General features: G+C 67.7%; 49 protein-coding genes, 2 rRNA genes and 1 riboswitch (2 of these 52 running past the window's edge). Of the genes, 35 read left to right on the plus strand and 16 right to left on the minus strand.

Translation table 11 applies throughout. The features are described 5' to 3' along the window. The 6 genes from RHA1_RS21215 to ehuA form a co-directional block, all read left to right on the plus strand. Positions 1 to 2782, plus strand: a 23S ribosomal RNA gene (locus RHA1_RS21215) (it extends 354 nt beyond the left edge of the window). 133 nt (positions 2783 to 2915) lie between these two features. Continuing rightward, positions 2916 to 3032 (plus strand): 5S ribosomal RNA (gene rrf, locus RHA1_RS21220). A 226-nt stretch (positions 3033 to 3258) separates the two neighbouring features. Beyond that, positions 3259 to 4143, plus strand: a complete 885-nt coding sequence (ehuB, locus tag RHA1_RS21225) for an ectoine/hydroxyectoine ABC transporter substrate-binding protein EhuB (RefSeq protein WP_011596789.1) — start codon at positions 3259 to 3261, stop codon at positions 4141 to 4143. Positions 4144 to 4165: 22 nt separating this feature from the next. Next, positions 4166 to 4897 (plus strand): ectoine/hydroxyectoine ABC transporter permease subunit EhuC, encoded by a 732-nt coding sequence (gene ehuC, locus RHA1_RS21230; protein WP_009477432.1) that lies wholly within the window; start codon positions 4166 to 4168, stop codon positions 4895 to 4897. Next, positions 4894 to 5538: an ectoine/hydroxyectoine ABC transporter permease subunit EhuD gene (ehuD, locus tag RHA1_RS21235; protein WP_009477433.1), complete on the plus strand. Its 645-nt coding sequence runs from the start codon at positions 4894 to 4896 to the stop codon at positions 5536 to 5538. The genes ehuC and ehuD overlap by 4 nt, the downstream gene beginning before the upstream one ends. A gap of 19 nt (positions 5539 to 5557) precedes the next feature. Continuing rightward, the gene (ehuA, locus tag RHA1_RS21240) at positions 5558 to 6319 is read left to right on the plus strand and encodes an ectoine/hydroxyectoine ABC transporter ATP-binding protein EhuA (protein WP_011596790.1); all 762 of its coding nucleotides are present in this window, start codon (positions 5558 to 5560) and stop codon (positions 6317 to 6319) included. Positions 6320 to 6326: 7 nt separating this feature from the next. On the opposite strand, the gene RHA1_RS21245 is transcribed toward ehuA, so the two are convergent. After that, on the minus strand, positions 6327 to 7331 hold the full coding sequence (locus RHA1_RS21245; RefSeq protein WP_011596791.1) for a bile acid:sodium symporter family protein: 1005 nt from the start codon (positions 7329 to 7331) through the stop codon (positions 6327 to 6329). Positions 7332 to 7414: 83 nt separating this feature from the next. Here RHA1_RS21245 and RHA1_RS21250 point away from each other — a divergent pair, with 83 nt between their 5' ends. Then, a complete protein-coding gene (locus tag RHA1_RS21250) occupies positions 7415 to 8275 on the plus strand; it encodes a LysR family transcriptional regulator (RefSeq protein WP_011596792.1) in 861 nt (286 codons plus the stop codon). 38 nt (positions 8276 to 8313) lie between these two features. Here the strand turns inward: RHA1_RS21250 and RHA1_RS21255 are convergent, their stop codons facing one another. Then, positions 8314 to 9888 carry a hypothetical protein gene (locus RHA1_RS21255; RefSeq protein WP_011596793.1) on the minus strand — a complete coding sequence of 525 codons (1575 nt, stop codon included), beginning with the start codon at positions 9886 to 9888 and terminating at the stop codon, positions 8314 to 8316. Positions 9889 to 10202: 314 nt separating this feature from the next. Here RHA1_RS21255 and RHA1_RS21260 point away from each other — a divergent pair, with 314 nt between their 5' ends. Next, entirely contained in the window at positions 10203 to 11585 is a 1383-nt protein-coding gene (locus RHA1_RS21260) for an MFS transporter (protein ID WP_041811824.1), read from the plus strand. Between the two features lie 3 nt (positions 11586 to 11588). Here RHA1_RS21260 and RHA1_RS21265 read toward each other — a convergent pair whose 3' ends face one another. Next, positions 11589 to 13280, minus strand: coding sequence for a PucR family transcriptional regulator (locus RHA1_RS21265; protein ID WP_009477439.1), 1692 nt, complete (start codon positions 13278 to 13280; stop codon positions 11589 to 11591). A 178-nt stretch (positions 13281 to 13458) separates the two neighbouring features. On the opposite strand from RHA1_RS21265, the gene RHA1_RS21270 reads away from it, so the two are divergent. The 10 genes from RHA1_RS21270 to RHA1_RS21315 all read left to right on the plus strand — a co-directional run bounded on the left by RHA1_RS21270 (position 13459) and on the right by RHA1_RS21315 (position 22251). Beyond that, a complete protein-coding gene (locus tag RHA1_RS21270; protein WP_005262083.1) occupies positions 13459 to 13905 on the plus strand; it encodes a GlcG/HbpS family heme-binding protein in 447 nt (148 codons plus the stop codon). 152 nt (positions 13906 to 14057) lie between these two features. Next, positions 14058 to 14777: an iron-containing redox enzyme family protein gene (locus RHA1_RS21275; RefSeq protein WP_009477440.1), complete on the plus strand. Its 720-nt coding sequence runs from the start codon at positions 14058 to 14060 to the stop codon at positions 14775 to 14777. A gap of 68 nt (positions 14778 to 14845) precedes the next feature. Further along, the gene (locus RHA1_RS21280) at positions 14846 to 15202 is read left to right on the plus strand and encodes a Rieske (2Fe-2S) protein (protein ID WP_009477441.1); all 357 of its coding nucleotides are present in this window, start codon (positions 14846 to 14848) and stop codon (positions 15200 to 15202) included. Positions 15203 to 15218: 16 nt separating this feature from the next. Then, positions 15219 to 16457, plus strand: coding sequence for an NAD(P)/FAD-dependent oxidoreductase (locus tag RHA1_RS21285; protein WP_011596795.1), 1239 nt, complete (start codon positions 15219 to 15221; stop codon positions 16455 to 16457). Then, entirely contained in the window at positions 16454 to 17896 is a 1443-nt protein-coding gene (locus tag RHA1_RS21290; protein ID WP_011596796.1) for an aldehyde dehydrogenase family protein, read from the plus strand. Before RHA1_RS21285 ends, RHA1_RS21290 begins: the two co-directional genes overlap by 4 nt. A gap of 29 nt (positions 17897 to 17925) precedes the next feature. Further along, positions 17926 to 18288: a Rieske (2Fe-2S) protein gene (locus RHA1_RS21295; protein WP_011596797.1), complete on the plus strand. Its 363-nt coding sequence runs from the start codon at positions 17926 to 17928 to the stop codon at positions 18286 to 18288. After that, the gene (locus tag RHA1_RS21300; RefSeq protein ID WP_011596798.1) at positions 18285 to 19877 is read left to right on the plus strand and encodes a gamma-glutamyltransferase family protein; all 1593 of its coding nucleotides are present in this window, start codon (positions 18285 to 18287) and stop codon (positions 19875 to 19877) included. Before RHA1_RS21295 ends, RHA1_RS21300 begins: the two co-directional genes overlap by 4 nt. Then, positions 19870 to 20310, plus strand: a complete 441-nt coding sequence (locus RHA1_RS21305) for a RidA family protein (RefSeq protein WP_011596799.1) — start codon at positions 19870 to 19872, stop codon at positions 20308 to 20310. The genes RHA1_RS21300 and RHA1_RS21305 overlap by 8 nt, the downstream gene beginning before the upstream one ends. Before the next feature lie 40 nt (positions 20311 to 20350). Beyond that, positions 20351 to 20998: a GntR family transcriptional regulator gene (locus tag RHA1_RS21310; protein ID WP_011596800.1), complete on the plus strand. Its 648-nt coding sequence runs from the start codon at positions 20351 to 20353 to the stop codon at positions 20996 to 20998. Then, complete coding sequence (locus tag RHA1_RS21315) at positions 20995 to 22251, plus strand: MFS transporter (RefSeq protein ID WP_011596801.1); 1257 nt, start codon at positions 20995 to 20997, stop codon at positions 22249 to 22251. Before RHA1_RS21310 ends, RHA1_RS21315 begins: the two co-directional genes overlap by 4 nt. Positions 22252 to 22258: 7 nt before the next feature. On the opposite strand, the gene RHA1_RS21320 is transcribed toward RHA1_RS21315, so the two are convergent. Together RHA1_RS21320 and RHA1_RS21325 are read right to left on the minus strand one after the other, a co-directional pair. Further along, positions 22259 to 23575, minus strand: coding sequence for a M1 family metallopeptidase (locus tag RHA1_RS21320; protein ID WP_011596802.1), 1317 nt, complete (start codon positions 23573 to 23575; stop codon positions 22259 to 22261). After that, entirely contained in the window at positions 23572 to 27462 is a 3891-nt protein-coding gene (locus RHA1_RS21325; protein WP_011596803.1) for a Pls/PosA family non-ribosomal peptide synthetase, read from the minus strand. The genes RHA1_RS21320 and RHA1_RS21325 overlap by 4 nt, the downstream gene beginning before the upstream one ends. 220 nt (positions 27463 to 27682) lie before the next feature. Here RHA1_RS21325 and RHA1_RS21330 point away from each other — a divergent pair, with 220 nt between their 5' ends. Both RHA1_RS21330 and RHA1_RS21335 read left to right on the plus strand, forming a co-directional pair. After that, positions 27683 to 28384: a YciI family protein gene (locus tag RHA1_RS21330; RefSeq protein ID WP_011596804.1), complete on the plus strand. Its 702-nt coding sequence runs from the start codon at positions 27683 to 27685 to the stop codon at positions 28382 to 28384. Beyond that, a complete protein-coding gene (locus tag RHA1_RS21335) occupies positions 28384 to 29619 on the plus strand; it encodes an RNA polymerase sigma factor (protein WP_011596805.1) in 1236 nt (411 codons plus the stop codon). Before RHA1_RS21330 ends, RHA1_RS21335 begins: the two co-directional genes overlap by 1 nt. Here the strand turns inward: RHA1_RS21335 and RHA1_RS21340 are convergent. The 4 genes from RHA1_RS21340 to RHA1_RS21355 are packed head-to-tail and all read right to left on the minus strand — an operon-like array spanning position 29616 to position 33769. Further along, entirely contained in the window at positions 29616 to 30641 is a 1026-nt protein-coding gene (locus tag RHA1_RS21340; RefSeq protein ID WP_041811830.1) for an agmatine deiminase family protein, read from the minus strand. The genes RHA1_RS21335 and RHA1_RS21340 overlap by 4 nt on opposite strands. Next, entirely contained in the window at positions 30638 to 31636 is a 999-nt protein-coding gene (locus RHA1_RS21345; protein ID WP_011596807.1) for a nitrilase-related carbon-nitrogen hydrolase, read from the minus strand. Before RHA1_RS21345 ends, RHA1_RS21340 begins: the two co-directional genes overlap by 4 nt. Continuing rightward, positions 31633 to 32259 carry a TetR/AcrR family transcriptional regulator gene (locus RHA1_RS21350; RefSeq protein ID WP_011596808.1) on the minus strand — a complete coding sequence of 209 codons (627 nt, stop codon included), beginning with the start codon at positions 32257 to 32259 and terminating at the stop codon, positions 31633 to 31635. The genes RHA1_RS21345 and RHA1_RS21350 overlap by 4 nt, the downstream gene beginning before the upstream one ends. Before the next feature lie 28 nt (positions 32260 to 32287). Beyond that, positions 32288 to 33769, minus strand: a complete 1482-nt coding sequence (locus RHA1_RS21355) for a purine-cytosine permease family protein (protein ID WP_011596809.1) — start codon at positions 33767 to 33769, stop codon at positions 32288 to 32290. 296 nt (positions 33770 to 34065) lie between these two features. Here RHA1_RS21355 and RHA1_RS21360 point away from each other — a divergent pair, with 296 nt between their 5' ends. The 4 genes from RHA1_RS21360 (at position 34066) to RHA1_RS21370 (ending at position 37627) form a co-directional block, all read left to right on the plus strand. Continuing rightward, entirely contained in the window at positions 34066 to 35313 is a 1248-nt protein-coding gene (locus RHA1_RS21360; RefSeq protein WP_011596810.1) for an MCE family protein, read from the plus strand. 79 nt (positions 35314 to 35392) lie between these two features. After that, positions 35393 to 35507, plus strand: a riboswitch (SAM riboswitch). 51 nt (positions 35508 to 35558) lie between these two features. Next, the gene (locus RHA1_RS21365) at positions 35559 to 36854 is read left to right on the plus strand and encodes an aminotransferase class V-fold PLP-dependent enzyme (protein WP_011596811.1); all 1296 of its coding nucleotides are present in this window, start codon (positions 35559 to 35561) and stop codon (positions 36852 to 36854) included. A 28-nt stretch (positions 36855 to 36882) separates the two neighbouring features. Continuing rightward, entirely contained in the window at positions 36883 to 36951 is a 69-nt protein-coding gene (locus RHA1_RS53640; protein ID WP_369325290.1) for a putative leader peptide, read from the plus strand. Between the two features lie 49 nt (positions 36952 to 37000). Beyond that, positions 37001 to 37627 carry an LLM class oxidoreductase gene (locus tag RHA1_RS21370; RefSeq protein ID WP_009477461.1) on the plus strand — a complete coding sequence of 209 codons (627 nt, stop codon included), beginning with the start codon at positions 37001 to 37003 and terminating at the stop codon, positions 37625 to 37627. Between the two features lie 5 nt (positions 37628 to 37632). On the opposite strand, the gene RHA1_RS21375 is transcribed toward RHA1_RS21370, so the two are convergent. The 3 genes from RHA1_RS21375 to RHA1_RS21385 all read right to left on the minus strand — a co-directional run bounded on the left by RHA1_RS21375 (position 37633) and on the right by RHA1_RS21385 (position 39921). Beyond that, positions 37633 to 38142 carry a flavin reductase family protein gene (locus RHA1_RS21375; RefSeq protein WP_337460725.1) on the minus strand — a complete coding sequence of 170 codons (510 nt, stop codon included), beginning with the start codon at positions 38140 to 38142 and terminating at the stop codon, positions 37633 to 37635. Between the two features lie 179 nt (positions 38143 to 38321). Next, the gene (locus tag RHA1_RS21380) at positions 38322 to 38795 is read right to left on the minus strand and encodes a YbaK/EbsC family protein (RefSeq protein ID WP_005244991.1); all 474 of its coding nucleotides are present in this window, start codon (positions 38793 to 38795) and stop codon (positions 38322 to 38324) included. Positions 38796 to 38829: 34 nt separating this feature from the next. Beyond that, positions 38830 to 39921 carry an ABC-2 transporter permease gene (locus tag RHA1_RS21385; RefSeq protein WP_011596812.1) on the minus strand — a complete coding sequence of 364 codons (1092 nt, stop codon included), beginning with the start codon at positions 39919 to 39921 and terminating at the stop codon, positions 38830 to 38832. On the opposite strand from RHA1_RS21385, the gene RHA1_RS21390 reads away from it, so the two are divergent. Then, positions 39914 to 40624: a TetR/AcrR family transcriptional regulator gene (locus tag RHA1_RS21390; protein WP_011596813.1), complete on the plus strand. Its 711-nt coding sequence runs from the start codon at positions 39914 to 39916 to the stop codon at positions 40622 to 40624. The two genes, RHA1_RS21385 and RHA1_RS21390, sit on opposite strands and share 8 nt — an antisense overlap. A gap of 2 nt (positions 40625 to 40626) precedes the next feature. Here the strand turns inward: RHA1_RS21390 and RHA1_RS21395 are convergent, their stop codons facing one another. Further along, positions 40627 to 41694, minus strand: a complete 1068-nt coding sequence (locus tag RHA1_RS21395; RefSeq protein WP_009477466.1) for an alpha/beta fold hydrolase — start codon at positions 41692 to 41694, stop codon at positions 40627 to 40629. 75 nt (positions 41695 to 41769) lie between these two features. Further along, positions 41770 to 43089, minus strand: coding sequence for a hypothetical protein (locus tag RHA1_RS21400; RefSeq protein ID WP_011596814.1), 1320 nt, complete (start codon positions 43087 to 43089; stop codon positions 41770 to 41772). An 82-nt stretch (positions 43090 to 43171) separates the two neighbouring features. Here RHA1_RS21400 and RHA1_RS21405 point away from each other — a divergent pair, with 82 nt between their 5' ends. Next, positions 43172 to 44002, plus strand: coding sequence for a crotonase/enoyl-CoA hydratase family protein (locus RHA1_RS21405; RefSeq protein ID WP_011596815.1), 831 nt, complete (start codon positions 43172 to 43174; stop codon positions 44000 to 44002). A 114-nt stretch (positions 44003 to 44116) separates the two neighbouring features. Then, a complete protein-coding gene (locus tag RHA1_RS21410) occupies positions 44117 to 45814 on the plus strand; it encodes an MDR family MFS transporter (RefSeq protein WP_148228412.1) in 1698 nt (565 codons plus the stop codon). Between the two features lie 243 nt (positions 45815 to 46057). Here RHA1_RS21410 and RHA1_RS21415 read toward each other — a convergent pair whose 3' ends face one another. Next, positions 46058 to 46549, minus strand: a complete 492-nt coding sequence (locus tag RHA1_RS21415) for an inorganic diphosphatase (protein ID WP_009477470.1) — start codon at positions 46547 to 46549, stop codon at positions 46058 to 46060. Positions 46550 to 46680: 131 nt separating this feature from the next. Here RHA1_RS21415 and dacB point away from each other — a divergent pair, with 131 nt between their 5' ends. From dacB to hpt, 4 genes are read left to right on the plus strand one after another with little or no spacing between them, the layout of a single operon-like run. Continuing rightward, a complete protein-coding gene (gene dacB, locus RHA1_RS21420) occupies positions 46681 to 48066 on the plus strand; it encodes a D-alanyl-D-alanine carboxypeptidase/D-alanyl-D-alanine endopeptidase (RefSeq protein WP_011596817.1) in 1386 nt (461 codons plus the stop codon). After that, entirely contained in the window at positions 48066 to 49112 is a 1047-nt protein-coding gene (locus RHA1_RS21425) for an Rv3626c family coenzyme F420 biosynthesis-associated protein (protein WP_011596818.1), read from the plus strand. Before dacB ends, RHA1_RS21425 begins: the two co-directional genes overlap by 1 nt. A gap of 22 nt (positions 49113 to 49134) precedes the next feature. After that, entirely contained in the window at positions 49135 to 50112 is a 978-nt protein-coding gene (gene tilS / locus RHA1_RS21430; RefSeq protein ID WP_011596819.1) for a tRNA lysidine(34) synthetase TilS, read from the plus strand. Positions 50113 to 50116: 4 nt separating this feature from the next. Further along, a complete protein-coding gene (gene hpt / locus RHA1_RS21435) occupies positions 50117 to 50671 on the plus strand; it encodes a hypoxanthine phosphoribosyltransferase (RefSeq protein WP_005244976.1) in 555 nt (184 codons plus the stop codon). A 15-nt stretch (positions 50672 to 50686) separates the two neighbouring features. Here the strand turns inward: hpt and RHA1_RS21440 are convergent, their stop codons facing one another. Then, positions 50687 to 52771, minus strand: coding sequence for a serine/threonine-protein kinase (locus RHA1_RS21440; RefSeq protein ID WP_050787348.1), 2085 nt, complete (start codon positions 52769 to 52771; stop codon positions 50687 to 50689). A gap of 164 nt (positions 52772 to 52935) precedes the next feature. On the opposite strand from RHA1_RS21440, the gene RHA1_RS21445 reads away from it, so the two are divergent. The 4 genes from RHA1_RS21445 to folP all read left to right on the plus strand — a co-directional run. Then, positions 52936 to 54282 (plus strand): amidase, encoded by a 1347-nt coding sequence (locus RHA1_RS21445; RefSeq protein WP_009477475.1) that lies wholly within the window; start codon positions 52936 to 52938, stop codon positions 54280 to 54282. 211 nt (positions 54283 to 54493) lie between these two features. Further along, entirely contained in the window at positions 54494 to 56764 is a 2271-nt protein-coding gene (ftsH, locus tag RHA1_RS21450; protein WP_011596821.1) for an ATP-dependent zinc metalloprotease FtsH, read from the plus strand. Between the two features lie 60 nt (positions 56765 to 56824). Beyond that, positions 56825 to 57442, plus strand: coding sequence for a GTP cyclohydrolase I FolE (gene folE / locus RHA1_RS21455; RefSeq protein WP_009477477.1), 618 nt, complete (start codon positions 56825 to 56827; stop codon positions 57440 to 57442). Continuing rightward, positions 57439 to 57671 carry the 5' end (the start) of a dihydropteroate synthase gene (gene folP, locus RHA1_RS21460; RefSeq protein WP_011596822.1) on the plus strand. It continues 625 nt past the right edge of the window, so 233 of the gene's 858 nt are visible here — the first part of the coding sequence; its start codon is at positions 57439 to 57441; the stop codon falls past the right edge of the window. The genes folE and folP overlap by 4 nt, the downstream gene beginning before the upstream one ends.

The raw sequence follows: 57671 nt of genomic DNA on the forward strand, positions 1-57671 counted from the left end.
ACAGTAAGAAATCATTGTGTTAGTGGAAGTGGTCTGGAACGGCCTGTCGTAGAGGGTGAGAGTCCCGTACACGAAAACATGATGACTGTCGTGATGGAAACCCAAGTAGCACCGGGCCCGTGAAATCTGGTGTGAATCTGTCGGGACCACCCGATAAGCCTGAATACTCCCTGGTGACCGATAGCGGACTAGTACCGTGAGGGAAAGGTGAAAAGTACCCCGGGAGGGGAGTGAAATAGTACCTGAAACCGTGCGCTTACAATCCGTCAAAGCCTTTGCACACTTCGGTGTGGGGGGTGATGGCGTGCCTTTTGAAGAATGAGCCTGCGAGTTAGTGGCATGTCGCGAGGTTAACCCGTGTGGGGTAGCCGTAGCGAAAGCGAGTCCGAATAGGGCGTCCGTAGTGGCATGTTCTAGACCCGAAGCGGAGTGATCTACCCATGGCCAGGTTGAAGCGACGGTAAGACGTCGTGGAGGACCGAACCCACTTAGGTTGAAAACTGAGGGGATGAGCTGTGGGTAGGGGTGAAAGGCCAATCAAACTCCGTGATAGCTGGTTCTCCCCGAAATGCATTTAGGTGCAGCGTCGCGTGTTTCTCACCGGAGGTAGAGCTACTGGATGGTCTAGGGGGCCCACAAGCTTACCGAAATCAGCCAAACTCCGAATGCCGGTGAGTGAGAGCGCGGCAGTGAGACTGCGGGCGATAAGGTTCGTAGTCGAGAGGGAAACAGCCCAGATCGCCAGCTAAGGTCCCTAAGCGTGTACTAAGTGGAAAAGGATGTGGGGTCGCGAAGACAACCAGGAGGTTGGCTTAGAAGCAGCCACCCTTGAAAGAGTGCGTAATAGCTCACTGGTCAAGTGATCCTGCGCCGACAATGTAGCGGGGCTCAAGTACACCACCGAAGCTGCGGCATTCACACAATGCACCCCCTTGATTCTGCGGAGTCTTGGGCAGTGGTGTGGATGGGTAGGGGAGCGTCGTGTGGCCATGGAAGCGGCGGGGTGACCCAGCCGTGGAGGCCACACGAGTGAGAATGCAGGCATGAGTAGCGAAAGACGAGTGAGAAACTCGTCCGCCGAATGACCAAGGGTTCCTGGGCCAGGTTAATCCGCCCAGGGTGAGTCGGGACCTAAGACGAGGCCGACAGGCGTAGCCGATGGACAACGGGTTGATATTCCCGTACCCGTGTGAACGCGCCCCTGGTGAATCAGTGATACTAACCATCCTGAAGCGTCCTTACGCCCCTTCGGGGGCCCTGGATGTGGATGCATGGGACCTGATCTGGTAGTAGCCAAGCGATGGGGTGACGCAGGAAGGTAGCTGAGCCAGTCAGTGGTAATACTGGTGTAAGCCTGTAGGGCGAATGGTAGGCAAATCCGCCGTTCATCAAGCCTGAGAGGTGACGCATAGCCGAATGAGGCGAATTCAGTGATCCTATGCTGCCGAGAAAAGCCTCTAGCGAGCTTTCACACGGCCCGTACCCCAAACCGACACAGGTGGTCAGGTAGAGAATACTAAGGCGATCGAGATAACTATGGTTAAGGAACTCGGCAAAATGCCCCCGTAACTTCGGGAGAAGGGGGGCCTCGTCCGGTGATCACTCTTGCAGTGTGAGCTGGGTGGGGCCGCAGAGACCAGTGAGAAGCGACTGTTTACTAAAAACACAGGTCCGTGCGAAGTCGTAAGACGATGTATACGGACTGACGCCTGCCCGGTGCTGGAAGGTTAAGAGGACCGGTTAGCCACTTCGGTGGCGAAGCTGAGAATTTAAGCCCCAGTAAACGGCGGTGGTAACTATAACCATCCTAAGGTAGCGAAATTCCTTGTCGGGTAAGTTCCGACCTGCACGAATGGCGTAACGACTTCTCAGCTGTCTCAACCATAGACTCGGCGAAATTGCATTACGAGTAAAGATGCTCGTTACGCGCGGCAGGACGAAAAGACCCCGGGACCTTCACTACAGCTTGGTATTGGTGTTCGGTTCGGTTTGTGTAGGATAGGTGGGAGACTGTGAAGCGCTCACGCCAGTGAGTGTGGAGTCGTTGTTGAAATACCACTCTGATCGTATTGGACCTCTAACCTCGGACCATGATCTGGTTCAGGGACAGTGCCTGGTGGGTAGTTTAACTGGGGCGGTTGCCTCCCAAAATGTAACGGAGGCGCCCAAAGGTTCCCTCAGCCTGGTTGGCAATCAGGTGTCGAGTGCAAGTGCACAAGGGAGCTTGACTGTGAGACTGACAGGTCGAGCAGGGACGAAAGTCGGGACTAGTGATCCGGCACCGGCAAGTGGAAGCGGTGTCGCTCAACGGATAAAAGGTACCCCGGGGATAACAGGCTGATCTTCCCCAAGAGTCCATATCGACGGGATGGTTTGGCACCTCGATGTCGGCTCGTCGCATCCTGGGGCTGGAGTAGGTCCCAAGGGTTGGGCTGTTCGCCCATTAAAGCGGCACGCGAGCTGGGTTTAGAACGTCGTGAGACAGTTCGGTCTCTATCCGCCGCGCGCGTTAGAAACTTGAGGAAGGCTGTCCCTAGTACGAGAGGACCGGGACGGACGAACCTCTGGTGTGCCAGTTGTTCCACCAGGAGCACCGCTGGTTAGCTACGTTCGGAAGGGATAACCGCTGAAAGCATCTAAGCGGGAAGCCTGTTCCAAGATGAGGTTTCTCACCCCCTCGAGGGGGTAAGGCCCCCGGCAGACCACCGGGTTGATAGGCCAGAACTGGAAGTCCGGTAACGGATGCAGGTGACTGGTACTAATAGGCCGAGGACTTACCACAAAGAAGCTACGCGTCCACTGTGCAGTATCTGAAACAACACACACGTTTCAGAACAGAAGAAAGAAGCACACCCCACCACCCACGGTGATGGGATGTGTCTTCGCTGATGTTCCGTGTGACAGTTTCATAGAGTTACGGCGGCCATAGCGGAGGGGAAACGCCCGGTCCCATTCCGAACCCGGAAGCTAAGCCCTCCAGCGCCGATGGTACTGCACCCGACAGGGTGTGGGAGAGTAGGACACCGCCGAACATCCGTTACCGAAAGCCCCCCAACCTTGTTGGGGGGCTTTCGGCATTCCCGGGGACATTCGCCGACCGCTATTTGATAACGCTGCGGTAACGTCCCCCCGGTTCCCCTATGGCGGATCGTTCGCCTGCGTAACGTGGCCCGGGCAGATCCGTTGGGATCGTGCCGTGCGGTGCGCGTCCTCCCGGATCACCCGAGGTGACGAAGGGAATCTGTGGTGACGAGCACGATGTCGAAACAACGTCCGGCAGTCAGGGCGGCTGTCGCCTTCGCAGGCATGATGGTGGCCGCCGGCTCCCTGGCGGGGTGCACGAAGACCGACACGACCAGCGGCGGATCACTCCTCCAGCAGCTGCAGGACAGCGGAACGGTGACCGTCGGCTTCGCCGGCGAGGCCCCGTACAGCTTCGAGCAGGACGGCCAGCTGACCGGCGCCACCGTGGCCCTGCACCGCGAGATCTTCAAGAACCTGGGCATCGACAACGTCGAGGGCGTGAGTACCGACTTCGGAGCGCTCATTCCCGGACTGCAGGCCCGTCGCTTCGACGTCGTCAGCGCCGGCATGTCGATCCTGCCGCAGCGGTGCGAGCAGGCAGCGTTCAGTGAACCGGAGTTCAATTACACGACCGCGCTGATGGTGCCCAAGGGTAATCCCGCGAAGCTCACCGATATGCAGTCGGTGCAGCAGAGCGGGGTGCGGATGGCCGCGATGACCGGGGCGATCGAATCAGACTACGCGCAGCAACTCGGGATCGATGCGATGCAGGTGGCGTCGCCGCAGGACGGAATGGACGCCGTCGCCAACGGGCGCGCGGATGTCTTTGCGCTCACCGGAATCTCACTGAACTGGCTGGCGCAGAACAACCCGCAGGCCCCGGTGGAGGTGACGAACTCGTTCGTCGCCGAGATCGACGGGGTACCCCAGGTCGGTGCCGGGGGCACGGTCTTCCGCAAGGAAGACACCGAGTTGCGAGACGCCTACAACGCCGAGCTGGCCAAGATCACCTCCGACAAGGACAAGTACCTGTCCATCGTCGGACCGTTCGGATTCACCGCGGAGGAACTGCCCGATCCGAACCTGACCACCGCCAAACTCTGCGGCGGGGCCGGCTGATCGTCGTAGAGGTCTGCTGCCTGTGAAGGAAAACATCGATGCCTTCCTCGATGCGTGGCCGAGCATCCAGGAAGGCATCGTCGTCACGCTCCAACTGACTGCGGGAGGCGCCCTCCTCGCGTTCGTCCTCGCGCTCGCGCTCGGACTGGCTGCGCGTGCGCACAACATCGTGATCAGGGGATCGGCGCGCGCGTTCATCGAATTCTTCCGGGGTACTTCGCTGTTGGTGCAGCTGTTCTGGTTGTTCTACGTGGTTCCGTTGTTCGGCTACCTCCTCGACCCGGTGCTTTGCGGGATCCTCGCGCTCGGGCTGAACTACGGCGCCTACGGAGCCGAGGTGGTGCGGGGCGCGATCAACTCGGTGCCGCAGTCGCAATGGGAGGCGGCGACAGCCCTGGACTTCAGTCACTGGCAGCGGTTGCGCCGGGTGGTCTTCCCGCAGGCCTGGGCGGAGATGATTCCTCCGTTGACCAATCTCCTGATCCAACTCCTCAAGGGCACGGCGCTCGCGAGCTATATCCTTCTGCAGGACTTGACCTTCGAGATCGACCAACTCCGGCAGACGACCGGAAACACGCTCTTCGCCTTCGGCGTCGGGCTCGTCATCTACTTCGTCATCGGCTACGTGCTGACACTGGTGATGAACGCGCTTGAGGTGCGGGCGAAGAATCGCCTCGGCACAGGTCCGTCCCTGCGTGAGATCTTCAGCCTCGCACCCTCCGATCCACGGGGACTGGAGGCGGCGAAGCAATGAGCGTCCAGTGGAGTTGGGATCGAGCGTTCGAGGCACTGCCCGTGCTGCTCGAGGGTTTCAAGATCACCCTCATCGCTACCGTTCTCGGGTTCCTGATCTCCGTCGTTCTCGGTCTCGTCATCGCATTGATCCGGCAGGCGGCGCCGCGGTGGGTGAGTGTCCCGGTCCGCGCCGTCAGCGAGTTCATCCGGCTGACCCCGCTCGTCGTGCAACTGCTGTTCGTGTACTACACGTTCACGGGACTGTCGCCGCTGCAGATCGGTGTCGTCGTACTCGGAATCCACTATTCGACATACATGGCCGAGGTGTACCGGGCGGGTATTGAAGCGGTGCCCGTCGGCCAGTGGGAGGCGGCGCGGGCGTTGTCCATCGCGCCCACCCGGACGTGGCGTGCGATCATCCTGCCGCAGGCCATCCGGCGCGTCGTCCCGGCGCTGGGCAACTACGCGGTGTCGATGTTCAAAGACACCCCGTTCCTGTTCGCCATCACGGTGGTGGAGATGGTGACGGCCGCGCAGCAGTTCGGCGCCCGGCATTTCCAGTACCTCGAACCGTTGACGCTGGCGGGTGTGATCTTCCTGGTCGCCAGCTACCCGACGTCCCTGCTCATACGGCGATTGGAGAGACGTCTTGCCCGATGACGCGAGCGCAGCAACCCCGATGATCCGATTCGACGATGTCGTGAAGCAGTTCGGCGACCACGTCGTGCTCGACCACCTGGACTTCCAGGTCGCGCGCGGTGACCGGGTGACCCTGATCGGTCCGAGTGGATCGGGGAAGACGACCATCCTGCGGCTACTGATGACCCTCGAGAAGGTGAACGAGGGCGTCATCTGGGTGGACGGGGTACCGCTGACGCACGAGGAGAAGGGAAGCAAACTCGTGCCGGCGTCGGAGAAGTACGTGCGCCGGATACGACGCCGGATCGGCATGGTCTTCCAGCAGTTCAACCTGTTCCCCAACATGAACGTGATCGAGAACATCACCGAAGCGCCGATCCACGTGCTCGGTCTGGACAAGGCCGCGGCCGTGACGAGGGCACGCGAGTTGCTCGAGACGGTCGGTCTGTCGGACAAGGAGACCGCGCACCCGACGCAACTGTCCGGTGGCCAGCAGCAGCGGGTCGCGATCGCGAGAGCACTCGCCATGGACCCCGACATTCTGCTGCTCGACGAGGTCACGTCGGCGCTGGATCCGGAGTTGGTGGCGGACGTCCTCGACGTGCTGAGGAACGTCGCGCGCACCACCGACATCACGATGCTGATCGTCACGCACGAGATGCAGTTCGCGCGGGACGTGTCGAACCGGGTGATGATGTTCGACGCCGGGCGGGTCGTGGAAGAAGGCGACCCGGCGACGATCTTCACCGCGCCGAAGAACGAGCGCACCAAGACCTTCCTGAAGGCCGTATTGGCCGAATGATTCCCGGCTAGCTCGAACTGGTCGCGAGTTCCGTCTCCTCGGTGGCGGCGCGTCGGGCCAGCCGGCCCGCCATCCACGCGCACACCAGCAACTGCAGTTGGTGGAACAGCATGAGCGGCAGGACGATCAGGCCGATCGGCTGGCTCGCGAACAGGACGGTGGCCATCGGAAGCCCGGTGGCGAGGCTCTTCTTCGACCCGCAGAACGTGATCGTGATCTGGTCGGCCCGGTCGAAGCCGAGTCGCTTCGACCCGAACCACGTGACGGACAGGACCACGCCGAGCAGCACCGCGCACACCGCGAGCAGAGCCAGGAGCCGGCCGACGGACAGTGTGCCCCAGATGCCCTCGTTCATTCCCTCACTGAATGCGACGTAGACGACCAGCAGGATCGATCCCCGGTCGACGAGCTTGAGCGGTGCGCCGTGCTTCTTCACCCAGGGACCGATCCACCGTCGCACCGCCTGGCCGGCGATGAACGGGAGCAGGAGCATGACGAGAATGCCGATCGTGGAGGACGCGTCGAATCCTGCCCCCTCGCTCGTCATCAGCAATGCCACGAGGAGTGGTGTCACGAAGATGCCGAGGATGTTGGAGAACGAGGCGCTGACGATGGCGCCGGGCACGTTGCCCCGGGCGATCGACACGAAGGCGATCGACGACTGGACGGTCGACGGCAGCAGGCAGACGTAGAGGAGGCCCAGGTACAGCGGTTGGGTCAGGATCGTCGGAACCAGCACGCGCGCAGCGATTCCGAGTAGCGGGAAGATCACGAACGTCGCCGCGAGGATGGTGACGTGCAGACGCCAGTGACGCAGGCCGTGCAGCGCCTCCTGCGTGGACAGTCGGGCGCCGTAGAGGAAGAACAGAATTCCGACGGCAACCTTCGTGGCCCACGTGAACGCGGTCAGGGCCGTGCCGTCCGCGGGGATCAGGCTGGCGATCCCGACGGTGATCAGGATGCCGAGAATGAACGGATCGAGTCTTCTGAGCAGCGGGATCTTCGTCAGCATGGTTCGACCGTAAGGAATGCGCGGATATTTCGAAAGACGATAGTCGCGTTTACTGTAATGCCGAACCGTGATAACAATGGGTGATGTTCGATCCCGTTCATCTGCGGAGCTTTCTCGCGGTCGCGCGCACCCGCAGTTTCACCGCCGCGGCCCGGCGACTGAACCTGCGGCAGTCGACGGTCAGCCAGCACGTGGGAAAGCTGGAACTGGCCGCCGGGCGCCGCCTGTTTCTGCGGGACACGCATTCGGTCGATTTGACCGCGGACGGCTCGGTGATGGTGGGTTTCGCGACGTCGATACTCGAGCGGCACTCGGACGCCGAGCGCTACTTCACCCAATCCGGTGTGCGGGGACGCGTCCGGTTCGGGGCGTCCGAAGATCTGGTTCTGCACGAGCTACCTCATATTCTGGGCGAGTTCCGCCGCAGCCATCCGCTCGTCGATCTCGAACTCACGGTGGCGTTGAGCGAAGTGTTGTTCCGGCAACTGCACGAAGGCCGGCTGGACCTGGTCTTCGGGAAGCGTCGCAGAGGAGACCGGCACGGCGAACTGGTGTGGTCCGACCGGTTGGCGTTCTTCGCGGCCCCCGACTTCGTTCCGGATACCGAGGGGCCGGTGCCGCTGGTGACGTATCCGCCGCCGTCGATCACGAGGGAAGCGGCGCTCGACGTCCTGGAGAAATCCGGGCGCGGCGCGCGGGTGGCCTGTGTGACGGACAGTTTGAACGGGTTGCGGGCCGCGTGTCTTGCGGGTCTCGGTGTCGTGTTCCATGCGGAGACGCTGCCGCCCGCGGGACTGGCGCCGGTGCGGATGCGCTCGTGCGACGAGTGGGGGCCCGCCGTCGACGTCGAATTCGTGCTGGAGGCCCGCCGGAGTGTTCTCAGCGAACCGGAGCAGGCGCTGCGCGCCGCCATCCTCGAGAACGCGGATCGACTGCGCGCGTGACCTCGGCGGGAAACCGCCCCGCCGAGGCCGTCGAACTGTCAGAAGATGAGCACCGACAGCGCGGTGGACAGCACCAGGCCGGACACCACGGGCACGAAACACTTCCTGGCGAGTTCGAGGACGGGCACACGGGCGAAGCCGGCCACCGCGATCAACGACGACCAGGCGACGAGCGTTCCACCGCCGGACCAGATGTTCCCCATCTGACCGATCGCCGCCAGGGTTGCGGGGTCCATCCCGACGGCAGGCCCGAGCGCGCCCGCGAGTGAACCGGTGAGCGGCAGCCCGGTGAATCCGGAGCCCTCGAGGCCCGCGATCATGCCGATGGCGAGAATGCCGAACGACGTGACGAACGCGTTCTGCGGCAGGTGGGACTGCGCGGCGTTGACCAGGTCGAAGAGCAGCGTCGGACCGGTCGCGTCCGCGGGAAGCCCGAGAATGGCGGCGGAGAAGTCACCGTTGCCGATGAAGAAGAATCCGGCGATCGGGATCACGATGCCCATGGCCTTGAATGCGAAGACCAGGCCGTCGATCAGGTGCTCGGACGTCGTCTCGAGGAAGCCCTTCTTGTCGTTGGTCGCGGCCGCGGCGAACAGGATGAGCGCGGCGATGCCGCCGACCATCGCCGCCGCGTCGCCGCCCTTGAGGTCGGGCACCAGGTCGGTGAACTTGCCGACCATGAGGTAGACGATGAACGCCAGATACGCCGTGGGCACGAGTACTGCGAAAGTCTTTGCGGCGCGGATGCTCTTGAACGTGTCGTCGATGACCTGCCGCGCGGAGGCCGTGACGGGTTCGGCGAGGACCGCCGTCGACGTCGGGGGAGTGGCACTCGTCGCCGCTGCGGCCGGTGTGCGATTGATCGCGGCGCCGCCGGTGGGGGTCGCACCGCCGTCGGGGGCGTCGCCGCCGGGCTTGCCGAAGTCGCTCTCCGCGCGTGACTCCCAGTCGGTGAGCAGTTCCGGCGCGGGGCGGCGCATGTGCCTGCGCTGCGTGAAGTAGGCGATGAGGAGTGCGGTGAGACCGACGATCAGGGACATCACCAGGGCGCGGTCCGCGACGACGTCCGGATCGACTCCTGCCGACTTCGCCGACAGGCCCGGCGCCACCTTGATGATGTAGTCGGACGACAGCGCCATGCCCTGTCCGCAGATCGCGATCGCCATGCCGACCGCCATCGGGGGAAGGCCGGCGCGGATGGCGACGGGGATGAGGACGGCTCCGATCAACGGAACCGCAGGGGTGGGCCAGAAGAACAGCGAGATCGTGTAGGTGACGACGGCCAGGACGATGAAGCTGCTGGTGCCGCCGCGCATGACGCGCCGGAACGGGGCGACCATCAACCGGTCGGCCCCCATCTGCCGGAGTGCGCCGAGCATCGCCGTCACCAGCGAGATGATGAGGAAGATGTTGAACAGCTCGCGGGCGGCGACGAGGCTCGCATTGAAAATCGACGCGAGGCCGGTGACGAGGCTGTCGGAGAACACGAAGGCGGTCAGGAACGTGCCGATGACGGCGGGGACGACGATGTTCTTCCGCATGAGCATCGTCCCGAGGATGACGATGATTCCTCCGAGATACACCCAATGTGCGGCGGTGATACTTACATCCACGGTGCGCCCCTTCGAAATAGGTACAGACTAGTGGCACTAGTCACAGTGCAGTGATACTGCGCGGGGCGTTTTCCAGGGTCAACGTCCAGAGTGCACATCGATAACCAGCGTATTTGTGCATTGTGCCCGGCATTTTTCGCCGGGATTGCTTGTTGTCACGCGCAAGTAAAGGAATGCTCGGCAGAACCCGTTTCACGGAATCCTGTGTTCATAATCAGGCTTGCCTAACCAAATGTGGCGAGCGGGGTGCGGCAGGGGTTTCCGGCGAGAACGGGCATCGCCGGAACGCGAATTCTCGGATGAAAGTGGACTCTATGAACACGGCGGTCGGTCAGGCTCAGAGTGCAACCGCGGGTGACGAACTCGGACCCGGCACGTCGCCCGCGCTGGCGGCGCTGCTCGCCGGAACGTTCGTCGGCACGGTCAGCAACAACATCGTCAACGTTCCGTTGAACGCGATCCTCACCGACTTCGACGCCGGTCTCGGCAGCGGCATCTTCGTCGTCGTCGGATTTCTCCTCACCTTCGCGGCGACGATGCCGCTGGCCGGGTGGATCGGAGACCGGTTCGGGCGCAGGCGCGTGTACTGCGCGGCCCTACTGGGAACCGCGGTCTGTTCGCTCGGCGCGGCGCTCGCACCGTCCCTGCCCGTGCTCGTGATCTGGCGGTCGCTCGGCGGGATCGCCGCGGCCGCGTTCGCGCCCGCGGTCATGGGCCTGATCGCGTGGCTGTTCGGGCCCCCACGGCGGGCGCGCGCCGTCGGCGCCTGGGCTGCGGTGAACGGGATCGGGCAGGCCGTGGGCCCGTCCATGGGCGGAATCGTCAGCGACTGGTGGGGCTGGCGGTGGGCGTTCGTGCCATTGGTGCCGGTCGCCCTGATCGGGTTCGCCGCAACCCTCCGCTACATCCCGCGCTACCCCGGCAAGAAGATGCGACTCGACGTGATCGGAGCGTCCACCGTCACGCTCGGCGCCGTCCTGCTGATCCTCGGCCTCACGACCGTCTCGATGGAGCAGGTGCCCGCCTGGGTCAGCATCGCGACCATCGGCGGCGGAGTCGTCGTCACGGCCGGGTTCGTGCTCCACTGCCGGCGGGCGGCGAACCCGTTCGTGCCCATCGACCTGGTGATCGAATCGCGGTTCCTGCGCAGTGCGCTCGCTGCCTTCACCCAGATGTTCGCGCTGGGGGCCCTGCTGCTCGCGCTTCCGCTCTACCTGACGGGCTCGGGCAGTTCGACCACACAGGCGGGGCTGATGCTCTTCGTGCTACCGGTCGTCATGACATGCGTGGCACCCGTCGTCGGGCGTCTCGTCGACAGGATCGGGGCCCGGGTGGTGATGCGAACCGGGCTGGCCGTCTTGATCAGTAGTCAAGTGGCACTGGCGATCACGTTGTCCGCGGACGTCCGGAACCCGGTCGCCGTCGGCGCCGTGCTCCTCGTCGCCGGAGTGGGGATCGGCATGGTCCAGACACCCGCCGCGGCCGGTTCGACCCGATCGCCCGCCGGGGCCGTCGGAACCGGCCTGGGACTGTTCAACCTCATCCGCTTCGGCGGCTCGGCCGTGGGCGCCGCCTGGGTGGGCGTGGCCGCACACCTGTCGGCCGATCCGTACGGACTGCTGTTCGCAGTGGCGGCACTCGTCGTGCTCGCCGGATTGGCCGGGACGTTCGCCGGCGAGAACCCGGTGGCCGGCTGAGGACTAGCGGGTCACGATCTCGTGGTTGACGGTGTCCTGCACCTGGGAGAGCAGATCGAGACGGAGGGCCAGCCACAGCGTGAACTGGTTCTCGGGTTCCCGGATGTCCATGCCGATGAGCCGTGACGTGCGATCGAGCTTGGCGATCATCGTGTTCCGGTGGATCCGGAGGCGCCGCGCGGCGGCATTGATGTTGCCGCCCTCCTCGAGGTAGGCGAACAGCAACTCCTCGGTGTCGGCGTGCGAACTCGACGCCCGAAGGGGACCCAGGACGTCACGGATGAGCCGTCGGCTCTCGTCGGTGTCGGTGGCGCGGGCGAGCACACTGAACCCGCGCAGGTCGTTGTAGGCCACCGAACCGGACAGCCCGAGCCGCTGGGCGATGCCCAGGGTGATGCGGGCCTCGCGGTAGCTGTCCCCGATATCGCGGGCGCCCGCCGCGGGACGTCCGTGGGCCACCGGAATCCGCTGACCCAAACGGGTTTCGAGATCGAGCGACATGGCGTGCGCGTACTCGCTGATCTCGGATTCGACACCAGGCGTGTCGACGGAGCTCAACGATCGGATCACCACGAGCACGTCGCCGATGACGGTGACGTGCGACCGTACGCCCGGACGCGGCAGGACGCCGGCGGCGTAACGTGCCAGCCGGACCATGCTCGCGCCGGGCCGTCCCGACGCGCGGTCGACGAGACCGGGAGCGACGAACACGATGTAGTGCAGGTCCAGATCGATTTCGTGCAGCGCGGCCCGGGTGCGCAGGTCGTGGTCGTTGGCGAAGTTGCCGTGCACGAGGGCCTGGACGAAGTCGCCGCGTGCCCGCTCCTCGGCCTCGTCCACGCTCCGCTGCCGGAGCATCTCGGTGCCGATGATCGTCCCGGCCTGTTCGACGACCACCCGGTGCTGCGCGATATCGTGTCTGCGGGGGTTCGCCCCGGGCACGACGACCACGATCCAGCCCTCGTAGCGGCCGGCGAGTTGCATGGCCCCGGCGACTGCCGTCGTGGGCGCGAACAGTCCCTCCGGATGCTCCAGGCGGAACACGTGAACGTTGTGCATCCGTGCCGGTGGTGATTCCTCGAGGCGCGGCAGGGCGTCCGCGAGAGCCTCCAGCAGGGCGACGGTGCCCGCGTCCTCGACATCCGGAAGTCCCGCGTGCGCGAGGAGGCGTCCCCGGACGTCCAGGGCGACGGCGACGTCCGAGGTCAGCGTCGCGACCTCGCGGATCAGCATCGGCAGGCCCGCGCCGCGGTGCAGCAAGCCCGCGAGCGACTGGTGCACGGTGAGGGCGTAGCGCATCACGTGCGCTTCCTGGGTGAGAGCGCGCTCGGCGAGGAGCCGGTTGAGTGCGGTGAACCCGACGGGAAAACCCAGCTCCACGACCGTCAGCCCGGTCGGCCAGACCGTGCCCGCGGGCGCCGACCCGTCGACGAGAAGGACCCCGGCTCCCCGCGCCACCAGCGATTCGAGTTCACGTCCGTGCGCGGGCAGCGTTTCGGGCCGGGTGTACACAGCGACCTCGGCGAGGGAGTCGGGCCTGCTCATCACCTCGCCCCACGGCAGGCACCACGTCACCGGACCGCTCAGGGCGTCCGTACCGGACAGCAGCCGGGCCGACGCGAGCAAAGGCTCTTCCAGCAGGCCGCGTAACGACAGTCGCTCGTCCTCTGCGGCCGGTGTCGTGGTGTCGTCCACTGCGGACCCTCCTCGGGTGGTCGAAAAGTGCAGTATGGCGGAGCGCACACCTGCACTGCTTATGCACTATGCCCTGATTTCGCCGAGATTGCCGGATAGTTTGACCATGGTTCCTCCGGCGATGCCGGTGATAGAAATCGGTGCATCACTTCCTCCCGAATACGCAACGGAGAAGACAATGCATCAGGTTCACCGAATCACCCTCGACGACGCACTCCCACTGCTCGCCGCGGGGCGCGCGAAGGCCGAGGAAATCGGCGTCAAGCAGACCCTGTGCGTCTGCGACGACGGCGGCAACGTACTGGCCCTGCACCGACTGCCGGGAGCGCGCCTCACCGGCGTCGACATCGCGATCGCCAAAGCGTTCACCGCTGCCGGCCACGAGCGGGCAACACACCTGTTCAACGAGGCTCCCGACGGTCCGGCGTTGCCCGGGAACGAGGCATTCGGCATCAGCCAGATGCTGCCGGGCAAGTTCGCGGTGTTCGTCGGCGGATTTCCCCTCGTCTTCGACGGCCAGATCGTCGGCGGCATAGGCATCAGCGGCGGAAACGGCAAGCAGGACAAAGCCGTCGGAGCTGCGATGCTGGCCGAGTTCGAAGCCCTCGCCGCAGTACCCAGCTGAATGCTCACGATGTGCCGACAACGTGCACATCGAAACCCTTCCAACGCAGTCACTTCGACCGTGGCCGGGCAGACCGCGAGTCGATAACGTCGAATTCACTCCAGTCGGAGCATCCCCAACCATTCTCATACTCGAGGAAGACGAGGCACATCATGACCGAACTTCTAGGCAGGGACGATTTCCGCGCAGCTCTGGAGAACGCCATCAAGGGCCGCGAGGCGAAGAATGCGTCGTTCAGCAAGGCGTGGGCCGAGGGCAAGCTCGAGAAGCACCATTTCGCGCGGTGGGCGGAGAACCACTACCACTACGTCGGCCCCTTCGCCGACTACCTCGCGAACATCTACTCGAACACCCCCGACACCTTCACCAACGCAAAGGATTTCACCCTCCAGAACATGTACGAGGAGGAACTGGCCGACATCCGGCACACCGACCTCCTCATCAAGTTCGCCGAGGCGTGCGGCACCACGAAGGAACGCGTCGAGGACCCGTCGAACATGAACGCGATCACCCGCGGTCTGCAGTCCTGGTGCTACGCGGTGTCGCAGCGTGAGCACTTCGTCGTGGCCACAGCCGCGCTCGTCGTCGGACTCGAGTCTCAGGTACCGAGTATCTACAAGAAGCAGATCGTCCCGCTGCGTGAGGTATACGGGTTCACCGAGGACGAGATCGAATTCTTCGACCTGCACATCACGTCGGACGTCGTGCACGGTGAGCGTGGATACCAGATCGTGCTCGACCACGCCGATACCCCGCAGCTGCAGCAGCGTTGCCTGCAACTCGTGCAGTGGGGAGCCGAGATGCGCTTCTCGTACACGAAGGGGCTCTACGACACGTACGTGGCAACCGACCTCGAGCTCGCGACCGCCTGACCGTGCGCAGGGAGGGGCCCGCATCGGGCCCCTCCCGACGCAGGCATCTCGCCCGACAGGAGAGAACGATGGAGACGAACTGGACCCGGCTGGTCACCGTCCGTGAGCTCGGCCGCCGCCGGAAACTTCGCGTCGAGGTCGGGGACACCGCGGTCGCCCTGTTCCAGGCGGACGACCGGATCTACGCCTTTCGTGATCTGTGCATCCATCAGGATCGGTCACTGGCGAAAGGCACCCTGCTGCACGGGCGGGTCATCTGCCCAGGTCACCAATGGGCGTTCGACCTCGACACCGGCTACGAGGAAGACCAGGACCTGTGCCAGCCGACCTACGCGGTGAAGGTCGAGGACGACATCGTCTACGTGGATCTCACCCGCAGCCCCGATTACGCCGAGACCGCGACTTCGCCGGCCGAAGTCGACTGAGAGAGCGAGTGACCCCATGACGTTGAACACCATCGTCACCATCGGCGCCGGCCAGACCGCTGCCGTCGCGGCGCGCACCCTGCGGCGCCGAGGATTCGACGGCAGGATCCTCCTCGTCGGCGACGAGTCGCACGCGCCGTATCAGCGGCCACCGCTGTCCAAGGAATTCCTTGCCGGGCAGGAGGATCGCGAATCGTTGATGCTGCTTCCCGACGCGTGGCGCGACAAGCAGAACGTCGAACTCCTCACAGACACGACGGTGACCCGGATCGACGTGAGCAGCGGATCGGTCCAACTGTCCGACGGGCGAAGCATCGCGGCCGACGCGGTACTCGTCGCGACCGGCGGCAGACCGCGCACGATGCCGGTGAACGGTCCTGCGCCCGAACGGGTGCACTACCTGAGGACGATCGACGACGCCGAACGGCTCGCCGCCCACCTTCGTCCAGGCGTCGGTCTGGTGCTGATCGGCGGAGGCTTCGTCGGACTCGAAATTGCCGCCACTGCAACAGCCCTGGGAGCCGAGGTGACCGTCCTCGAAGCCGACCAGGTGCCACTCGCCCGAATCCTCGGGCCCGAGATGGGCGAGGTCTGCACTCGATTGCAACGGGAAAACGGAGTCACCGTCCGCGGCGGCGTCCGGGTCGACACCGTGACGACCAGGCCGGACGGCGTGCTCATCGCGCTCGACGGCGGAGAGGTGATTTCGGCCGACGTCGTGGTGGTGGGCATCGGGATCGTTCCCAACGTCGAAGTCGCGCAGGCCTCCGGCCTGGCCGTCGACGGCGGAATCCTCGTGGACGCGCAGGGGCGGACCTCGATTCCACACGTCTACGCCGCCGGCGACGTGGCAGCGCGCTTCTCCGACGCGGCAGGCAGGCACGTTCGCGTCGAACACTTCGACAACGCGAGCAAGCAGGGGGCGGCGACCGCGAACCTCATGCTCGGACGGGTCGGAGTGGTGGACCCCGCGCACTGGTTCTGGTCCGATCAGTTCGGCAAGAACATCCAGTTCACCGGCACCGCCCGCTACACCGACCTGGTGTTCCGGGGCAGCGCCGACGGCGGCGAGTTCACCGCCTTCTATCTGGACAGCGGTGTCGTGCGCGGCGCCTTCACGCTCGACCGCGGCGACGAGATCAGCGCGGCCAGAGAACTGATCGGCCGGTCGATCGCGCCTGCCCGGTTGGCGGACGAGGACGTCGACCTGTTCGACCTGATGGACGATGACGAGGAATTGGTGACGGTGTCATGATCGAGGGACTCAATCTCATTGACGGGCAGTGGGTCCCGTCGTCTTCCGGAGCGACGTTCGAGCGGCGTAACCCCGCCGATCACGACGACGTGATCGGCGTGTTCCCGGATTCCACCGAGGCCGACGTGGATGCCGCCGTCAGCGCGGTGGCCAAGGCGGCGCCGCAGTGGGCCGCGACGCCCCCGGAACGCCGCGCGGCAATCCTGGAAGCCGCGGCCGGGCACCTCGAGGCACGGACAGGCGACCTCGTCGAAGAACTCGTCCGCGAGGAGGGCAAGACCCGGGCCGAGGCGACCATGGAAGTCGGTCGGACTCCGATGAACCTGCGCTTCTACGCGGGCGAGGCGCTCCGCACCACCGGCAGCACGTATCCCACCCCGGGGGAGGGACTCGTCATCACCCTGCGTGAACCTGTCGGAATCGTCGGGGCGATCACCCCCTGGAATTTCCCGCTCAACATTCCGTCGCGCAAACTCGGGCCGGCGCTGGCCGCCGGAAACGTCGTGGTGTTCAAACCGTCCGAACTCACCCCGCTGATGGGACAGCGGCTGGTCGAGGCGCTGCTGGCCGGGGGACTTCCGGCCGGAGCCCTCGCCCTGGTCCAGGGTTCCGGTCGCGCCGGCGGCGCGGTCGCGGCGGACGAGCGCGTCGATGCCGTGACGTTCACCGGCTCCACCCAGGTGGGCCGTGCGATCCACGCGGCGGTGGGTCCGTCTCGCCGCAGTCAGCTCGAGATGGGCGGCAAGAACCCCGTCGTGGTCCTGGGCGACGCCGACGTGGACAAGGCGGCCGCACTGATCGTCAAGGGCGCCTTCGGATTGTCCGGGCAGGCGTGCACGGGCACCAGCCGGGTGATCGCGGTGGACGCGATCCACGACCGGTTGCTGGACCGCGTGGTCGAACTCGCCGAAGGGATCACCGTCGGCCCGGGCGCCGACCCGGGTGTGGGCATGGGGGCTCTCGCGAGCAAGGCGCAGCTCGCCAAGTTCCTCGAGTACGTCCAGATCGGCCGCGACGAAGGAGCCGAACTAGTCTGCGGCGGAGCAAGTCTCGACAGGGGGAACGGCTATTTCGCCGTCCCGACCGTGTTCGCCGGTGGCAGCCCCGACATGCGGGTGGTCACGGACGAAGTGTTCGGACCACTGCTGGTCTTCCTGCGGGCGTCCGGCTTCGACGAGGCCGTCGCGCTCGCGAACGACACCGAATTCGGGCTCAGTGCGGGAATCGTCACCAACGACGTGACGAAGGCTCTCGCATTCGCGGGCCGTTCCGAATCGGGTCTGGTGAAGATCAACCAGCCCACCACCGGCATGAGCATGAACGCGCCGTTCGGCGGATACAAGGCCTCGAGCACGCAGACCCACAAGGAACAGGCCGGCGACTCGATGATGCAGTTCTACCAAGCTGAAAAGACCGTCTACCTCAGCCCTTCGGCCTGAGACCTACCTGTCGACAGAGGGAGAAGACCATGGAATTCACTCGCGTTGCGCGCTCCGGACAGGTTTCCGAAGGCATCGTGCGCCGCTTCTTTGCCGGCGAACACGAGTTCGCCGTGGCCCGCCTCAACGGGAAGGCCTACGCCACATCCAACTACTGCACACACCTGGACTGCCTGCTCTCGTCCGGGAAACTCGTCGACGACGGCATCGGATGCTCCTGCCATGGAAGCGTATTCGATCTCGAGACCGGGGAACCCGTGTGCCCGCCGGCGACGGTGGCCATCAAGACCTACCCGGTCGAGGAACGTGACGGCGAGATCTTCGTCGGCATCGACCCCGACGACACCAGTTCCGTCCCGCGCCGGCGGGCCGCGCGGGGGTGCATGAAGTGAACCCTCGACCGTCCACTCTCTCCGCCGACGGCATGGTCTCGTCCAGTCATCCCGCGGCGAGCACGGTAGGTGCCCGCGTTCTGGCCGACGGAGGCAACGCCATCGACGCGACTCTGGCCATGGCCGCGATGACCTGGCTGACGTTGCCGGGGCAATGCGGGATCGGCGGCGACGCGTTCGCCGTCGTCCGCGAACCGGACGGATCGGTGTGGACGGTCGGGGGCAGCGGCTTCGGGCCGGACGGCGGTGACGTGGACTTCTATACCGAACGCGGGCTGCGGTCGATTCCCCTCGACGGGGCGCTGGCGGTGGCGGTTCCCGGGGCGCCGGCCGCCCTCGGCGCGTTGCACGCGGGTGGCGCCACCCGCTCGCTGACGGACCTCTGGGCACCGGCGGTGCGCGCGGCGGAGAAGGGGCTTCCCTGCTCGGCCAAGACTCGCGACGACGTGCGAGAAGCGCAGACCGCGATCGCCGCCGACCCCGGACTGCGTGCGGTGTACCTCCCGGACGGCCGATTGCCGCAGGTCGGGGAGCGGCTGCCGCAGCGCGACCTGGCCCTGACCATCGAGGCACTGGCGCGCGACGTGCACGGTTTCTACACCGGTTCCTTCGCTCAGCAGGCGGTCGAGGCGCTCCGCGCCGGTGGGGCGCCGTTCGGCGGGGACGAGTGGGCGGCGGGCGCCGACGTGCGACCGGAGGACGCGATCAGCGGGCACTACGCCGGCGCGGTCGTTCACCAGACACCCCTGCCCACCCCCGGATGGATGGTGCTCCAGCAGGCGGCGCTGAACGACGGCGTCATCGGCTTCTCGCCGTGGCTCACCGCTCCGGCAGTCGATCGCATGGCGCGAGCGGCCCGTCTGGCCTTCGAGGATCGGTTCGCGACCTGCGGCGCCGGCAACGACGGGTGGAGGGCCGTGCTCGAGCCGGCCGCGATCGGGGCGGCGAGAGACCGGCTGGACGGCCGTCGGGCGTCGTCGGGCGCCTTCAGCGTGAGCACCGGTGACACCACCTCGACCGCGGCGGTGGATTCCGACGGCCGCGCGGTCAGTTTCATCCACTCGCTCGCCTTCACGTTCGGGGCCAAGACGACCGTCTCCGGCACCGGAGTGGTGCTGAACAACCGATTCGGACGCGGGGCCTATCTGATCCCGGGACATCCCAACGCCGCGGCGCCGCGGCGTAAACCGCTGCACACCCTGAACGCGTGGGTGATCACCGATACGTCCGGGAATCTCCTGCACGTCGGCAACACCCCGGGCGGGGACGGGCAGGTGCAGTGGAACATGCAACTGATCTCGCATCTGCTCGATCACGGACTCGACCCGGCGGAGGCCGTCGCGGCACCCCGCTTCACGGTCTTCCCCGGCAGCGACGCCGATGTGATCGGCCGCCCGGCGGAACTGCGGTGCGAGTCCCGCATTCCGGAGGAGGTGCGCACGGAGTTGGAGCGCCTGGGGCACGACGTCGCACTGCAGGGTCCGTGGGCCGCCGGTGGAAGCGCGCAGATCATCTCCCTCGACGTCGCGCGCGGCCTGCTGTCCGGCGCCGCCGACCCCCGCCAGGAAGGAATAGCACTCGGTGTCTGAGCAGGAATCCGTCGCCGCCGCCCCACGACCCCAGGGCCGCTACATTCCCGCGGTTGTGCACGACGGGATCGCGTACAGCGCCGGGATGACGCCACGCCGCGACGGTGTGCTCACGGTTACCGGCGTCGTCGGACGGGACCTGGACATCCCGCGGGCCCGGGAGGCGGCCGGGGTGGCGGCGAGGAACGCGGTCGCTGCGATAGCCGCGGCCGTCGGCGGCACGGCGGCCATCTCCCGGTGCCTGCGCATGAGCGTCTTCGTCGCGTGTGCCCCGGAATTTCGCGAACTGTCCGCGGTGGCCGACGGCGCGTCGGACGTGCTGGTCGAATGCCTGGGACTCGACGCGCTGCCGGTGCGCAGCGCGATCGGCGTGTACGCCCTGCCGTCCGGCGCCCCCGTGGAGATAGAGCTCACAGTGGCTGTCCGTGCATAGACCTGCACCCGGCTCCGGAGTATAAATACATCTTGTGTCTATGTTGTATTCTGCCGCGGAGCAGGCCTATCGCGAGGTCAAGGAGCTCATCCTGTCGGGCGGTCTGCCCGGCGGTGAGCTGATCAGCGAGGGCGAGATCGCCGGACGCATGGGGCTCAGCCGCACCCCGGTGCGCGAAGCCTTCCTCCGGCTCGAGTCCGAGGGCTGGATGCGGCTGTACCCGAAGCGGGGCGCGCTCGTCGTGCCCGTCGCCGACGGCGAGGCAGAGCACGTGGTCGACGCCCGGCAACTCGTCGAGACGCACAGCGTGCGGGTGCTGGCCGACCAGCCACACGCCCGCGAACTCCTCGTCGCCCGCCTGCGCGAAAACCTCGTGGAGCAGCGGGAGATCGCCGAGCGAGGCGACGTCGCCGCCTTCAGCGCCGCGGACGCCGACTTCCATCGGATGATCGTCGAAGCGGGCGAGAATCCGCTGCTCGCGACGTTCTACTCCAGCATCCGCGAGCGTCAGCGCCGCATGACCGCACACTCGATCACCCGTGACCCGGGACAGCTGCCCCGGATCATCGCCGACCACGAGCAGTTGACGGAACTCGTCGAGGCGGGTGACGCCGCCGGGTTCGACGCCGCGGTGCTCGTCCACATGCGCCGGGTCCACGCCCTCAACCCGAGAGGAGTTGCGCGATGACCGTCGTCCGCGAATCCCCGATCGAGGTGCCGGAGACGCTCGCGTCGCCGCGCGCCTGGCTGCTGGTGGCCGCGACCATGTTCGCGGTGGCGTGGGGCGGCAACGAATTCACGCCGCTCCTCGGCATGTACCGCGCCGATCACGGTTTCTCGCCGGTCACGGTCGATCTGTTCCTGTTCGCCTACGTCGTCGGGATCGTGCCCGCCCTCCTCCTCGGGGGACCACTGTCCGACCGGCTGGGCAGACGGCCGATCCTGCTCCCGGCACCGTTCCTGACGGTCGCCGGCTCCGTGCTCCTGGCCCTCGGCGCCGACTCCGCCGCCATGCTCATCGTCGGCCGCGTCCTGTGCGGTGTCGCGCTCGGCCTCGGCATGGCCGTCGGCGGCAGCTGGGTGAAGGAACTGTCGACCGCGCCGTGGGATCCCGCGGCCACGGACGGTGCCGGTGCGCGTCGGGCAGCGATGAGCCTGACCGGCGGATTCGGCCTCGGTGCGGGCGTCGCCGGCGTCCTCGCGCAGTGGGCACCGCTGCCGAGTGTCCTGTCGTACGTCGTGCACAGCGCGATCGCCCTCGCCGCTGCCGTCGCACTGTGGCGAGCCCCCGAGACCCGCGCGGCCCAGCCGGTCTCCGAACGAGTCTCGCTCGCCCGCGACCTCGCGATCCCCTCCGCCGCACACAAGCGATTCCTGTTCGTGATCGCGCCGCTCGCACCCTGGGTGTTCGGCACGGCGGCCGCCGCCTACGCGGTGCTGCCGTCGCTGATGTCCGGGCACACCGGTGGGCTGCCGCTCGCGTTCTCGGCGCTCATGTGCATGGTCGGCCTCGGGGCGGGATTCGCGATCCAGGCGCTCGGCCGCAAGATCGACACCCCCCGCAACGCGCGTGCCGTCGTGGTGTCGCTGGTCGTCGTCCTCGTCGGAATGGGCGTTGCCGCCGTCGCCGCGTCGGCGCTGACCGTTCCGCTCGCGCTCGCCGCCGCCGTCGTGCTCGGCTGCGGATACGGCATGGCCATGGTGTCGGGACTGCAGGAGATTCAGCGGATCGCGGGCCCGGACGACCTGGCCGGACTGACCGCTGTCTTCTACTCGCTCACGTACCTGGGATTCGGGACGCCGGCCGTGATGGCCTATCTGTCCGAGACGTTCCCGGCGGTGACGTACCCGAGAATGTTCCTCTTCGGCGCGATCGCGGCCGCCGGCTGTCTCGCGCTCGCACTCACCAAGTGGCGCGCGCACCTGCCCAACCCGGAGTGACCGCAGCTCACATCGGCGGCAGAGTCTTCTCGCCGAGCCAGGAATCCCACAGCAGGCGCAGCGGCTCGTCGGTGTAGTGGGTGGCCAGGTCGGTGAACTGCTCGCTCGTGACGGTGGAGTGGCGATGGGCCAGCGTCCACTGCCGCAGCAGCCCGAAGAACTTGTCGTCGCCGAGCCGGCGTCGCAACGCGTGGAGTGTCAGCGCGCCGCGCTTGTAGACGCGGTCGTCGAACATCAGCTGCGGTCCCGGATCGGCGATCACCAGGTCCTGCGGTTTGCGGGCCAGGCCCTGATGCGCCTGCTGCGCGAGCTGGTGCGCCGAAGGCCCGCCGGAGTTCTCCGACCAGATCCACTCGGCGTAACAGGCGAAACCTTCGTGCAGCCAGATGTCCCGCCACTGGCCGAGTGTCAGACTGTTGCCGAACCACTGGTGGGCGAGTTCGTGCGCCACCAGACGTTCGTATCCGCGCCGGCCCGTGCAATGGTTGGCACCGAAAATCGACAGTCCCTGCGCCTCGAGCGGGATCTCCAGCTCGTCGTCCGTCACGACCACCGTGTAGTCGGCGAAGGGGTACGGGCCGAACAGTCGGGAGAACACGTCCATCATCTGAGGCTGCCGGCCGAAGTCCACGTCGAACGTCGAACGCAGCCGCGGTGGGTGGACGGCGAACATGGGGACACCCCCGGAACCGAGGCTTCGGCGTTCGTACGGCCCGATCTGGATGGTGGCCAGGTAACTCGCCATCGGCTCGGTCTGCTCGTACACCCACGTCGTCTGGCTGGCTCGCGTCTGCTTGCTCACCAGCGCACCGTTGGCCACCGTGTAATACGGCGAATCGGTCGTGATCGCGATGCGGTAACTGGCCTTCGAACTCGGGTGGTCGTCGCACGGGAACCAGGACGCCGCCCCGTTGGGCTGGCTGGCAACCAGCGCGCCCTCGGACAGCTCCTCCCAGCCGACCTCACCCCACACACTGCGGATCGGTTTCGGCGAACCCCCGTACTGGACGGTGAGCACGAGGGCGCCGCCCGCGGGGATCGCCTGCGCGGGCGTGACGATCAGCTTGCCGTTCCGGTGCAACCACTTCGTGTTGCGGGAACCGTTGGTGGCGACCTTCGTGACGTGCAGATTGGACGCCAGATCCAGGGCGAACCGGGAGCGGGCCTCGGTGGTGACCGCGGTGATCGTGGCCTTGCCTGCCAGCCGGTTGCTGTGCACCTTGTAGGTGAGGTCGAGTTCGTACCGGGACACCCGGTATCCGCGGTTTCCGTTCTGGGGGAGATACGGGTCGACCGGCTCGTCGATCCCCTTGTCAGCCTTCACGTGGCCGCCCAGGGGGCGATCGGATTTCCCTGCCACCGCGTGGACGGCGGCACGGTGTCGCCGCGCATGACGAGCGAGGCCGGGCCGACCGTGGCGCCTTCGCCGATCCGGGCGGCGGGCAGCGCGACACAGTGCGGGCCGAGGGTGGCGCCGGCTCCGAGGATGACGGTGTCCATGGACATGATCCGATCATGGAACAGGTGAGTCTGCACGACACACCCCCGTTCCACGGTCGCGCCGTCGCCCAGCGTCACGAGATCCGCCTCGGGCAGCCAATAGGTTTCACACCACACACCCTTGCCGATGGTGGCTCCGAGGCCCCGCAACCAGACGTTGAGGACGGCGGTGCCCGTCGCGGCACGGGCGAACCAGGGTGCGGCGACCGTTTCCACGAAGGCGTCCGACACCTCGTTCCGCCACACGAACGAACTCCACAACGGGTGCTCGATCTTCCCGATCCGGCCGACCACCAGCCACTTCGCGATCACAGAGATCAACCCCGCGACCGCACCCGCGACGAGGAGGACGACGCCGCTGGCCAGTGCCGCGAGCCAGAAGCCGATGTGGTGAGCCATCGCCTGCAGCGCGAACAGCACGCCGAGGCCGATTCCGAACGTCACCGTCACCGGGATGAGGCGGCACGTCTCCACGACCGCGCGGGCCACCTTGAGCCGGACCGGGGGACGGAACGTGCGGGAGGCGTCGGTGTCGCCGGGCGCCCTGCGGAGGCGGACCGGGGGACTGCCCAGCCAGGACGAACCGGACTTCGCCTTCGACGGCGTGGCCGACAGCACCGCGACGAGACCGTTCTTGGGCACGCGCCGACCCGGACCGGTCATCCCCGAGTTGCCGAGGAAGGCGCGCTTGCCGACCTTCGCGTGTTCGATGTGCATCCACCCCCCGCCGAGTTCGTAACTCGCGATCATCGTGTCGTCGGCGAGGAATGCGCCGTCCGCCACGGTGGTGAACTTCGGCAGCATGAGCACGGTCGACGCTTCCACGTTCTTGCCGATCCGGGCGCCGAGCAACCGCAGCCATCCCGGCGTCAGGAGGCTCGCGTACAGCGGGAACAGGAACGTGCGGGCGGAGTCCATGAGGCGTTCGGTGGCCCACACCTGCCAGCCGATGCGACTGCGGACCGGGTGGTACCCCTCACGCAACCCGATCGACAGCAGCCGGACGGACACGACCGTGAGGACCGCGAACACGGCGAGGCTGACGAGGGTCGCGGCGGGAAGGATCACCAGCGACTGGAGTACGGCGGACCCGATCGTGCCTGCGTCGCGGATCCACCACCCGATGACCACGATGCCGGCGACGAGGGCGAAGATCGGCAGTCCGGCGATGAGCATCGACGTCACGCCGAACGCGGGAACCCAGTAGGCCGCGCGGCGCGGGGTCTCCTCGGGCCACGGGTGGACGGCCTTGCCGACCTTGACCGCCGGTGAGCCGGCCCAGTGCTGATTGGCCTTGACGCGTCCGAATACGGCGGAACCCGCCTCGACCTCGGCGTTGCGCCCGATGGTGGCGCCGGGAACCAGCGTGGACCGGGCGCCCACCGACGCACCCGGACCGATCTTGATGGCACCGATGTGGACGACGTCGCCGTCCACCCAGTGTCCGGACAGGTCGACCTCGGGTTCGATGGAGCATCCGTCGCCGAGCTCGAGCATGCCGGTGACCGGTGGGAGCGTGTGCAGGTCGACGCCCTTGCCGACCTTCGCGCCGAGCGCCCGCGCGTAGTAGAGCATCCACGGCGCGCCCGACAGGTTCGCGGCACCGCTGGCCTCGGTCAGGCGCAGCGCCACCCACAGCCGCAGGTGTTCGCTGCCGCCTCGGGGATACGTTCCCGGCTCGAGTCCGCGCAGCAGGATCCGCGAACCGATCACCGAGATCGCCATCCGGCCGACCGGGCTGATGAACGCGAAGAACGCGAGCAGAATCCACCACCACGACACCGTGGGCGCCCACGGCACCGTCGTGAACCAGGAGAAGACGTTGTTCGCGATGGCCAGCCACGTGACCCACTGCAGGCCCGTGAGCGTGGTCAGGGGAACGGTCGCCGCGATCTGCGCGAGCTGGCTCCGACGCGGAGTCGGCGTGACGAGGCGGGGTTCGGCGGCGTCGATCGGCGCCAGCTCGTCGAGGTATTCCGCGAGCGAACCGAGCCGCGGGTGGTCGTAGAGTTGCGCGACCGTCACCTCGGGGAACCGTTCGCGCAGCGCCGTGACCAGCTGGGCCGCCGAGAGCGATCCACCGCCGAGCTCGAAGAAGTCGTCGTCGGGGCCCGTGATCTCGGCACCGAGAATCGCCGTCCACAGCCCCGCGACCCAGGCCTGCGTGCCCTCGAGACCCAGTTTCTCCGCGGCGTCGTCGACACCCGGCGGAGGCCAGGGCAGGGCGTTCCGGTCGACCTTGCCGGACGTACGGGTGGGCAGTTCGTCGACCAGCACCAGCCGGGGAACCAGCGCCGCCGGGAGTTGCTCGGTGAGCGCGGTGTGCGCCGCCTTGAGGTCGAAGTCGGGGTTGGTGCTGGCCAGATAGCCGACGAGGACCTGGTGACCGGCACCGGTCCTGCGGACGGCCGCCGCCGCGCCGCCGACGCCGGGAAGGTTCTGCAGGGCGTTGTCGACCTCGCCCAGTTCGATCCGCCTGCCACCGAGTTTCACCTGATCGTCCGCGCGACCCTGGAACAGAAGTCCGCGGCGGTCGAGGCGGACGAGGTCGCCACTGCGGTACGCGCGATCCCAGCCGAGTGTCGGCATCGGTGCGTACTTCTCGGCGTCCTTCTGCGGGTCGAGGTACCGGGCCAGACCGACACCGCCGATGACCAGTTCGCCCACCTCGCCCTCGGGGACGGGTTCACCGGTTGCGTCGACCACTGCGAGGTCCCAGCCGTCCAGCGGGAGGCCGATACTGACCGGACTCTTGCCGTCCATCAGGGCGCCGCACGCCACGACTGTCGCCTCGGTGGGCCCGTACGTGTTCCATACCTCGCGTCCGTCGACGGCGAGTCGCTCCGCCAGTTCGGGCGGGCAGGCCTCGCCGCCGAAGATCAGCAGGCGCACGGCCTCGAGGGCCTCGGCAGGCCACAGCGACGCGAGCGTCGGCACCGTCGAGACGATGCTGACGTCGCGCGCGACGAGCCACGGGCCGAGGTCCATGCCGCTTCGCACCAGGGACCGGGGCGCGGGCACGAGGCAGGCGCCGTGACGCCACGCGAGCCACATCTCCTCGCAGGACGCGTCGAACGCGACCGACAGTCCGGCCAGCACCCGATCGCCGGGCCGGATCGGGTCTTCCTGCAGGAATATCCGGGCTTCGGCATCCACGAACGCCGCCGCGTTGCGATGGTTCACCGCGACCCCCTTGGGGGTGCCGGTGGAACCGGAGGTGAAGATGATCCAGGCGTCGTCGTCGACGGTCGGCGGACGGGCGCTCGGCGACTCGGCCCTGTCGGGGGCGGTGCCCGCGGTGATCCCGGTGCCGGTCATCACGCACCGGACCTGCGCCTCACCGAACACGAGTTCGGCGCGTTCCTCGGGGTCGTCCGCGTCGACCGGCACGTAGGCGGCGCCGACGGCGAGCGTCGCCAGGATCGCGACGTAGAGCGAGCAGGATCCGGACGGCATTCGGATTCCGACGCGATCGCCGGCCCCGACTCCCGATTCGGCCAGGACCTCCGCGGTCTGCCGGATCTCCTCGAGCAGTTCCTGGTAGGTGAGCGACGTCGAGCCGTCGTCGATCGCCGGGGCTTCGGGGTTCGCCTCGGCCGTCGCGAACAGGATGTCGACGAGTGTGCGCGGCGCCGGTGCGAATTCACGGCGGAGGAATTCCCGGGGTATACGGAGCGACAGGTCCGAATCCGTCGGCGACTGGAGAGACAATCCAGAATTCCTTCTCTGAGCGGGTGGTGGTGCGTACGGCTCGTTATCTCACGATCAGGTGGCCAGATGGTGAACAGTCGGTGGTCGGTAGGGCTTCTTCGACCATTCTTCACCCGCAGTTGCCGGTTCTCTCACCTCACATGTCGAAGTTTCCCCCGCTACTTCGTCGTCTGGTCAGAAGGAGCACCCGAGTTCCTTCTTTTCGAGGAAGGATGACCTCATGTACTACCTGGCATTGCTGGCGGACGAGAAGAACGCCACCGAATGGCCACCGGACAGTCCGGAGTTCGCGGTGGCCGTTGCGCGCCACCAGGCGTTCACGGAGAGAGCGGGCTCCGCGATCGTCGGAGGTGGTGCCTTGTATCCGAGCGCGGAGGCGGCGACCATCCGGAACGACGGCGGCCGCGCGCTGATCACGGACGGTCCGTTCGCGGAGACCGCGGAGGTGATCGGTGGTTTCTACGTCCTCGAGGGACCGAACCTGGACGAGGTGCTGAATGTGGCGCGGCACATCCCCGAGGCGATCATCGAGTTGTGGCCGATGTTCGAGTGGATGCCCGTGACCGATCAGACAGGCTGCTGGATGGCGCTGCTCCGCGAACCGGAGGCGGCGGCGGTGGCGCCGGGCACACCCCAGTGGGACGAGGGAATGGCCGAGCACGAGAAGTTCGGTCGCCTCGCCGGGTCCGCGGTGCGTGGCGGCGGGGCCCTCTATCCGCCGGACTCCGCGACGACGATCCGCGTTCGCGACGGGGAACTCCTTCTCACCGACGGGCCCTTCGCCGAGACAGCCGAGGTCGCGAACGGCCTGTACGTGCTCGCAGCCGAGGACCGGGAGAGTGCGATCGCGTTGTCGGCGAAGATCCCGGTGACGCCGAAGGGCTGCATCGAGCTCCGGCAGATCGTCGCCTACGCCGAGTAATGGACGGCGACACACTGAGCCGCGTCTTCCGGGAGGAGTCCGGTCGGGCGCTGGCGACCGTGGCACGGATGGTCGGCGACCTGTCCCTCGCGGAAGATGCGGTGCAGGAGGCGTTCGCCGAGGCGATCCGCAGCTGGCCGGAGGCGGGACTGCCCGAGAACCCGGGAGCCTGGATCACGACCGTCGCCCGCAACCGGGCACTGGACCGGTTGCGACGGGAATCGTTGCGCGGCGACAAGGAGCACGATGCGGCGCGGCTCGTTCCACCTCCGGACGAGGAAGAGGTGTGGCCGGTGCGTGACGACCAGTTGCGGCTCATGTTCACGTGCTGCCATCCCGCGCTGTCCCCGGAGTCGCAGGTCGCGTTGACTCTCCGCCTGGTGGCCGGGCTGAGGCCGGCGGAGATCGCCCGGTTGTTCCTTGCCCCGGAACCGACCGTGTCCCAACGGCTCAGCCGCGCGAAGTCGAAGATCCGGACCGCCGGTATCCCGTTCCGGGTCCCGCCCGACCATCTGCTGCCCGAGCGGACCCCGCAGGTACTCGCGTGCATCTATCTGGTGTTCACCGAGGGCTATTCGGCCACGTCGGGCGACACGGCGATCCGCGACGAACTCTGCGAGGAGGCGCTGCGGCTCGGCCGGTTGCTGTGCGAGCTGATGCCGGACGAGGGTGAGGCGTGGGCGCTGATGGCGCTCATGCTGTTTCACGACAGCAGACGCGCTCAGCGAACGGACGGCGTGGGCGATCTCATCCCCCTCGAGGAGCAGGACCGGCGGCGCTGGGACCGGGCGAAGATCGAGGAAGGCGTCGTGTGCCTGCGGGCCGCACGGCGCAGGGGAGGCGGTCCGTACAGCGCGCAGGCCACGATCGCGGCCGCCCACGCGACGGCGCCGGACTGGGCGGCCACCGACTGGAACGCCGTCGTCGCCGGTTACGACGAACTCGGCACGTACGGTGACTCGCCCGCCGCTCGGCTCAATCGCGCTGTCGCAGTGAGCTTCCGGGACGGCCCCGACGCCGGCCTCGCCGAGTTGGACGCACTCGCCGGGGAGCCGAGGCTGGCGCGGACGCACACCGTGCACGCGACCCGCGCCGACCTGCTGCGCCGAGCGGGCAGGCCCGCCGAGGCGAGCGCGGAGTACCGCGCCGCGATCGGTCTGGCGGCGAACGAACCGACCCGGCGATTCCTGGCGAGGCGGCTCGCGGAAGTGGACAGCGAGAACAGTGCCCGCTAGATCCGCCCGCGAGGCTGGTGCTGGGTGATGCAGTGGATGCCGCCGCCCCGCGCGAAGATCTGCCGGGCATCGACCGTGACGACACGGCGACCGGGGTAGACGCTCGACAGGATGTCGCGGGCGAGGACATCGTGAGGGTCGTCGAAGCCGCACGCAATGACGCCGCCGTTGACGACGAGATGATTGATGTAGCTGTAGTCGACCCAGCCCTCCTCGTCACGCAGGACAGTCGGGGCAGGTACCTCGACGATCCGCCACGGTGCACCGGAACGGTCACGGCTGTCGGACAGTACTTTCAGGATCTCGGCGGACACCTCGTGGTCGGGGTGGGATCGGTCGCGCTGGGAGTGCACGAGGGCCACCCCGGGTGCGGGCAGCGCCGCGACGATGTCGACGTGCCCCTTGGTGCCGAACTTCTCGGAATCCCGCGTGAGGCCGCGGGGGAGCCAGACCACGTGCTCGGCGCCGATCGTGCGCGCGAGTTCCGCCTCGACTCCCGCCGCGTCCAGGCCGGGGTTGCGCAGGGGGTCGAGTTGCACGGTCTCGGTGACGAGCACGGTTCCGCGACCGTCGACCTGGATCCCGCCGCCCTCGTTGACCATCGACGACGGGACCGGCTGCGCACCGGACCACCGGGTGACGGCCCCGCCGATCGACCGGTCGCGATCCCAGGTGGCCCACTCCTGTTGCCCCCAGCCGTTGAACGTCCAGTCGACGGCACCGAGGCGGTCGTCCTCGTCGAGGACGAACGTGGGCCCGATGTCGCGCATCCAGGCGTCGTCGAGGGGAGCCTCGACCACGTCGACGTCCGCGGACAGGTACTGCCGGGCGACGTCCCGGTCCGCCGGATCGACCACCATCGTGACCGGTTCGAATTCGACGATCGCGTGGGCGACGGCCGTCCACGCGGTCCGCGCCTCGTGCGCGTCGTCCTCGGTCGCGGTCATCGAGGCCCCGAGGGGCGGGAACGCCATCCACACCCGTTCCTGCGGTTCGGTCTCACTGGGCATCCGCCAGGTCACGACCGGGCCTCCGCGGCCGATACCGTCGTCGGAAGTCCGTAGGGGTGCGCGTGGTCCACGGGATCCGTCAGCCGGGTGTACGTGTCCGGCCTGCGGGTGGTCAGGAACGGGAAGAGATCGAGCCAGTCCTTCCGCTGATCGAGGTCGAGATCGGCCACCAGGACCGCCTCCTCGTCGCGGGGAGCCGACACGAGCACGCGGCCGTACGGGTCGGAGATGAACGAGGAACCGTAGAAGTCGATGCCGCCCTCGTTGCCGCAGCGGTTCGGGACCACCATGAATGTGCCGCTGGTGATGCCGTTTCCGACGATCACGTGCTGCCAGATCGGCTGGGTGTCGAAGGACGGGACGCTCGGCTCCGACCCGATCGCGGTGGGGTAGACGAGGATCTCGGCGCCGCCGAGCGAATACATCCGCGCGACTTCGGGGAACCACTCGTCCCAGCACGTCGGCAAACCGATGGCCGCACCGTCCAGTTCGGCCGGGCGGTGGACGGGGTAGGCGTCGTCGGCGGGACCGCCGCGGAAGTAGGTGTCCTCGTAATAGCCGGCGCTGACGGGGATGTGCAGCTTGCGGGTCCGGGAGAGCAGTTCACCGGACGGGGCGACGAGGATGGCCGTGTTGAAGCCGAGACCGTCCGGGCCGTCGGCTCGTTCGTAGAGGGAAGCGTGGACGCAGACCCCGTGCCGGGCAGCGGCGGCGGCCGCGAAACTGTACGTGGGGCCGGTCGTGAGGTCCTCGGCGTCGCGGCCGGGGGTCCCGGTCGCGCGGGTGTCGGCGGGGTACTTCGACAACGTGAGTTCCGGCAGGAACACCACCGCGGCGCCGAGTGCGGCGGCCTCGCCGATCGCGTCGGTCAACGCGGTGCGCAGTGCGTTCGCGTCCGGTCGCCAGCGGTGCTGCACCAGCCCGGCCCGCAGCGGTGTGCGGGCGGATTCGGTGAAGCGCGCCGGTGAGGACGGTGCGGGCAGTGCGGTGATCGTGCGAATGGTCATCGATATTCCTTCGGTGTGGGTGTGACGGGAGTGTCGGCAGTGTGGTGGGTGGGCTCGGACATCACGACGTCGATCGCGCCGAGCAGATGGGAGCGGGCGTCCTCGGTGGAGATCTCCTTGCAGAGCCACCGCCCGGACAGGCCCTCGACGAGGGCGGTCATCGTGACCGCGGTGGGCTGGGGGTCGAGCGAGCGGGAGATCTCGCCGGTGGCCTGCGCCTGCACGATCGCGTCGGCGATCTCCGACACCCACGCCGCGGTGGTCCGCGCGAGGGGATCCCGCAGCGCCTCCTCGTACACGGCGGAGGCGCGTAACTCGTTCCAGGCCAACGAGTTCTCCACGACCTCGGGACGGTCCTGGATCTCCCCGAGGAGGGAGCGGGTGAGGCGGTCGCGAGCGGAGTCGCCGGATCCCTCACCCTCGCTGCGGTACGCGCGGGCACGGTCGTTGATGTAGTTCAGGGCGGCCTCGAGGAGGCCGATGCGATCCTTGAAGTGGTAGTACAGCAGTCCCGGCGACACACCCGCGACCTCCGCGACATCGTTGACGCGAAGCCCGCGGATACCTCGTTGGGCAATGGCCGTCGCGCTGGCCTTCAGAATCGCATCGCGTCGCTCGCTCATCGGTGAATCTCCTTCGGTTCGTGCCGTCCTAGGGCCTCGGCGCCTCGACCGGGGCCACGTGTTCGGGCCACAGTCGCAGCGCGACGAGGTAGCCGGCCACGGCGATGGCCGACGATCCGACAAGACTGACATCGACACCGTGCGCGATGTCGGCAAGGGGCCCGGAGTACAGCGACGTGTCGACGGCGAGGACGCCGAACACGGATCCGGCCGCCCACGGGATGACGGCGCGCAGGTTCCAGCCCCGGGTGAACCAGTAGCGTCCACCCTTGCGGCCCAGGTTGAAGACCTGGAGGTCGACCGCGTCGTACTGCCCTCGCCGCGCAACCAGGAAGCCGGCGACGTTGATCGCGACCCACGGCGCGGCGAAACCGTTGAGCACCAAGGTCATTGCGGTGATCGAATCGACGGCGTCGACGACGAACACGCCGATGTAGAGCAGGGCCACCGCGAGCGCCGACGTGATCAGCGTGGTGTGGACGCGGCGCAACCGGGGGATCAGCGCTTCCAGGTCGAGGCCGCTGGCGTAGACGTTGAGGACGCCCTGGCCGAGTCCTCCTGCGAGGGCGACGAGGACGATCGGCAGCACGTACCAACCGGGCGCCTCGGCCACCAGGTCGGCAACGTAGGAGTCGCTCAGCGTGGTGAACGTCGACGCGGTGAACGATCCGAAGGCCGCGGTCAGGAACAGCCCGAAGAAGATGCCTGCCATGGTGGCCGCGACGATCGCACGGTCGCTGAACCGCACCCGGGAGATCCGCCTGCTGTAGTCGCCGAGCGTCGGGGCGTACGACAGCGGACCGCCGACGGCGAGGACCACGGCCAGAATCCAGGTGGGCCAGAACCCGCCGAGGAGATAGTCGCCGCTGCCCGCTCCGCCGTCGAAGCGACCCCCGAACGCGAACACACCGAGCAGGAGCAGCGCGGCGACGACGGGCAGCACGAACTTCTGGAGCGCGACCACCGTGCCGTGGCCGAACAGCGCGACGGCCACGATCTCGGCGGCGATGATGCCGTAGCCGAGGGCGAGCATGCCGTTGTCGACCGGTGTGCCGAGCAGGCGGTGGGCGGCGGCGATCAGCGCGTCACCCGAGGTCCAGACCGCGATCGCGGCGTACGCGAGGGCGAAGAGCAGGGTGAGCCCCGAGCCGATCATCCGTCCGCTCACTCCGAAGTGCGCACCACTCGACACGGTGTTGTTCGTGCCGGTGCGCGGGCCGAGGAGTGACAGGGGAGCTATGAGGAGCGTGCCGAGTCCGATGCCGACCGCGCTGGCCGCGACCGCACTGCCGAAGCCGAGTCCGAACGTGATGGGGAGCCAGCCGAACACGATCACCGAGAACGCCAGATTGCCGCCGAAGAACACGGCGAGCATGTTGAGCGGTCGCGAATCGCGTTCCGATTCGGGGATGTACTCCACGCCGATCGTCTCGACGTGTCCGAAGCGGTCCTCCGGCGGGGAGGGAGCGGTGTCGTCGACGGGCGTCGTCGGATCGAGATTCGTGGACACTGCGGACCTCACATTCTGGGGCGGAGGTGACAGTCATCACGTCCTGTTGGGAAATGAACGTATTCCAAACTGAAAATTCAGTCAAGGCCCGGGAGTGACGTGTGCCACCGAGGGCGGTGCGGAGTTTGCGCTGCTACGGCGACCGGACTAGATATATGTGTTACCTCTCGTCTCATGTATCCCTCTGTCATCGGAGTGCCTGTGCCTGTCGCCACCATCACCAATCGTCTCGCGAACCGGTGCCGGCTCCCCGAAGTGGGGACGACGTTCGGTCGACGCGACATCGAGGGTGGACGGTGAGGTCGCCGCTCGTCCGGTGGCAGCTGATCGGCTTCGTTCTCGTGGCCCTCATGGGCCTCGTCTACGTGGGTGCCAACTACGTGCGCCTGGGCAATCTCCTCGGGTTCGGCGAATACACCGTGAACCTCGAATTGGAGACGTCGGGCGGCATCTTCACCAATGCGGAAGTCACGTACCGCGGCGTGCCGGTCGGCCGCGTCGGGGACTTGTCCCTGACCCCGGACGGCGTCGTCGTCGAACTGCGGATCGACACGAGCGCGCCCGACATTCCCGCGTCTGCGAAAGCCGTCGTGGCCAACAGGTCGGCGATCGGCGAGCAGTACGTCGACCTTCGGCCCGCCGCCGATCGCGAGCCCTTCCTCGCGGACGGATCCCGTATCGCCGTCGCCGACACGTCGACGCCGGTACCCGTCGAAGAATTGCTCGCCAGCACACAGGGATTGGCGGAATCCGTGCCGATCGACGCGCTCCACACCGTCGTGACGGAACTCGGCGCGGCGTTCGACGGCAAGGGCGAAGACCTTCAGTCGCTCGCGGACTCGTTGTCGGGGCTGTCGGCGTCGGGCGCGGAATCGCTCGACCGGACGTTGGCTCTGGTGCGCAACGGTCGCACCGTGCTGGACACGCAGTCCGAACAGTCCTCGGCGATCAAGGATTTCAGTGCCGACCTGGACTCGCTCGCGGATCGGCTGCGCAGCAGCGACCCGGACGTCCGGCGGCTGATCGACAACGGAAATCCGGCGAGCGATCAAGTGGGACAACTCGTCTCGGAGGCCGGACCGGGTGCCACGACGAACCTCGCCAACCTGTCCGCCACGGCGAAGACGATCGCGGTGCAGGCCACGGCTCTGCAGACCCTGTTCGTGTACCTGCCGGGGGTGGCGGCGGCGTCGTCGACCATTGCGCCCGACGACGGAACCGTGCACCTGGGCCTGGTGGCCGAGACAAACAATCCGCCGTCGTGCACCGTCGGCTACGAGGGCACCCAGGCGATCCTCCAGGAGATGAGGCGGAACGACCCGAACTTCGACGACACGCAGCAGGACTTCCCGCAGAACACCGCCGCGTCCTGCGAAGCCCCACAGGGCAGTCTCACCGGCGTCCGCAGTGCGAACCGGATCGTGTTCGGCGACCCCGCCACCGTTCAGCCGTGGGACTCCACGCCCAAGAAGGACCCGAACAAGCTGGACCTCAACCCGATTGCGAGTCAGCTCGCCCCGCTCCTCGGGGTGACCCCCAACTGACGCGAGTTCCGCGGCCCGGATCCCGGCCCTCCCGGTTTCGGGTTGACAACTGCGCGTCGATCCTGCAATCTTCGAAACAGGTCACGAGTACCAGCGTCAAGCCCCGGCTAGCTGGTCGGCAACCCTCCACCGCGGCGGGGTGCTCCGGGTGACGACCAGGCTGAGGTCCATACCGGACCCGGCAAGCGCGGACTCCGAGAGGGCACCGACCCTGCGACGAGTCCCTGACTACGAGGGATGTCGTGATGACTGCTGTACTGACCGCTGACGTGTGTGTTGCCCCCCTAGCCCAGGTTTCGGGCTCCGACCTGCGGGTTCCGCTCGTTCAGGGAGGCGACTGTGCCTACGTCAACTTCGACTACGCCGCCAGTGCGCCGGCGTTGGCGCAGGTGACCGACCGGATCGGGGCACTGCTCCCGACGTACTCCAGCGTGCACCGCGGCGCCGGCTACGCGTCGCGGGTCTCGACCGAGTGCTACGAGAAGGCCCGCGACTCGGTCGCCCGATTCGTCGGAGCGAGTGAGGACCAGGTGGTGGTCTTCACCCGGAACACGACCGACTCGCTGAATCTGCTCGCCGGCTGCGTCCCCGGCAGCACCGTGGTCCTCGACATCGAGCACCACGCGAACCTGCTGCCGTGGAAGAACTCTCGCGTCGTGAGGGCGGCGGACGCGCTGGAGGAGACTATCCGCCTGCTCGTCGCCGAACTGTGCTCCAAGCCCACCGCCCTGCTCGCGGTGACGGGTGCATCCAACGTGACCGGCGAGGTTCTGCCGATCGCCGCCCTCGCCGAGGTGGCGCATCGTTGCGGCGCACGGATTCTCGTCGACGCCGCTCAGCTCGCGCCGCACCGGCGCATCGACGTCGAGGAGTGGGGCGTCGACTACCTCGCGTTCTCCGGGCACAAGCTGTATGCCCCCTTCGGTGCCGGTGTGCTGGTGGGCCGCCGGGACTGGCTGGACGCCGCCGAGCCCTATCTCGCAGGCGGCGGGGCGGTCCGGAACGTGACCGTCGAATCGACCCAGTGGGCGCCCGCCCCTGCCCGGCACGAGGCGGGAACCCCCAACGTGCTCGGCGCGGCGGCGCTCGCCGCCGCGTGCGATGCACTGTCCGAGCTGGACTTCGGCACGGTGGCCGCACACGAGGCCGCGCTCACCGGCCGGCTCCTCGACGGCCTCGGCTCCGTCGACGGCCTGGAATTCCTGCGGCTGTGGTCGGACGCCCCCGACACCGTGGGGATCGTGACGTTCACGATCGACGGGTTCGAGCCGGGAGAGATCGCCGCCTACCTCTCCGCCGAACACGGAATCGGAGTTCGCGACGGGCGGTTCTGCGCCCATCCGCTGCTGGGGCGCCTCGGCAGGCCCGACGGCGCCGTGCGGGTGAGTGTGGGTCTCGGAAGCTGCTCAGAGGACGTGGATCGGCTGGTCGACGCGGTGCGCACCCTGGTGGCGGGCCGCCGGAGCTGGACCTACGCCAAGGAGAGCGGCCAGTGGAATCCGGTGCCGGAGACGCGTTTTTCGCGGGACGCGCTAGTATGACGGCATGGCATCGCAGGCTGGGAGCACAATGATTGCTCACTGGTGCCGTCGGCATGTCGATCTGTGCCGAACCGCCTCGGGTATGTGTTCGAGCTGACCGTTCTTCCAGCTCTGTTTCATTCACACGTCATTCCCGAGGAACCCCTATGTCTCGAGACAATGCCTTCGTATCCCGTCCCCTTCGCATCGCCGTCGAACTGACCGGCTCCGGCCACCACCCGGCGGCCGAGGGTGCCACCGGCACGCGGCCGATCAACGGCGCGGACTACTGGGTGGACCTGACCGCCGACTCGACGGATCAGCTCGACCTCACGTCGTTCCCGCCGAACGTCGTCCGGATCCGGGCCTCCGATCTGCGTGAGGCGCAGCAGGAACGCGCGCGGATCCGCGCCGAACTCGTCGCCGACGGTCGCGACCCCGACAGCGTCACCGTCCTGGTGGACCTCGAGGTGCTCATCGCCGGAGAGGCCCGCGCCGCCCGCAAGGAGCTGGCCCTCCTCGACAGCGCCCTGGAGGCGCCGCGTGCTCCGGTGTCGTTGCAGTACATCGGAACTCCGGTCGGCCTCGCCGGGCTCATCGCCGACATCCAGGCGGCCGGCGTCGCCGACGGTGTGACCGTGCTGCCGCTGTCGCTGCCCAGAGTTCTGGAGCAGCTCGTCGACGGCACCCTTCCGTGGCTGGAGGAGCGAGGTCTCGTCACCTCCGCCGACGCCGTCGACGAAGCGCTGCGCCGCTTCGACCTCCCGCTCCGCGAGCGGGTACTGGCATCCTGACCAGGTCAGTTGCCGTCGTTCGCTGAACCGAGAGGAGTGGGCCGGTAATACCGGCCCTCGTGATACAGCAGGGGAGCCGAAGCGGAGTCGTCGTCTGCCTCGGCATGGACGCGGGTGACGAGGCCGATGACGAGCGTGTGATCGCCGACGGGGATCAGCTGGTCCACGATGACCCGCAACCAGCTGGGAGTTCCGTGGAGGACCGGTTCGCCGGTGTCGAGTCGCGCCCAGAGCGACTCGTCGGCGAACCGCTGGTCGGCGCTTCGGGAGAATCGCTGAGCCAGGTGCTGCTGGTGCTCCCCGAGGAGGTGGATCACCAGCGAATCCGCGGAATGAAGTGCATCGATACTGGACGACGTGTTCGCGATGTTGAACGACACCAACGGTGGGTCCAGCGAGACCGAGGAGAACGAGGACGCGGTGAAGCCGACCGGGCCGGACCCCGAATCGAGGGTCACGATGGTGACGCCCGCCGGGTGACGGCGCAGGGCTGCGCGGTAATCCTCGGCGCCGATTCCGGGAGCGAGGTGAGGGTCGCGGGGGAGGTCCGAACCATCGACGGTTTCGGCGTTCTCGGCTCTGTCGGACAAATCATTCTCCGGGTCGGCCCGTGTGGGCACTGTGTCATTCTCGTTCACGTCACTCTCGTTCACGAGATCTGACGTCAACTATAGGGGCGTGAACCGCCCGGGATTCAGTCGACGTCGATCGCCAGGCCCGCGGTGATCCGCACCAACTCGGAGAACGATGTGCGGAAGACCGTGTCCGGGTGCCCGGCGGCCGCCCACAGTTCCGCGTACTCCGACAGGGCGTTGTCGACGTACGTCGGAAGGTTCGTGGGATGTCCGAGCGGAGCGATACCCCCGATCGGCTGTCCGGTCGCGATCCGCACCATGTCGAGGGGCGCCCGGGTCAGATTTCCCTGCAGTCGTTTGCCCGTGTTCGCCAGATCCACCTCGTGCGCACCCGACACGAGGAGCAGGATCGGATCGTCGTCCAGGAGGAAGACCAGCGACTTGGTGATGGCCCCGATATCGACCCCCAGAGACTCCGCCGCCTCGGCCGCGGAGTGGGTGGAGTCGGGCTGGGTCACGATCACCCCATGGTGTCCTCGCGCGATCAGAGTCTCGGCGACATGCGCGGCGTGGGGGTGCAGGGGCGTCGGCATGAACCAAGAGTAGGTCCATTCCTCCGGCACGACATCAAGAAGCGTCGTCCGACACGACATCGGAACGGGGCGTAGTCGATTCCGGCTTCCGGAGGCGCCGGGCGGTGAACCCGAACAGCAGTCCGAGCCCGACCGCGGAGTAGAGCACGAGGGCGAGCGCGGGCTGCCCCAGCCCCACGTCGTCGAAGTACACGATGCTTCGAATTCCCTCGGTGCCGGCGCCAGGGGTGATCCAGCGTCCGATGGCCGCGTAGAAGGCGGGGATCACGTTCGAACCGAACGCACCGCCGGCGCTGGGATTGCCGAGAATGACGAAGACGGCGATCGCGAGGGGGACGGCGAGGATGCCGACCGAGGCGCGCAAACCCAGCGTGAACACGGCGGTGCCGAAGACGACACCTGTTCCGAGGAGCCACAGCGGGAACCAGTGGCCTGCGAACGTGCCGAGCACGTGAGTGGTGATCAGGGCGCCGAGGGCGCCGGACAGCGCGGCGTAGCCGAACAGGACAGCCGTGTGCACGGACGCCTGACGGAGGCTTCGCGGGGCGCCGACGAACAGGCCGATCGCCGCCGCGAGCAGGTAGCCGCCGACAACCCACCCGACCGCCAGATAGAAGCCGGACAGTCCGCGGTTGTCGTGCGCACCGACCGGAATTTCGTCGCGGACCGTGAACTGGCGACCCTGGCTGTTCTCCGCCTCGGCGAAGACCGATTCGAGCGCGCTGGAGATGGAACTGCCGCCCGCGCTCGCCGTGATCAGGGTGTCGGGGCCGACGGGGTTCATGACGAACGCACCCTGGATCTCGCGGTCGTGGAGGAGCCGCCGGGCTTCCGCGGTGTCCGAGACGACACGGGCGCGCAGCGGCCTGCCGTCGATCGCATCGAGCCGGTCGGCGACCTGCTGGTCCGTGCCTGCGGGCAGTCCCTCCGCCGCGACGACACCGATCTCGATGTCGCGGGGCGTGGGCTGATGGAACGCGGCCACGTAGCTGAGGATGAAGCCGAGCTGGAGGAGGAGAACGCCGAAGACCAGCGCGACCATCACCTTGGGTGCGCCGTACTTCGACACCGGACTGTCGTGGTGCACGGGAGCCGGGGTGGGGGGTTGGCTGTCGGTCATGGTCATCGGACGTCCTCGATCCTTGTCGATACCGTGGGTATTGAATACCCTAGGTATCGTGACTGAAGATCGTCAACCGGACAGTCGTCACACCGAATGGGCGCCCACGACGCGTCCCGGACGTGACGTCGTGCGTCAGCGCCTCCTCGACGCCGCGGCGGAGGAATTCGCCGAGCGCGGCTTCAGCGCGGCCAGGCTCGCCGAGGTGGCACGCCGGGCCGGATTCACCAAGGGGGCGGTCTACTCGAACTTCGAGTCGAAGCAGGACCTGTTCGCCGAACTCTTCGCCGCGCGCTCACTCGAACTGGCGGGACGGGTCCTCGCCGAGATCGCCGGCATGAACCCCTCGGACGCCGCGGGCAAAGGCGGCGAGGCGATCGCGTCGTGGATGGTGCGCGAGCCGGGATGGTCGCTGCTGGTTCTCGAATTCGGCGTGCTCGCGGCACGTGACCCGCAGATCGCGCAGGCCTACCTGCGGGAGCGGCGGCAACTGCGGGGAAAGCTCGTCGAACTGATCGGTGAACGCGCGCAGGAATGGGGGGTCGACGACACGTTCGACGTCCGCACCACGGCCATCTCGCTGATGGCCCTCATCTCCGGTCTCGTGCTCGAGCACTCCGTAGACCCCGAGGAAGTGGATCAATCGACGATGGGCGCCGCAGTCACCGCCCTGTTCGCGGGTGCCGTCGCGAGGGCCGGGCTGACCTGATCTCAGGCGGTGTGCGCGACGACCCCGTCGAGGAAGCCGTCGATGTGCGCCCACGTGGAGTCCCTCGCCTTCGGGCCCGCGACGAGTCCCAGGTGGCTGCCCGGCGCGGACTCGAACCGCACCGACGGAGAACCGGTGAACACGTCCGTCGCCGCCCGGACCGACGGGATCGGGGCGATGACGTCCTCGGTGCCGCCGATCGCGAGAACCGGCACCGCGAGATCGGCCAGCGCGATCGCGCCGTTCCGGGTCTCGAAACTCCCCGCGGCGAGCGCGTTCCCGAGGATCAGCTGGGTGCAGACCTGGCGGAAGAACCGTGCGGGATAACCCGGCATGTCGGCCATGAACCGGTCGATGGACTCCATGCGCGCGAGGGTCTCGGTGTCGTGCAGGTTCCGGGCGATGAACCACGGCTTGGTGAGCTCGCGCTGAAGCGCGGTGAAGCGGTAGCTCGCCTGGACCAGCGGGGCAGGCAGCCCGCCCATCGCCTGAGTCGCGGTGGTGAGGGGGCGATCGCCGGTGAACCGGCCGACCATCCGCAGCGGCGCGATCATGGTCACCGACTCGTAATCGATCGGCGTGCCGATCGCCGTCACGGAACCGATCGGCAGATAGTTCCGGCACGCAGCCGTGAGCAGCGACATCGTTCCCCCGAGGCTCCAGCCGATGAGGTCGACGGGTGCACCGTCGTGGAGTCGGGACACACGCTCGACCGCCGCCGGGATGAAGTCGTCTATCCAGTCCTCGAACCCGAGGCCGCGGTCGGAGTAGCCCATGGTGCCGTAGTCGACGAGATACGCCGCCTTGCCCGAACCGGCCAGGTGCGCGGCCAGGCTCTGGCCCGGCCGGAGGTCGAAGCAGTGTGCGGGCGCCGCGAGCGGGGGGACGAGTAGGACGGGCCGGCCGCCGTCGGTCTCGGTGGCGTCGAACCGGTAGAGGTCCTGATGGGGCGCCTCGTGGATGCGCGTCGACGGGGTTCGCTGGACCGGCGCGATTCCGCCGCCGAAGGACAGTCGCCAGGCGTTGCGGGTCAGCGTGTTCAGCGTCGGGTTCCAGGCGATGTCGAGCACGGATTTCCTCTCGTGGCGGCGCAGATCGTTGAGGTATCTGTGACTTCAATATACAGGTAATCTCGCGGTCGCCCGTCAGCGGGAGGCGAGCAGAACCCGCAACACCGTCGCCGGCCGGAGCAGCGCCCCCGGACGGTCCAGAAGATGCGTCACCCGGAGGAACGCCGACCCCACGGCCGGGTCGACGGACGCCGCCCGATCGAGCCGTGACGTGTACGCATTGACCAACCGGACCCGCGCCGACCGCCGACCGGGCACGGCCGGGATCCGCAGGTCGTTGTCGACGGTAAGCGTCCACGCGGCATCGATACACCGGTTCGCCCCACGGAGGAACCGGCGACCGAGATGCGTCCGCCCCGACCGCAGGCAGTCCCGCAGGATCGTCGCCTCCACCGCGGCCACGCTCATGCCCTGGCCGTAGATCGGGTTGAACGAGCAGATGGCGTCCGCGAACGGTAGATAGTTCGACGGCAGATCGTCCGCGGAATAGTGCCGCCGGACGGTCGTCGGGATCCGGTACCGCACTCCGGCGTCCACCGGCTCGGCCGTGCGCAGTGCGTCGTACATGTCGGGGGCGGGAAACGACTTCACGAAGTCGAGGAAACCGTCCGGGTCCAGTGGCGGCACGTCGTCCCCGTACCCGGCGAGAGTGACGATCCAGGTGCCGTCCTCCTGCACGCCCATGAATCCGCTGCGCGGACTCGACGGTCCCGGCGCCATCCCGATGCCGGAATCCCCGTCCAGATGCGGCGGGTCGAGCCGGAAGTGCCTCGTCGCGTAGCTGACGTCCACGGCCAGCTGCGTCTCGGCCGGCGGCGCGAACCCCAGCTCGCCGAGCCGGGCGACAGTCTGCGAACTGCGGCCGGACGAGTCCACGACGAGATCGGTCTCGACGACCTCCGGCGGGACGCCGCCCCGGTGCTGCATGGTCACGCCGGTCACCCGGCCGCCGTCGACGGTGACACCCGTGACGTCGGAACGGTCCCGTATCCGCACGTTCGGCAGGGCCTCGACCCGGCTGCGCATCTGCCACTCCACGAGCGGCCTGCTCGCGAGAATGCCGGGGACGCCACTGATCTCGCGCGCCATCCGATGCCCGTCGACGATCCACCGGATGTCGCCCAGTGCGTCGCCCGCGGTGGCGCCGAGGGCCAGGAGCTCGGACACGAACCCCGGCAGGAGGTCCTCCATCGCGGCCTGCCCGCCTGCGAGAAGCGCGTGCACGTGCCGGGCCTGCGGCACGCACCTGCGCGGGACGGCCGTGTCGGGCAGGATGTCGCGGTCGAGGACGACGACGCTCCGGAACGAGCCGGCGAGAGCCGCCGCGGCAAGCAGTCCCCCCATTCCGGCGCCGACGACTACGGCGTTGCCGGCCGGGGTCGTCCGGTGCGTCATGGCGGCTGTCCGTTCACAAGACGGTGCAGAGACCTCCAGGGTATTTCGCCTGACCTCGGAGAGCGGTGGTTACTCTGGAGTAATGACCGAACAGAAGACCTGGAATGCGTTCACCGTCGAGCGCAAGGATCACGTCGCGCAGGTGACGCTCATCGGACCCGGAAAGGGCAACGCGATGGGCCCGGATTTCTGGAGCGAGCTTCCCGAGATCTTCGGGGAACTCGACACCGATCCGGACGTGCGGGCCGTGGTGATCGCCGGCTCCGGCAAGAACTTCTCCTTCGGTCTCGACCTGCCCGCCATGAGCGGCAGCTTCGGGTCCGTCCTCGCAGACAAGGCGCAGGCCGGCCCGCGTACCACGTTCCACGACATGATCAAGCGGATGCAGTCCGGCATCAACGCGGTCGCCGACTGCCGCAAGCCGGTAGTCGCGGCCGTCCAGGGCTGGTGCATCGGCGGCGGCGTCGACCTGATCTCCGCGTGCGACATCCGCTACGCGAGCACCGACGCGAAGTTCAGCATCCGTGAGGTGAAGGTCGCGATCGTCGCCGACATGGGCAGCTTCGCCAGGCTGCCCGCCATCATCGGCGACGGCCACCTGCGGGAACTCGCGCTCACCGGCAAGGACATCGACTCCGGGCGCGCCGAGAAGATCGGTCTCGTCAACGACGTCTTCGCGGACGCCGACGCCGTCCTCGCCGCCGCGCACGCGACCGCGGCCGAGATCGCGGCGAACCCGCCGCTCGTCGTGCACGGCATCAAGGACGTCCTCGACCACTCCCGCGCGGCCGCCGTCGACGACAGTCTCCGCTACGTCGCCGCGTGGAACGCCGCGTTCCTGCCGTCGCAGGACCTGACCGAGGCGATCACCGCCGTCTTCGAGAAGCGCGCCCCCGAATTCACGGGCGAATAATCGGTCCGCTGACGCGGCCGCACCTCCGGGACGGGGTGCGGCTGTGTCGCAGACGCTTATCCGCAGGTAAAGCCCAGTTCATCAGTTGCCCGAAACCTCGACGCCCTCGCATACTTGCGGACTACAAGTAAACGACAGCGCAGCGAGGAAACAGTGTCGAATTCGGTCGAAACGCCGGTGGCCTACACCCACCGGCAGATCCTGGCTGTACTCAGTGGGTTGATGCTCGGCATGTTCCTCGCCGCGCTCGACCAGACGATCGTGGCGACGGCGATCCGGACCATCGCCGACGACCTCGACGGGTATTCGCTGCAGGCGTGGGCCACCACAGCGTACCTCGTCACCGCCACCCTGGCGACGCCGCTCTACGGCAAACTGTCCGACATCTACGGCCGCAAGCCGTTCTTCATGTTCGCGATCACGGTGTTCGTGATCGGCTCGGTGATGTGCACGTTCTCGACGTCGATGTACATGCTCGCGGCCTTCCGCGCAGTGCAGGGACTCGGCGCAGGCGGTCTGTTCTCGTTGGCGCTCACCATCATCGGCGACATCGTCTCCCCGCGTGAACGGGCCAAATACCAGGGCTACTTCCTGGCCGTGTTCGGCACCTCCAGCGTCCTCGGCCCCGTCCTCGGCGGAGTGTTCGCCGGGCAGGACGTGATCCTCGGAATCGATGGCTGGCGTTGGGTTTTCCTCGTCAACGTGCCGGTGGGACTGGTCGCGCTCACGGTCGTCTCCCGCGTGCTGCACCTGCCGCGACGACCGAGCGGAAGCCGGCGGATCGACTGGTGGGGCGCGATCGCCCTCGCAGTGGGTGTGGTGCCGCTGCTCGTGGTCGCCGAACAGGGGCACAGCTGGGGATGGGGCAGCTCGAAGTCGTTGGCGTGCTACGTGATCGGCGTCATCGGTGTGCTCGCCTTCGTGTCGGTGGAACTGGCGATGAAGGACGACGCACTCATCCCGATGCGCTTCTTCCGCAACAGCACCTTCGCGCTCGGTGTCGTGATCAGCCTCGTCGTGGGCGCCGTCATGTTCGGCGGCATCACCCTGCTACCGCAGTACCTACAGGTGGTGAAGGGCTCGAGCCCCACCCTGGCCGGGTTCCAGATCCTGCCGATGGTCCTCGGCCTCATGGCCGGCTCGGTGGTCAGCGGTCAGATGATCTCGCGGACCGGGCGGTACCGGTACTTCCCGATCCTGGGCACCGCCCTGATCGGGATCGGCGCGTTCCTGCTGCACACGCTGGCCGCGGACACCCCGATGCCCGTCGTGATGGTGTTCATGCTGATCCTCGGACTCGGTCTCGGAAACCTGATGCAGCCCCTCACCCTCGCCATTCAGAACGCACTGCCCCCGCAGGACATGGGGGTATCGACCGGAGCGGCCACGTTCTTCCGGCAGATCGGCGGCACCGCAGGCGTCGCAATCTTCCTGTCGATCCTCTTCTCCCGCCTCACCCCGGCCATCGGCGAGCGGGTGACAGCCGCCGCCGGCACAGCCGACTTCCGTCGAGCCGTGGCCGCGGCCGCACAGAGCAACGACCCCGCGGAGGCCGCCATGGGCCAGGGCATGCTCAGCCCCGACCACACCGGCGTCAGCGGAGTCCTCACGGACAGCTCGGTGATCGGAAAACTCGACGACGTGCTGGCCCTGCCCTTCCGGGAAGGATTCGCCGACGCAATCGGATCCGTCTTCCTCAGCGTGTCGATGCTCGCCGTCGTCGCCTTCGTCCTCACCCTGCTGTGGAAGGAAGTGCCGCTCCGCAGCGAGTCCGGCCTCCAGGCCGCGGCGCGGGGAGACGCGCAGGAGTGAGACGCCAACGGCGCCCACCCCCCGCGGGGGGTGGGCGCCGTTGCCGCAAATATCGGGAGGCTCAGTGCCAGACGGTTCGCCGCCGGCTCAGTGCCAGACGGTTCGCCGCCGGCTCAGTGCCAGACGGTTCGCCGCCGGCTCAGTGCCAGACGGTTCGCCGCCGGCTCAGTGCCAGACGGTTCGCCGCCGGCTCAGTGCCAGACGGTTCGCCGCCGGCTCAGTGCCAGACGGTTCGCCGCCGGCTCAGTGCCCGCCGTTGTCCTTCAGACGCTTGAACGAGGCCTCGACCTCGGCCTTCGCCTCGGCCACCCCGACCCAGTCGGCGGCCTCGACGTGCTTGCCCGGCTCGAGGTCCTTGTAGTGGACGAAGAAGTGCTTGATGGCATCCAGTTCGAACTGCGGGACGTCGCCGATGTCCTGGATGTGATCCCAGCGCGGGTCGCCGGCCGGCACACACAGCACCTTGTCGTCGCCGCCGGCCTCGTCGACCATCTTGAACATGCCGACCGGACGTGCCTCGACGATGACGCCGGGGAACACGGACTCGGGGAGCAGGACCAGCGCGTCCAGCGGGTCGCCGTCCTCGCCGAGCGTGTTCTCGATGAAGCCGTAGTCGGCCGGGTAGCCGAACGCGGTGTAGAGGTAGCGGTCCAGCTTCACGCGACCGGTCACGTGGTCGACCTCGTACTTGTTTCGCTGACCCTTGGGGATCTCGATGGTGACGTCGAACTCCACGCCGATTCCTCGCTGTCGTGTCGATGATGATTCGGGGAGAGGATATCGGGTCGAGGATAAGGTTGGTTGTCTGACCACCCACGAATCACAGTGAAGACGGAGGCGCGTTGCCGGGCCAGGGAAAGAAGAAGATGGGCTCGTTGGCGGGACGCCACCGTCGGAACATGCGAATTCTGTTCGCGTCGGTCGTCGTCGTGGTGCTCGCGATGGCGGCTGTACTCGTGGTCGCGGTGACCGCGCACAACGCGTCGGCGGGCCGCGGTGAACTGACGATCGCGCCCGAACCGGCGCCGATCACGGCGGCCCCGCAGGTCACGCCGGTGCCGGACGACGCCCCGATGCCGACGGCGCAGGGGATCGCCGCCGCGGTCGGTCCGGCCGCCGCGAACCCCGACCTCGGCAAGTTCAGCGGAACGGTCGCCGACGCGGTCACCGGTCAGGTCCTGTGGAGCGTCAACCCGCAGACCCCGATGACCCCGGCGTCGACCACCAAGGTCCTCACCGCGGGATCCGCGTTGCTGGCGTTGCCGACCGACCGCCGTGTGACGACGAAGGTGGTGCAGGGCGCGACTCCCGGCGAGATCGTCCTCGTCGCCGGTGGTGATCCCACTCTCACCGCGAAACCGGTCGGGGAGAACGGCTACTACCCGGGTGCGGCGCACATCTCGCAACTGGTCGATCAGATCCGGAACGCGGGCATCCAGGTCACGAGCATCGTGGTCGACATCAGCATCTACTCGGGCGACACCATGGCGCAGGGGTGGTTCCCGACGGACGTCGGCGCCGGATTCATCACCCCCACCGAACCGATCATGATCGACGGCGGACGGGCCGACCCGCTCGTGGACGAATCGCCGCGCAGTTCGACACCCGCGCTCGACGCCGGGCGGACGCTCGCCGGTGCGCTCGGCGTCGCCCCGTCGGCGGTCACGTCGGGGGTCGCGGCGCCCGGTGCGGCTACCGTGGCGAGCGTGCAGTCCGCGCCGCTGCGCGACCGGTTGCGGCAGATGATGGAACACTCGGACAATGTGCTTGCCGAAGCGATCGGGCGGGAGGTTGCCATGAATGCCGGCGCGGAAGCATCGTTCGACGGCGCCGTCGCGACCATCGGCCAGACGCTGACCGCGGCCGGATTCGATCTGTCGGGGTTCACCCTGCACGATGCCAGCGGGTTGTCCGTCGACGACCGCATCGCCCCGCACACGCTCGACCAGGTCCTCACGGCCGCCGCGGGCGACGGAAATCCCGCCCTGCGGCCGATGCTCGACTACCTGCCGGTGGCCGGTGCCACGGGCAGTCTGTCGGACCGGTACGCGTCGGGGAACCGCACGGGCGCCGGATGGGTGCGGGCGAAGACCGGCACCCTGTCCACGGCCAGCGCGCTCGCCGGCTACGTGGTGGACCAGAACGGGCGTGTGCTCACGTTCGCGCTGATGTCCAACGACCGCCCGCCGGAGGTCAGCCGTCCCGCGCTCGACGCACTGGCGGCCGCGCTCCGCACGTGCGGGTGCCAGTGATGGCCGCCGAGGGAAATGCCTTCAGCGGTGCCGTCGACTGGAAGCTTGCAGCCAGGACGGGGGTGAAGCTCGCGCGCAGCGGACCGGTGACGTCGCGGTACACCGCCGAAACCGTGGTCGCGGAACTGGCCGACGCGTCGATGCGCGCGGAACTGCCCGTCCGGGAAGTCACCGGCCTCGCCGACGGACTTCCGGTGCCGACCGCCCAGATCCTCGACCGGGCCGGGTGGATCCACGCCGCCGCGCACTCGATGTCGCAACTCACGGGCGGCGACGCCGCTCCCGGCACGCTGGTCGGCAAGCCGGCAGGCATTCAGGCCGGGGCGATGCTCGCGTACCTGTCGTCGGCGATCCTCGGCCAGTACGACCCGTTCACCGGCGACAACGGAACCCTGCTGCTCGTGGCGCCCAACGTGGTGTCCGTCGAGCGCACATTGCGGGTGCGGCCCAGCGACTTCCGGCTCTGGGTGTGCCTCCACGAGGTGACGCACCGGGTGCAGTTCTCGTCCTCACCGTGGCTCACCGGATACATGCAGGAGTCGGTGGAGACCCTCGGATCCGCCGAGGACGAGTCCGTCACCGACATGGTCGGCCGATTGTCGTCCGCGCTGCGCGCCCGCGGGCGCACGGAACCGGACGAGTCGGGCGCACCGGGCGGCATCGTCGGACTGCTGCGCGCGGCCCAGGCGGAGCCGCAACGCGAAGCACTCGACCGTCTGCTGGTACTCGGCACCCTCCTCGAGGGACATGCGGACCACGTGATGGACGCCGTCGGCCCCGCGGTCGTGCCGTCGGTGGCCGCGATCCGGGCGGCGTTCGATCAGCGGCGCCGCCGCAAGAGCAATCCGGTGCAGCGTCTCATCCGGGCACTGCTCGGGATGGACGCCAAGATGGCGCAGTACGTGCGCGGCAAGGCATTCGTCGACGCGGTCGTGGACAGGGTCGGGATGGACCGGTTCAACGTCGTGTGGACCGGCCCCGACACCTTGCCGCGGCTCGCGGAGATCGACGCGCCGGACGCCTGGGTGTCCCGGGTTCTGGGCTGATTCGAGGAAGGGCTGAGCGGTGATGGTGCTTCCCGAGGAGCCGGCGATCCTCGAGGTTCGTCACGCCGTGCGGCGCTGGATCGCGGCGCACGCCCCGGACGGTGAGATCGCGGTCGCGTTGTCGGGTGGCGCCGACTCACTGGCACTGACCGCGGCGGCCGCCGCCGAGGCACGGTCGGTGTGTGCCCTCGTCGTCGATCATCGGCTGCAGCCGGGTTCCGCCGACGTGGCCGACGAGGCGGCCGCCCGTGCCCGAGCGCTCGGCTGCGCGTCCGCCGAGGTGCTTCCCGTCGATGTGACCGGGTCGGGCGGACTCGAGGCGGCCGCCAGGCAGGCCCGTTACCGCGCCCTCGACTCGGCGCGCGGAACCCGTCCGGTGCTGCTGGGACACACCCTCGACGACCAGGCCGAAACGGTGTTACTGGGGTTGTCGCGCGGTTCGGGCGGTCGATCCATCTGGGGGATGAGCGCGTACGACACCCCGTGGGGGCGTCCGCTACTGGACGTGCGCCGCGCGTTGACCCGGCAGGCCTGCGCGGAACTGGGACTGAGCCCGCACGAGGACCCGCACAACGCCTCCCCCGACTTCGTGCGGGTGCGGCTGCGCACCGAGGTGCTGCCGCTGCTCGAGGACGTCCTGGGCGGCGGCGTCGCCGGGGCCCTCGCCCGCACCGGGGAACACCTGCGCGAGGAAGGTGCGGTCCTCGACGCGATGGCCGCCGACGCCCAGGCAAAGGCCGTGGTGGAAGGCGAAATCGACACCGCCCTGCTCGCTCTGTCGGCGCCACCGGTCCGCCGGCGGGTGCTGCGCAGCTGGCTCCTCGCGGCCGGTGCCCGCGGTCTCGGAGACACCCAGCTGCGGGCCGTGGACGACCTCGTCGCACGGTGGCGGGGACAGGGGCAGGTGGCGATCGGGGGCGGAACACCGGACGCGAGGTTCGTGGTCCGCCGACGACGTGGCAGGCTGAACGTCGGATTGGACGACCGACGAAGGGTTTGATCGCGTGTACGAAGGCGACATCGCATCGGTACTGATCTCCGAGGACGAGATCCGTCGACGTACCGTCGAACTGGCCGAGGAGATCGCCAAGCGCTACCCGGAGGGCGCCCCGGAGGGGGATCTGCTCCTGGTGGGTGTCCTCAAGGGCGCCATCTTCTTCATGACCGACTTCGCGCGGGCCCTCCCCATCCCCACCCAGATGGAGTTCATGGCCGTCAGCTCCTACGGGTCGTCCACGTCGTCCTCGGGCGTCGTGCGCATCCTCAAGGACCTCGACAAGGACATCGCAGGCCGGCACGTGCTGATCGTCGAGGACATCATCGACTCCGGTCTGACGCTGTCCTGGCTGATGCGCAACCTGTCGAGCCGCAACCCCGCGTCGCTCGAGGTCGTCACGCTGCTGCGCAAGCCCGACGCCATCAAGGTCGACGTCAACGTCGCGAACGTCGGCTTCGACATTCCCAACGAATTCGTCGTCGGGTACGGCCTCGACTACGCCGAGCGTTACCGCGACCTGCCGTACATCGGGACCCTCGAGCCTTCCGTCTACGGCGGCTGATCTCCGCGCCGCCCGTCAGCGGACGGGTTCGTGGGATACGGCGAGCTCCAGCGCCCGCAGGTCCTGCTCCAGTTGCCGGAACAGCCAGTACACGCCGACGAACGCGAAGATGCCGCCGACGCACAGGATGCGGACCGCGATGATCACCAGCGTGATCTCGTCGGGCGACAGGAACGTCACCCCGGCCACACCGGCCAGCGGAACCGAGGCGGCCACCGCGAGATACAGCGTGCTCCGGCGGTCGAGACCCCGCAGTTTGTGCGCGTCGGCGCTGCTGGCGATGTCCTGCGGCAGCAGGGTCGGGTAGATGCAGCGCACCGCGAAGAACGCCACCACGAAGAACGGGTACGCCACCGACACGGCACCGCACACGATCAATGATGCGATGAAGTGCACGTACGCGCCCGGCGGCACGTTCCCCGCCGCGAGTTGCAGGGAAATCGGATAGGCGATGCCCGCGATGACCCACAACCCGAACACCACGAGCACGACGCGGTCGCCGAGCAGCAGCGTGTCGGTGCGGGCCCGGGCCAGCGTCTGGCGGTCGTACGTTTTCCCCTTGCGCAGACCCCGCGGAACGAGCAGCGGATATCGGCACCAGTAGAGCAGCATGATCGCGCCCAACGGGAACGCGATCGAATTGATCACCAATTGGATCGATTCGAACGAGTGCTGGGCCTCCGGCGTCAGATTGCTGATGATCAGCATCTTGTTGTGGTGATAGTTGTAGGCGCCCGCGAGGGCATTCGGCACCGCGATACCGATCACCAGAATCGGGAGGGCGAATCGGCGCAGCCGCATGCGCCAACTGTTCGGCGGCGGATCGACGAGGTCCCGGGCCCGCGGATTCAGGCACAGGTCGAATTGCTGGGCCAGTTCGGCGCCGGACGACCACCGGTCCTCCGGTTTCGGTGCCAGACACGTCAGCAGCACCCGTCGCAGCGACGGCGGGCAGTCGTAGGGCAACTGGTCCAGAAATTCGGGGTCGATGTCGCGGCTGCGGCGGTCCAGCATCGCTTCGAGTGCGACGAGCGACTCGCTCGACACGTCCTCGTCCTCGAACGGACGCCGCCCGCACATCAGCTCCCACAGCATCACCCCGAGGGCGAAGATGTCGCTGCGGGTGTCGAGGTCCGCCGCCGTCCCCGGCATGCCGCGGTGACACGCCTCGAGCTGCTCGGGCGACATGTACGCCAGGGACCCGCCGAAGTAGGCGAGCGGTGACGCCCCGGTGACGGTGTCGCTGAAACTGATGTTGAAATCGGCTAGCTTCGGCACACCCTCGGCCGTCAACAGGATATTGGCGGGCTTGATGTCGCGGTGCAGGACGCCGCGCTTACCGGCGTAGTCGAGGGCTTCGGCCAGTCGCCGCCCCAGCCACGCGATGGTCTCCGGCCAGGTGAGCGACGCGATCTCGTCCCGCACACTCGAGTCGGTGGGCCTGAGCTCGCCCTTCTCCCGCATCTCCTCGTCGACCACGTCCAGCAGCAGACTGCCCGTCCGGTCCTGTTCCGGGGTCACACGCACGCGGCGCAGCACCCGCAGCAGGGTGCCACCCGGCAGGTACTGCATGTAGAGGAGGCGTAGCTGGCGGTCTTCGAGCAACCGCTGGTCGAACACGCGCACGATGTAGTTGTGGTCGAGCTGAGCGAGGGTCTGCGGCTCGTTCCCCTTGTCGTGCGAGATCTTCACCGCGACGAGTCGCTGCATCGACCGCTGTCGTGCCAGGAACACGCGGCCGAACGCGCCGCTGCCCAGGCCCATCAGCAAGTCGAAGTCGTCGACCTGCTGACCGACCTCCACATCGTCGAGAGCCGCATTGCTCGGCGGCTTGGTGATGAGCGTGTCCGGCTGCCTGGCGGTCACGGTCGGACCGGCGGCCGCGGTTTGTTCGGCGGCGGCGGTTTGTTCGGCGGCGGCGGTCTGCTCGGCGGTCATCGTCCGTGCGGACACGGTGTGCGCAGCAACCACCGTCGACGGGCCGGCCGCGACCGTCGCTTCGCTGCTCTCGTGTTCGGAGTTCGTGACTCCGACGGTCCGTTCGGCAGAGTCCGATCCAGCGGCCGATCCGTCTCTGCCCGACCCGTTTCCTCTGGTCATTGCACATCGAGGGTTCTACTGGGCGGGTTCTCTGGGCACATCGAGGTTGTCTGGAGCGGTGTGAAGAGTCCCATCCAGGGACAAGCGAATGGTAACCCCACAGACCTACCGTATCCAGCGCGAATACTCGAAATGCCTGCTTCGCTGCACCATATACTCGGGTAATGGGGGACTCCCCGTTCACCTCAGCCGTCGTCGTCGCCGAGCAGGTTCGCTCGGGCGTCTCGAGCCCGATGGAGCATGTCGAGGCCGCGCTCGCGGCCATCGAACAGCGTGAACCGAAGATTCAGGCGTTCGTCACCGTCCTCGCCGAACAGGCCCGAGCCGACGCGCTCGCCCTCTCCCGCAGGCCGGATCTGTCCACACTTCCGCTGGCAGGAGTGCCCGTCGCGATCAAAGACGTCATCTCGGTGGCCGGGCTGCCGATGCGCGAGGGATCGGGTGCGACCAGTGCCGAACCGAGGGTCGCCGATCACCCGGTCGTCGCGCGACTGCGGGCGGCGGGAGCGGTGGTCGTGGGCCTGACCACCCTCCCCGAACTGGCGGTGTGGGGAACCACCGACGCGCCCGGCCACATCACCCGCAATCCGTGGAATCCGTCCCTGACCTGTGGGGGTTCGTCCGGGGGAGCCGCCGCCGCCGTCGCCGCGGGGATGGTGCCCCTGGCCCACGGGACCGACGGTCTGGGGTCGATCCGCATCCCGTCGGCGAACTGCGGAGTGTTCGGTATCAAACCGGGCAGGGGAGTCGTGCCGTCCGAACTCGGCGCCACCTCGTGGTTCGGCATGGCCGAGAACGGGCCCATCGCCACGACCGTCGACGACGCTGCCCTCATGCTGTCCGTCCTCGCCGATCGACCCGAACTCGCGCGGATCGGCGCATCGGAACCGTTGCGGATCGCGGTGGCGGCAGGGTCGCCGACGTTCCTTGCCACGGTCGATCCGCAGTGGCGGGACGCGGCCGTGCGCGCCGGCACGGAACTGACCGGCTCGGGTCACGACGTCGAGCCCGCGACGTTGCCCTACCCGGTCAACCTGCTCCCCGTGCTCGCCCGCTGGACCGCGGGAACGGCCGCCGACGCGAAGGGACTCGATCTGCGGCGACTGCAGCCGCGGACCCGCAGGCACGTCGCGCTGGGCCGCGCGCTGGGCCGGTTCGTCCGCCCGGAGCAGGTGGGCAGGCTCGAAGAGTCGCTACGCGCTTTCTTCGAGAACTACGACGTGGTGATCACACCCGCTCTCGCGCAGCCGCCGCTCGCGGCGACGACGTGGAGCGAGCGGTCGTGGCTGTCGAACATCGTGGCCAACGTGCGGTACGCCCCGCTCAGCGCGCTGTGGAATCTCGTCGGGTGGCCTGCGGCGAGTGTCCCCGTCGGCACGCACTCGCATTCGGGCACCCCGCTGGCCGTGCAGATCGCGGCGCCGCCCGGGGGTGAGGCCAGGATCCTGGCCCTGGCCGCTCACATCGAGCGGGTGGGCGGCGGTTGGCCGAGGGTCGCGCCCGCGCGGTGAACTCCCGCACATTCGGACCCGGATCGAGTCCGAGGGAACCGATGGGCAACCGCATGCGTTGAAAGAAAAGAGACCGCTCCCAACGGCGGTTGGCTGCTACCTGGAGTCGCCGGGGTGCCTTCGCGGTAACCTGGTTTGTCCGGTTGGCAGCCGGAAGGCGCACCCGGAAGACCCGCACTCTCGAAAGGACCGGCCATATCGGCCGACCTGTATGAACCGTAAGACTGTGTTTCGAAACCTGGCGATAGTTGCCGGCATCCTGCTGGTGATCTACGCCTTCAGCTACTTCGGCAACGACACGCGCGGATTCCAGGGTGTCGACACCTCCGTGGCGATCGCGCAGCTCGACGCGAACAACGTCGACAAGGCGCAGATCGACGACCGGGAGCAGCAGGTGCGCCTGTGGCTGAAGGACGGCAACGACGCCACCGACGGCAAGACCGAGATCCTCGCGAAGTATCCGGCGTCGGCGTCCGAGCAGATCTTCAACAAGATCTCCGACAAGGGCCTGCAGAGCTATAACACCACGGTCACGCAGGAGAGCTGGCTCACGTCCATCCTGCTGTTCGTCCTGCCGATGGTGATTCTGCTCGGCATCTTCTTCTTCGTGATGAGTCGCATGCAGGGCGGCGGTCGTGGCGGCGTCATGGGCTTCGGCAAGTCGAAGGCCAAGCAGCTCAACAAGGACATGCCGAAGACCACGTTCGCCGACGTCGCGGGTGCGGACGAGGCCGTCGAAGAGCTGTACGAGATCAAGGACTTCCTGCAGAACCCGATGCGCTACCAGTCGCTGGGCGCGAAGATCCCGCGCGGCGTGCTGCTGTACGGGCCGCCCGGAACCGGTAAGACACTTCTCGCCCGCGCGGTGGCAGGCGAGGCCGGCGTCCCGTTCTTCACAATCTCCGGTTCGGACTTCGTCGAGATGTTCGTCGGTGTGGGTGCGTCCCGCGTACGCGACATGTTCGACCAGGCCAAGCAGAACAGCCCCTGCATCATCTTCGTCGACGAGATCGACGCCGTCGGACGCCAGCGTGGCGCCGGCCTCGGCGGCGGTCACGACGAGCGTGAGCAGACCCTCAACCAGTTGCTGGTCGAGATGGACGGTTTCGGTGACCGCACCGGCGTCATCCTCATCGCCGCCACCAACCGCCCCGACATCCTCGACCCGGCGTTGCTGCGCCCGGGCCGCTTCGACCGTCAGATCCCGGTCGGCGCCCCCGACCTCGCCGGTCGTCGCGCCATCCTGAAGGTCCACTCGCAGGGCAAGCCGATCGATCAGCACGCCGACCTCGAGGGCCTGGCCAAGCGCACCGTCGGAATGTCGGGTGCAGATCTGGCCAACGTCATCAACGAGGCCGCGCTGCTCACGGCCCGCGAGAACGGCACCGTCATCACGGAGGCCGCGCTCGAGGAGTCCGTCGACCGTGTCGTCGGCGGTCCCCGCCGCAAGAGCCGCATCATCAGCGAGCACGAGAAGAAGATCACCGCGTACCACGAGGGCGGGCACACGCTCGCCGCGTGGGCGATGCCCGACATCGAGCCTGTCTACAAGGTCACCATCCTCGCCCGCGGCCGCACCGGCGGTCACGCGATGACGGTGCCCGAGGACGACAAGGGCCTGATGACGCGGTCCGAGATGATCGCCCGACTCGTCATGGCGATGGGTGGCCGTGCGGCCGAGGAACTCGTGTTCCACGAGCCGACCACCGGTGCGTCCTCCGACATCGACATGGCAACGAAGATCGCCCGGTCGATGGTCACCGAGTACGGCATGAGCGCCAAGCTGGGTGCGGTGCGGTACGGCCAGGAGGGTGGAGACCCGTTCCTGGGCCGGTCGATGGGTCAGCAGTCCGACTACTCGCACGAGGTCGCGCGCGAGATCGACGAAGAGGTCCGGAACCTCATCGAGGCCGCGCACACCGAGGCGTGGGCGATCCTCAACGAGTACCGCGACGTGCTGGACATCCTGGCCACCGAACTGCTCGAACGCGAGACGCTCACCCGCAAGGATCTCGAGAAGATCTTCCACAGCGTCGAGAAGCGCCCGCGTATCACCGCGTTCAACGACTTCGGTCACCGGACGCCGTCCGACAAGCCGCCGGTCAAGACGCCGCGGGAACTCGCGGTCGAGCGCGGCGAGCCGTGGCCCCAGCAGCCCGAGCCGGTGTTCGCCCAGCAGCAGTCGCAGCAGGCTCCGTCGCAGCAGCAGTACCCGCAGCCGGCGCCCGCCAACGGTTACTCGCAGCCGGCACCGGCCCGGCCGCAGGGTGGGATGACGCAGCCGCGTCCGGACTACGGCGCCCCCGCGGGTTGGTCGGCTCCGGGCTGGCCGCCTCGCGATCCGGGCAACCAGAACCCGGAGGGGCAGTACCCCGGGAACCAGGGTCCGGGGAACCAGTGGAACCCGCCGCACGAGCAGCGTGGCACCGGCGACGACGATGCGCAGACGAGGGCCTGGAAAGGACCGGACGGATCCAACTGATCCGCCCGACACTAGGCTGTTGCTTCGGGACGATCGGTCCCGGTACTGGAGGAGTTTCGGTTGTCGGTGAATCATCTCGGTAGTGAGCCCGTGGCACTCGAGACGGGCCGGGTGTTCGATCAGCCGCGTGCCGAAGCTGCGGTGCGCGAACTGCTGATCGCGATCGGTGAAGATCCGGACCGTCCCGGACTCCGGGATACGCCCTCCCGCGTGGCGCGGTCGTACCGCGAGGTCTTCGCGGGCCTCTACACCGACCCGGACACGGTGCTGAACACGACGTTCGACGAGGGGCACCAGGAGCTGGTGCTCGTTCGCGACATTCCGCTGTACTCCACGTGTGAGCACCATCTCGTGTCGTTCCACGGGGTTGCCCACGTCGGGTACATCCCCGGTAAGACGGGCAAGGTGACCGGGCTGTCGAAGCTGGCGCGCGTCGTCGACCTGTACGCCAAGCGTCCGCAGGTCCAGGAGCGTCTGACCAGCCAGATCGCCGACGCCGTCATGCGCAAGCTCGACCCGCGCGGTGCGATCGTGGTCATCGAGGCCGAGCACCTGTGCATGGCGATGCGGGGCATCCGCAAGCCTGGTGCGAGTACCACCACCTCCGCGGTGCGTGGTCTGCTCCAGTCCAGCGCGGCCTCACGTTCCGAGGCTCTGGACCTTATTCTGCGGAAGTGACCGTGATCGAGCTGCCCTCGCCAGGCCGAACCGTGGTGATGGGCGTCCTGAACGTCACCACCGATTCCTTCTCCGACGGCGGACGCTTCCTCGATCGTGACGCCGCACTCGCGCGCGGTCTCGAGCTGAAGCGTCTCGGCGTCGACATCGTCGACGTCGGTGGCGAGTCCACCCGCCCGGGCGCGGCGCGGGTCGATCCCGACGTCGAAGCCGGTCGCGTCGCACCCGT

The organism is Rhodococcus jostii RHA1, from assembly GCF_000014565.1.
Lineage (GTDB): Bacteria > Actinomycetota > Actinomycetes > Mycobacteriales > Mycobacteriaceae > Rhodococcus_F > Rhodococcus_F jostii_A.

Excerpts from the sequence above, each read along its gene's own strand:
- ehuB (WP_011596789.1), top strand. The coding sequence starts at position 3,259 with ATGTCGAAACAACGTCCGGCAGTCAGGGCGGCTGTCGCCTTCGCAGGC.
- ehuD (WP_009477433.1), top strand. The coding sequence starts at position 4,894 with ATGAGCGTCCAGTGGAGTTGGGATCGAGCGTTCGAGGCACTGCCCGTG.
- ehuA (WP_011596790.1), top strand. The coding sequence starts at position 5,558 with ATGATCCGATTCGACGATGTCGTGAAGCAGTTCGGCGACCACGTCGTG.
- RHA1_RS21245 (WP_011596791.1), bottom strand. The coding sequence starts at position 7,331 with ATGCTGACGAAGATCCCGCTGCTCAGAAGACTCGATCCGTTCATTCTC.
- RHA1_RS21250 (WP_011596792.1), top strand. The coding sequence starts at position 7,415 with ATGTTCGATCCCGTTCATCTGCGGAGCTTTCTCGCGGTCGCGCGCACC.
- RHA1_RS21260 (WP_041811824.1), top strand. The coding sequence starts at position 10,203 with ATGAACACGGCGGTCGGTCAGGCTCAGAGTGCAACCGCGGGTGACGAA.
- RHA1_RS21270 (WP_005262083.1), top strand. The coding sequence starts at position 13,459 with ATGCATCAGGTTCACCGAATCACCCTCGACGACGCACTCCCACTGCTC.
- RHA1_RS21275 (WP_009477440.1), top strand. The coding sequence starts at position 14,058 with ATGACCGAACTTCTAGGCAGGGACGATTTCCGCGCAGCTCTGGAGAAC.
- RHA1_RS21280 (WP_009477441.1), top strand. The coding sequence starts at position 14,846 with ATGGAGACGAACTGGACCCGGCTGGTCACCGTCCGTGAGCTCGGCCGC.
- RHA1_RS21285 (WP_011596795.1), top strand. The coding sequence starts at position 15,219 with ATGACGTTGAACACCATCGTCACCATCGGCGCCGGCCAGACCGCTGCC.
- RHA1_RS21290 (WP_011596796.1), top strand. The coding sequence starts at position 16,454 with ATGATCGAGGGACTCAATCTCATTGACGGGCAGTGGGTCCCGTCGTCT.
- RHA1_RS21295 (WP_011596797.1), top strand. The coding sequence starts at position 17,926 with ATGGAATTCACTCGCGTTGCGCGCTCCGGACAGGTTTCCGAAGGCATC.
- RHA1_RS21310 (WP_011596800.1), top strand. The coding sequence starts at position 20,351 with ATGTTGTATTCTGCCGCGGAGCAGGCCTATCGCGAGGTCAAGGAGCTC.
- RHA1_RS21315 (WP_011596801.1), top strand. The coding sequence starts at position 20,995 with ATGACCGTCGTCCGCGAATCCCCGATCGAGGTGCCGGAGACGCTCGCG.
- RHA1_RS21330 (WP_011596804.1), top strand. The coding sequence starts at position 27,683 with ATGTACTACCTGGCATTGCTGGCGGACGAGAAGAACGCCACCGAATGG.
- RHA1_RS21335 (WP_011596805.1), top strand. The coding sequence starts at position 28,384 with ATGGACGGCGACACACTGAGCCGCGTCTTCCGGGAGGAGTCCGGTCGG.
- RHA1_RS21345 (WP_011596807.1), bottom strand. The coding sequence starts at position 31,636 with ATGACCATTCGCACGATCACCGCACTGCCCGCACCGTCCTCACCGGCG.
- RHA1_RS21350 (WP_011596808.1), bottom strand. The coding sequence starts at position 32,259 with ATGAGCGAGCGACGCGATGCGATTCTGAAGGCCAGCGCGACGGCCATT.
- RHA1_RS21365 (WP_011596811.1), top strand. The coding sequence starts at position 35,559 with ATGACTGCTGTACTGACCGCTGACGTGTGTGTTGCCCCCCTAGCCCAG.
- RHA1_RS21370 (WP_009477461.1), top strand. The coding sequence starts at position 37,001 with ATGTCTCGAGACAATGCCTTCGTATCCCGTCCCCTTCGCATCGCCGTC.
- RHA1_RS21380 (WP_005244991.1), bottom strand. The coding sequence starts at position 38,795 with ATGCCGACGCCCCTGCACCCCCACGCCGCGCATGTCGCCGAGACTCTG.
- RHA1_RS21390 (WP_011596813.1), top strand. The coding sequence starts at position 39,914 with ATGGTCATCGGACGTCCTCGATCCTTGTCGATACCGTGGGTATTGAAT.
- RHA1_RS21385 (WP_011596812.1), bottom strand. The coding sequence starts at position 39,921 with ATGACCATGACCGACAGCCAACCCCCCACCCCGGCTCCCGTGCACCAC.
- RHA1_RS21400 (WP_011596814.1), bottom strand. The coding sequence starts at position 43,089 with ATGACGCACCGGACGACCCCGGCCGGCAACGCCGTAGTCGTCGGCGCC.
- RHA1_RS21405 (WP_011596815.1), top strand. The coding sequence starts at position 43,172 with ATGACCGAACAGAAGACCTGGAATGCGTTCACCGTCGAGCGCAAGGAT.
- dacB (WP_011596817.1), top strand. The coding sequence starts at position 46,681 with ATGGGCTCGTTGGCGGGACGCCACCGTCGGAACATGCGAATTCTGTTC.
- RHA1_RS21425 (WP_011596818.1), top strand. The coding sequence starts at position 48,066 with ATGGCCGCCGAGGGAAATGCCTTCAGCGGTGCCGTCGACTGGAAGCTT.
- tilS (WP_011596819.1), top strand. The coding sequence starts at position 49,135 with ATGGTGCTTCCCGAGGAGCCGGCGATCCTCGAGGTTCGTCACGCCGTG.
- RHA1_RS21440 (WP_050787348.1), bottom strand. The coding sequence starts at position 52,771 with ATGACCAGAGGAAACGGGTCGGGCAGAGACGGATCGGCCGCTGGATCG.
- RHA1_RS21445 (WP_009477475.1), top strand. The coding sequence starts at position 52,936 with ATGGGGGACTCCCCGTTCACCTCAGCCGTCGTCGTCGCCGAGCAGGTT.
- ftsH (WP_011596821.1), top strand. The coding sequence starts at position 54,494 with ATGAACCGTAAGACTGTGTTTCGAAACCTGGCGATAGTTGCCGGCATC.